At 65.1% G+C, this 57084-nt stretch carries 48 protein-coding genes (1 of these 48 only partly in view); 19 read left to right on the forward strand and 29 right to left on the reverse strand.

All coding sequences use genetic code 11. The features are described from left to right. The 3 genes from AB4Y44_RS15150 to AB4Y44_RS15160 all read right to left on the reverse strand — a co-directional run. On the reverse strand, window positions 1-135 hold a 135-nt coding region (locus AB4Y44_RS15150; protein ID WP_368700135.1), incomplete at its 3' end, for an FAD-dependent oxidoreductase. Between the two features lie 163 nt (window positions 136-298). Further along, on the reverse strand, window positions 299-1207 hold the full coding sequence (locus AB4Y44_RS15155) for a glutamate/aspartate ABC transporter substrate-binding protein (RefSeq protein WP_368700080.1): 909 nt from the start codon (window positions 1205-1207) through the stop codon (window positions 299-301). Window positions 1208-1409: 202 nt separating this feature from the next. Then, window positions 1410-2717, reverse strand: a complete 1308-nt coding sequence (locus tag AB4Y44_RS15160; protein WP_368700081.1) for an MFS transporter — start codon at window positions 2715-2717, stop codon at window positions 1410-1412. A gap of 202 nt (window positions 2718-2919) precedes the next feature. Between AB4Y44_RS15160 and AB4Y44_RS15165 the strand changes: the two genes are divergently transcribed. Further along, window positions 2920-3444, forward strand: coding sequence for a nucleoside 2-deoxyribosyltransferase (locus AB4Y44_RS15165; RefSeq protein ID WP_342918716.1), 525 nt, complete (start codon window positions 2920-2922; stop codon window positions 3442-3444). A 37-nt stretch (window positions 3445-3481) separates the two neighbouring features. On the opposite strand, the gene AB4Y44_RS15170 is transcribed toward AB4Y44_RS15165, so the two are convergent. The 4 genes from AB4Y44_RS15170 to AB4Y44_RS15185 all read right to left on the reverse strand — a co-directional run bounded on the left by AB4Y44_RS15170 (window position 3482) and on the right by AB4Y44_RS15185 (window position 8593). Next, the gene (locus AB4Y44_RS15170) at window positions 3482-5155 is read right to left on the reverse strand and encodes a peptidase S1 (protein ID WP_342918715.1); all 1674 of its coding nucleotides are present in this window, start codon (window positions 5153-5155) and stop codon (window positions 3482-3484) included. A 136-nt stretch (window positions 5156-5291) separates the two neighbouring features. Further along, complete coding sequence (locus AB4Y44_RS15175) at window positions 5292-6929, reverse strand: protease pro-enzyme activation domain-containing protein (RefSeq protein ID WP_368700082.1); 1638 nt, start codon at window positions 6927-6929, stop codon at window positions 5292-5294. Between the two features lie 364 nt (window positions 6930-7293). Further along, window positions 7294-8184, reverse strand: a complete 891-nt coding sequence (galU, locus tag AB4Y44_RS15180) for a UTP--glucose-1-phosphate uridylyltransferase GalU (protein WP_368700083.1) — start codon at window positions 8182-8184, stop codon at window positions 7294-7296. Between the two features lie 265 nt (window positions 8185-8449). Further along, window positions 8450-8593, reverse strand: a complete 144-nt coding sequence (locus tag AB4Y44_RS15185) for a hypothetical protein (RefSeq protein WP_165979327.1) — start codon at window positions 8591-8593, stop codon at window positions 8450-8452. A gap of 200 nt (window positions 8594-8793) precedes the next feature. Here AB4Y44_RS15185 and AB4Y44_RS15190 point away from each other — a divergent pair, with 200 nt between their 5' ends. Beyond that, on the forward strand, window positions 8794-9978 hold the full coding sequence (locus AB4Y44_RS15190; RefSeq protein ID WP_368700084.1) for an acyltransferase family protein: 1185 nt from the start codon (window positions 8794-8796) through the stop codon (window positions 9976-9978). Window positions 9979-10605: 627 nt separating this feature from the next. Here AB4Y44_RS15190 and AB4Y44_RS15195 read toward each other — a convergent pair. The 3 genes from AB4Y44_RS15195 to AB4Y44_RS15205 are packed head-to-tail and all read right to left on the reverse strand — an operon-like array spanning window position 10606 to window position 16757. After that, the gene (locus AB4Y44_RS15195; RefSeq protein WP_368700085.1) at window positions 10606-13092 is read right to left on the reverse strand and encodes a glycosyltransferase family 4 protein; all 2487 of its coding nucleotides are present in this window, start codon (window positions 13090-13092) and stop codon (window positions 10606-10608) included. Further along, entirely contained in the window at window positions 13089-14555 is a 1467-nt protein-coding gene (locus tag AB4Y44_RS15200; protein WP_368688249.1) for a flippase, read from the reverse strand. The genes AB4Y44_RS15195 and AB4Y44_RS15200 overlap by 4 nt, the downstream gene beginning before the upstream one ends. A 30-nt stretch (window positions 14556-14585) precedes the next feature. Beyond that, complete coding sequence (locus tag AB4Y44_RS15205) at window positions 14586-16757, reverse strand: hypothetical protein (protein ID WP_368700136.1); 2172 nt, start codon at window positions 16755-16757, stop codon at window positions 14586-14588. 411 nt (window positions 16758-17168) lie between these two features. On the opposite strand from AB4Y44_RS15205, the gene AB4Y44_RS15210 reads away from it, so the two are divergent. From AB4Y44_RS15210 to AB4Y44_RS15220, 3 genes are read left to right on the forward strand one after another with little or no spacing between them, the layout of a single operon-like run. Then, window positions 17169-18263 carry an acyltransferase gene (locus AB4Y44_RS15210; protein WP_342918709.1) on the forward strand — a complete coding sequence of 365 codons (1095 nt, stop codon included), beginning with the start codon at window positions 17169-17171 and terminating at the stop codon, window positions 18261-18263. 37 nt (window positions 18264-18300) lie between these two features. Beyond that, window positions 18301-19344: a GDP-mannose 4,6-dehydratase gene (gene gmd, locus AB4Y44_RS15215; protein ID WP_342918708.1), complete on the forward strand. Its 1044-nt coding sequence runs from the start codon at window positions 18301-18303 to the stop codon at window positions 19342-19344. Continuing rightward, on the forward strand, window positions 19331-20287 hold the full coding sequence (locus AB4Y44_RS15220; RefSeq protein ID WP_342918707.1) for a GDP-mannose 4,6-dehydratase: 957 nt from the start codon (window positions 19331-19333) through the stop codon (window positions 20285-20287). The genes gmd and AB4Y44_RS15220 overlap by 14 nt, the downstream gene beginning before the upstream one ends. Window positions 20288-20368: 81 nt before the next feature. Here the strand turns inward: AB4Y44_RS15220 and AB4Y44_RS15225 are convergent, their stop codons facing one another. The 10 genes from AB4Y44_RS15225 to AB4Y44_RS15270 form a co-directional block, all read right to left on the reverse strand. Continuing rightward, window positions 20369-21526, reverse strand: a complete 1158-nt coding sequence (locus AB4Y44_RS15225) for a glycosyltransferase family 4 protein (RefSeq protein ID WP_342918706.1) — start codon at window positions 21524-21526, stop codon at window positions 20369-20371. A gap of 31 nt (window positions 21527-21557) precedes the next feature. Then, window positions 21558-22778, reverse strand: a complete 1221-nt coding sequence (locus tag AB4Y44_RS15230) for a glycosyltransferase family 4 protein (protein ID WP_368700086.1) — start codon at window positions 22776-22778, stop codon at window positions 21558-21560. Continuing rightward, the gene (locus AB4Y44_RS15235; RefSeq protein WP_342918704.1) at window positions 22775-24256 is read right to left on the reverse strand and encodes a glucose-6-phosphate isomerase; all 1482 of its coding nucleotides are present in this window, start codon (window positions 24254-24256) and stop codon (window positions 22775-22777) included. Before AB4Y44_RS15235 ends, AB4Y44_RS15230 begins: the two co-directional genes overlap by 4 nt. 2 nt (window positions 24257-24258) lie before the next feature. Next, complete coding sequence (locus AB4Y44_RS15240; protein WP_368700087.1) at window positions 24259-25404, reverse strand: glycosyltransferase; 1146 nt, start codon at window positions 25402-25404, stop codon at window positions 24259-24261. A 34-nt stretch (window positions 25405-25438) separates the two neighbouring features. After that, a complete protein-coding gene (locus AB4Y44_RS15245) occupies window positions 25439-26365 on the reverse strand; it encodes a glycosyltransferase family 2 protein (protein WP_368700088.1) in 927 nt (308 codons plus the stop codon). Window positions 26366-26405: 40 nt separating this feature from the next. Continuing rightward, entirely contained in the window at window positions 26406-28652 is a 2247-nt protein-coding gene (locus AB4Y44_RS15250; protein ID WP_342918863.1) for a polysaccharide biosynthesis tyrosine autokinase, read from the reverse strand. A 60-nt stretch (window positions 28653-28712) separates the two neighbouring features. Continuing rightward, on the reverse strand, window positions 28713-29888 hold the full coding sequence (locus AB4Y44_RS15255; RefSeq protein WP_133180213.1) for a polysaccharide biosynthesis/export family protein: 1176 nt from the start codon (window positions 29886-29888) through the stop codon (window positions 28713-28715). Next, window positions 29885-30334, reverse strand: a complete 450-nt coding sequence (locus AB4Y44_RS15260) for a low molecular weight phosphotyrosine protein phosphatase (RefSeq protein WP_133180215.1) — start codon at window positions 30332-30334, stop codon at window positions 29885-29887. The genes AB4Y44_RS15255 and AB4Y44_RS15260 overlap by 4 nt, the downstream gene beginning before the upstream one ends. 53 nt (window positions 30335-30387) lie before the next feature. Next, window positions 30388-31803 (reverse strand): UDP-glucose/GDP-mannose dehydrogenase family protein, encoded by a 1416-nt coding sequence (locus AB4Y44_RS15265; protein ID WP_368700089.1) that lies wholly within the window; start codon window positions 31801-31803, stop codon window positions 30388-30390. A 77-nt stretch (window positions 31804-31880) separates the two neighbouring features. Then, window positions 31881-33260, reverse strand: a complete 1380-nt coding sequence (locus tag AB4Y44_RS15270; protein WP_342918700.1) for an undecaprenyl-phosphate glucose phosphotransferase — start codon at window positions 33258-33260, stop codon at window positions 31881-31883. A gap of 498 nt (window positions 33261-33758) precedes the next feature. Here AB4Y44_RS15270 and AB4Y44_RS15275 point away from each other — a divergent pair, with 498 nt between their 5' ends. Beyond that, a complete protein-coding gene (locus AB4Y44_RS15275; protein ID WP_342918699.1) occupies window positions 33759-35279 on the forward strand; it encodes a mannose-1-phosphate guanylyltransferase/mannose-6-phosphate isomerase in 1521 nt (506 codons plus the stop codon). A gap of 59 nt (window positions 35280-35338) precedes the next feature. Here the strand turns inward: AB4Y44_RS15275 and AB4Y44_RS15280 are convergent, their stop codons facing one another. Next, entirely contained in the window at window positions 35339-36574 is a 1236-nt protein-coding gene (locus AB4Y44_RS15280) for a transposase (protein WP_368700090.1), read from the reverse strand. Between the two features lie 708 nt (window positions 36575-37282). Between AB4Y44_RS15280 and AB4Y44_RS15285 the strand changes: the two genes are divergently transcribed. After that, entirely contained in the window at window positions 37283-37714 is a 432-nt protein-coding gene (locus AB4Y44_RS15285) for a DUF2501 domain-containing protein (protein ID WP_342918862.1), read from the forward strand. Between the two features lie 93 nt (window positions 37715-37807). After that, on the forward strand, window positions 37808-38344 hold the full coding sequence (locus AB4Y44_RS15290; RefSeq protein WP_342918697.1) for a hypothetical protein: 537 nt from the start codon (window positions 37808-37810) through the stop codon (window positions 38342-38344). A gap of 4 nt (window positions 38345-38348) precedes the next feature. Here AB4Y44_RS15290 and AB4Y44_RS15295 read toward each other — a convergent pair whose 3' ends face one another. After that, a complete protein-coding gene (locus tag AB4Y44_RS15295; protein ID WP_342918696.1) occupies window positions 38349-38951 on the reverse strand; it encodes a DUF4337 domain-containing protein in 603 nt (200 codons plus the stop codon). A gap of 365 nt (window positions 38952-39316) precedes the next feature. On the opposite strand from AB4Y44_RS15295, the gene AB4Y44_RS15300 reads away from it, so the two are divergent. Then, window positions 39317-40528 (forward strand): helix-turn-helix transcriptional regulator, encoded by a 1212-nt coding sequence (locus AB4Y44_RS15300; protein WP_368700091.1) that lies wholly within the window; start codon window positions 39317-39319, stop codon window positions 40526-40528. A 96-nt stretch (window positions 40529-40624) separates the two neighbouring features. Here the strand turns inward: AB4Y44_RS15300 and AB4Y44_RS15305 are convergent, their stop codons facing one another. The 5 genes from AB4Y44_RS15305 to AB4Y44_RS15325 all read right to left on the reverse strand — a co-directional run bounded on the left by AB4Y44_RS15305 (window position 40625) and on the right by AB4Y44_RS15325 (window position 45551). Then, window positions 40625-41326: an ABC transporter ATP-binding protein gene (locus AB4Y44_RS15305; RefSeq protein ID WP_028203114.1), complete on the reverse strand. Its 702-nt coding sequence runs from the start codon at window positions 41324-41326 to the stop codon at window positions 40625-40627. Beyond that, window positions 41326-42096, reverse strand: a complete 771-nt coding sequence (gene livG / locus AB4Y44_RS15310) for a high-affinity branched-chain amino acid ABC transporter ATP-binding protein LivG (protein ID WP_133180235.1) — start codon at window positions 42094-42096, stop codon at window positions 41326-41328. Before livG ends, AB4Y44_RS15305 begins: the two co-directional genes overlap by 1 nt. Further along, window positions 42093-43364 (reverse strand): high-affinity branched-chain amino acid ABC transporter permease LivM, encoded by a 1272-nt coding sequence (locus AB4Y44_RS15315; protein WP_342947146.1) that lies wholly within the window; start codon window positions 43362-43364, stop codon window positions 42093-42095. Before AB4Y44_RS15315 ends, livG begins: the two co-directional genes overlap by 4 nt. Window positions 43365-43371: 7 nt before the next feature. Further along, the gene (gene livH / locus AB4Y44_RS15320; protein ID WP_069266061.1) at window positions 43372-44298 is read right to left on the reverse strand and encodes a high-affinity branched-chain amino acid ABC transporter permease LivH; all 927 of its coding nucleotides are present in this window, start codon (window positions 44296-44298) and stop codon (window positions 43372-43374) included. Between the two features lie 137 nt (window positions 44299-44435). Further along, a complete protein-coding gene (locus tag AB4Y44_RS15325) occupies window positions 44436-45551 on the reverse strand; it encodes a branched-chain amino acid ABC transporter substrate-binding protein (protein ID WP_321927790.1) in 1116 nt (371 codons plus the stop codon). Window positions 45552-46573: 1022 nt separating this feature from the next. Here AB4Y44_RS15325 and AB4Y44_RS15330 point away from each other — a divergent pair. The 3 genes from AB4Y44_RS15330 to AB4Y44_RS15340 all read left to right on the forward strand — a co-directional run bounded on the left by AB4Y44_RS15330 (window position 46574) and on the right by AB4Y44_RS15340 (window position 49405). Beyond that, window positions 46574-47563: an ABC transporter substrate-binding protein gene (locus AB4Y44_RS15330; RefSeq protein WP_368700092.1), complete on the forward strand. Its 990-nt coding sequence runs from the start codon at window positions 46574-46576 to the stop codon at window positions 47561-47563. A 149-nt stretch (window positions 47564-47712) separates the two neighbouring features. Next, complete coding sequence (locus tag AB4Y44_RS15335) at window positions 47713-48609, forward strand: ABC transporter permease (protein ID WP_342918692.1); 897 nt, start codon at window positions 47713-47715, stop codon at window positions 48607-48609. A 1-nt stretch (window position 48610) separates the two neighbouring features. Further along, a complete protein-coding gene (locus AB4Y44_RS15340) occupies window positions 48611-49405 on the forward strand; it encodes an ABC transporter ATP-binding protein (RefSeq protein ID WP_368700093.1) in 795 nt (264 codons plus the stop codon). A gap of 104 nt (window positions 49406-49509) precedes the next feature. On the opposite strand, the gene AB4Y44_RS15345 is transcribed toward AB4Y44_RS15340, so the two are convergent. Continuing rightward, window positions 49510-49911 carry a PaaI family thioesterase gene (locus AB4Y44_RS15345; protein ID WP_342918690.1) on the reverse strand — a complete coding sequence of 134 codons (402 nt, stop codon included), beginning with the start codon at window positions 49909-49911 and terminating at the stop codon, window positions 49510-49512. A gap of 346 nt (window positions 49912-50257) precedes the next feature. Here AB4Y44_RS15345 and AB4Y44_RS15350 point away from each other — a divergent pair, with 346 nt between their 5' ends. Further along, on the forward strand, window positions 50258-51403 hold the full coding sequence (locus tag AB4Y44_RS15350) for an alanine--glyoxylate aminotransferase family protein (RefSeq protein ID WP_342918861.1): 1146 nt from the start codon (window positions 50258-50260) through the stop codon (window positions 51401-51403). A gap of 31 nt (window positions 51404-51434) precedes the next feature. Here AB4Y44_RS15350 and AB4Y44_RS15355 read toward each other — a convergent pair whose 3' ends face one another. Further along, the gene (locus AB4Y44_RS15355; RefSeq protein ID WP_342918689.1) at window positions 51435-52181 is read right to left on the reverse strand and encodes a class I SAM-dependent methyltransferase; all 747 of its coding nucleotides are present in this window, start codon (window positions 52179-52181) and stop codon (window positions 51435-51437) included. 196 nt (window positions 52182-52377) lie between these two features. On the opposite strand from AB4Y44_RS15355, the gene AB4Y44_RS15360 reads away from it, so the two are divergent. After that, window positions 52378-53064: an HAD family hydrolase gene (locus AB4Y44_RS15360; protein WP_368700094.1), complete on the forward strand. Its 687-nt coding sequence runs from the start codon at window positions 52378-52380 to the stop codon at window positions 53062-53064. Window positions 53065-53237: 173 nt separating this feature from the next. Further along, a complete protein-coding gene (locus AB4Y44_RS15365) occupies window positions 53238-53702 on the forward strand; it encodes a MarR family winged helix-turn-helix transcriptional regulator (protein ID WP_069266182.1) in 465 nt (154 codons plus the stop codon). Window positions 53703-53719: 17 nt separating this feature from the next. After that, window positions 53720-55849: an FUSC family protein gene (locus AB4Y44_RS15370; RefSeq protein WP_368700095.1), complete on the forward strand. Its 2130-nt coding sequence runs from the start codon at window positions 53720-53722 to the stop codon at window positions 55847-55849. A 37-nt stretch (window positions 55850-55886) separates the two neighbouring features. Next, entirely contained in the window at window positions 55887-56096 is a 210-nt protein-coding gene (locus tag AB4Y44_RS15375) for a DUF1656 domain-containing protein (RefSeq protein ID WP_342947141.1), read from the forward strand. A 7-nt stretch (window positions 56097-56103) separates the two neighbouring features. After that, complete coding sequence (locus tag AB4Y44_RS15380) at window positions 56104-57084, forward strand: efflux RND transporter periplasmic adaptor subunit (RefSeq protein ID WP_368700137.1); 981 nt, start codon at window positions 56104-56106, stop codon at window positions 57082-57084. Further along, on the forward strand, window positions 57081-57084 hold the beginning of the coding sequence (locus AB4Y44_RS15385) for an efflux transporter outer membrane subunit (RefSeq protein WP_368700096.1). The gene runs 1541 nt beyond the window's last position; the window shows 4 of its 1545 coding nt (coding positions 1-4); the start codon lies at window positions 57081-57083; its stop codon lies off the right edge, out of view. Before AB4Y44_RS15380 ends, AB4Y44_RS15385 begins: the two co-directional genes overlap by 4 nt.

Genomic DNA, 57084 nt, shown 5'->3' on the forward strand with positions numbered 1-57084 from the left:
GTGATAAGGGGGCACCCGTTCTTCGCCGACCAGCACGACGCGGCCGCCAAACCCGTATTGCCGCAGCAGCGCCGCGGCGTTGCCGCCCGCGTGCCCTGCCCCAACGATCACCACCGTGCTGCCGTCTTCTTGCATGTCCGCTCCCGCTTTTTCCGCTTTCTACCCGTTAATTGATTCATCGCGCGCATCGGCGGCCATGACTCATACGCGCGCGTGAACCCTCGCGCCCATGAGCCGCCCGCGCCGTCCACCGCGTCAGGAACGAGATCATCTCATGGTTCGCACTTGCACACGGCAATCAGTCGAAGGCGCGATCGTTCGGCGCGGCATAGAGCGCGCGCAGTTGTTCGCTCATCGGAAACGCGAAGTTCACGCCCTTGGGCGGCACCGGCTTCTCGAACCACTTCGCGTACATCGCATTGATTTCGCCGCTCTTCATGAGCGCCGCCATCGTGTCGTTCACGAGTTGCCGGAACTCGGGGTCGCCGTTACGCATCATGAAGGCATAGGCTTCCGACGATTGCGGCGTGCCAACGATTACCCATTCGGCGGGCTTCGCCGTGAGCGAGCGTGTACCGGCGAGCAGCACGTCGTCCATCATGTAGGCCACTGCGCGGCCCGACTCGAGCGTAGCGCGCCCCTCGCCATAATCGCGCGCGCTGATGATGCGCATGTTCATCTGCTTGTCGATGTTCATGCGCCGCAAGATACGCTCGGACGTCGTGCCCTGGTTGGTCAGCACCGTCTTGCCCGCGAGATCGGCGAAGTCGTGAATGCCCGAGTCCTTGCGCGTGAGCAGGCGCGTGGTCGCGACAAAGAACGTATTGGAGAAGCTCACCTGGGCCTGGCGCGCCTTCAGGTTCGTCGTGACGCCGCATTCCAGGTCCACGGTGCCGTTCTGCACGAGCGGAATGCGGTTTTGCGAAGTGACGGGAACGAAACGCACCTGCAGGTCCGGACGCTTCGTCCTGAGCTTGACGGCCTCGATCACCTTGTCGCAGATGTCCTGCGAAAAGCCGATTACCTGGTTGTCGCCGATCACGTAGGAGAACGGCACCGAAGTCTCGCGATAACCAATGGCGATGACGTCCGCCGAGCGGATCTTGTCGAGCGTAGGCTGCGCGACCTGGGCGGCCGCCGGCTGCAGCAGAGAGAGACACGGCACGATGGCCCAGCAAGCCAGCGACATCCGCTTCAGTCGGTTCATGGGTCGGTCCTCGTCGTCACGCTTCGTCTGCCGCTGTTATTTCGCGCGGTCGAAGCATCCATTTGTCGCCACAATCGATCATCGCGCAACATGCGGGAAATACCAGGCGTTTCCCGCGATGTTAAGCCGATCATGAAAAAAAGCAGCGGGCATGGCCGCTGCTTTCATCGCTCATGCTGCGCAATCGTCACGGCGCACGCGATCAGCCGTTGACGAGCTTCCTCGGCTGCAGCAGCGCCAGCACCGCGCCCAGCATCATGGCCGCCGAAACGCAGTACATGCCCGCGTTCGTGCTGTGCGTCGCGTCCTTCATCCAGCCGATGATCGACGGGCTCACGAAGCCCGCGAGATTGCCGATCGAGTTGATCATGCCGATGGCGGCGGCAGCCGACCCGCCCGCAAGAATCGCGCTCGGCCAGGTCCAGAACACGGGCATCGTGGCGAGCATGCCGGCCGCGCCCACGGAAAGCGCGAGCATGGCGAGCGGCACGTTGTTGCCGAACACGGTGCTCAAATACAGGCCGATTGCCGATGCCAGCGAGGCGATGGCGAAGTGCCAGCGGCGCTCGCCCGTGCGGTCGGCGCTCTTCGCGACGAACAGCATGCTGAATACGGCGCAGGCGTACGGAATGGCGGTAAGCAGGCCCACGTCGAGCGCATTCTTCACGCCGCTCGCCTTGATGAGCGTAGGCAGATAGAAGCTGATGCCGTACAGACCCATCATGCAGCAGAAGTAAGTCACGGCCATGAGCCACACGCGCCCATTGGCGAACACCGAGCCGATCGATGCGTGGCCCTTGCCCGCCTGGTCCTGCGCGATATTGCGTTCGAGCACGGCCTTCTCGTCGTCCGAGAGCCAGTTCGCCGCGCGAATGCCGTTGGGCAGATAGAACAGCGTAATCACGCCCAGCACGAGCGAAGGCAGCGCTTCGATTAGGAAGAGCCACTGCCAGCCCGTCCAGCCGTTCGCGCCGGTGAAGGCCGAGAGGATCCAGCCCGAAAGCGGGCCGCCCAGCACGCCGGCAATCGGAATGCCGATCATGAAGAGCGCATTCATGCGGCTGCGGCGCGCGGCCGGAAACCAGTAGGTGAGATAGAGCACGATACCGGGGAAGAAGCCCGCCTCGGCCACGCCCAGCAGGAAGCGCACGAAATAGAACTGCGTGGGCGTCTGCACGAGCAGCGTGGCCGCCGAAAGCACGGCCCACGTAATCATGATGCGCGCGATCCATATGCGCGCGCCCACGCGGTGCATGAGGATATTGCTCGGGACTTCGAAGAAAAAGTAGCCGATAAAGAAAATGCCTGCGCCGAGACCGTAGACGGTTTCGCTGAACTGCAGGTCGCTCAGCATCTGAAGCTTCGCGAAGCCGACGTTCACGCGGTCGAGATACGCGGCCACATAGCAAAGGAAGAGAAACGGCAGCAGACGCAACGTCGCCCTGGAATAGGCGCGCGTCTCGAGATTGTGTAATGCGGCCTTCGACTGGCCGCCGGCGATCGTATTCATGGTCTCCAACATGGTGTAAAGCCAGTGCCGCGCAATGGCGCACGGCACGATGCAAAGTGCATGATCGTAGCGAGAGGCAACAAATGTTGTCAATCGTCTGTAAGCAACAGGAAGATGGACGAACCCTCACTGGCCCGGACCAGGCGCTAGAATCGTCGAACCGGGGTCTCGACGAACCCCTTGCACTGGAGGACCGCGCGCCATGAATTCGACCCCGCTGCCCCGCCGCCCGCGCGTGTATCTCGCCGGCTTCGACGTCTTCCGGCGCGATGCGCTCGAGCACGGCGCACGCCTCGTCGCCGCGTGTGCGGAATTCGGCTTCGAGGGCGTCTATCCGCTCGATGCGCAAGCGCCCGCGGACCTCGACGGCCCCCGCCAGGCCGCGTGGATCTATCGCGCGAACGTCGAATCGATCCGCGCCGCCGATATCGTGATGGCAAACGTCAACGACTTTCGCGGCCCCGGCGAGCCCGACTCCGGCACCGCCTTCGAGATCGGCTATGCGGCCGCGCTGGGCAAGGAAATCTGGGCCTACTCATCCGACCAAGGCACGCTCATCGAACGCGTGCCTTCCGTGCCCGACGCGCAGGGGCGCGTGTGCGAACGCGGCTATCTGGTGGAAGATTTCGGCCTGGCGAAGAACCTGATGATCGCGTGCGCAGCGCGCCTCGTGCAGGGCGACGCGCGCGCGTGTCTCGAAGCCATGGCGCAGGGGCGCACGCCATAACCGCGTGCAAACGCCTGCGCCGGTGCCTGTGAAAGAATCAGTGATGCATGGTGCTCATCGTGCTCATGCGCTGGAGCGCGCGAATGCGCGCCACCGCGGGGCGGTCCGTCACGGCGACCTGATAGAGCTTCGCGAGATCGGCCTTGAGCGCCGTGCGTGAGCCGGCGTCGAGATACACCATGTGACCCGAAGGATAAAAGCGCGCGCTCAGGTTGTCGCGCACCTTCTGGTCGAGCAGCGGCATCTTCTGCAGGTCGATCACGGTCTGGTAGAACGGCGTGACGAAATCGTAGTAGCCGTTCGCCGAGAGCACGCGCAAATCCGGATTCAGCGCCATCACCGCCGCGAGATCGCCGGCCGTGTAAAGCACGATATTGCCCTGCGCGTCCACGCCCTTTTGCGCGCCCGTTGGATCGATATGGCCGAAGTTCCAGTTCTTGAACGCCTGGTCGTTCAGGTCCGTGAACGACGAGTTCGTGCGGAACTTGAGCTGCTCGTTCAGGTAGCTGTTCCACATCGCCGTATAGACGCCGCTCACGGCCGTCATGGTGGGATCGTTGCCGCCCGAGTTGGGGTCGATGTTGCCGGCAATGCCCGTGTCGATGGCGGTCACACGGCCGTCGTACGAGCCGAGCGCCACGCCCTTGTCCTTCAGGAGCGAAGTGAGAAAAAGCGAATTCCCGCGGCTGTCGTACGAGGCGATGTCGAGATTCCACGACTCCAGCGTTTGCGTGTCGATGCCCGTGTATTGCGACAAGGTCTTGAGCGTGGCCGGAATGCTCTTGTCGTTCGGATCGGGAAACTTCGAGAGCGCCTGCAGGTAATCGGTGCGCGCGAATTGCGCCACCTGCGCGGCGAACGCCTGCAAGTCCTTCGGCGCGGGCGTCACGCCGAGGCGCTTGTGGTACCACGCGTCGGCGGCCGCCGTGGGCAGCGCGCCCACCGGATTGCCGCTTTGCGTGTAATCGAGAATCGACGACTGCAGCGTGATGCCGTTCAGATCCACGCCGTCCTCGTGCAGCCGGTAGGCCAGCACGCAACTGCGCGCCGTGCCATACGACTCGCCATAGAGAAACTTCGGTGAATTCCAGCGATCGTTCGCCGTGAGGTAGCGCTTGATGAACTGCTTGAGCGAATCCGCGTCCTGATCCACGCCCCAGAAGTCGCGATTGTGATGCGGCGCGATCGCGGCCGAATAGCCCGTGCCCACCGGATTGATGAAGATGAGGTCGCTCTTGTCGAGCAGGCTGTCCGGATTGTCTTCGAGCGTATAGGGCGCGGGCGGCGTGAAGCCCGGCATCGACGTCTTGATGCGCCTGGGCGCGAACGAGCCGAGCAGCACGAACACGGAAGAGGAGCCCGGACCGCCGTTGTAGAAGAACGTGACGGGACGGTCCTGCGCCTGCACGCCGTCCTTCGTGAACGCCACGTAGAAGATCTTGGCGTTGGGCTGCGAGCTGCTCGGATCGACCGTCACCAGGTGACCCGCCGTTGCCGTATAGGTAATGACTTCCTTGCCGATCTGGATGGCGTGATGCGTGATCGCGGCGTTCTCGGTCATGTCGGTGACGAAGTCATCGGGACCGTTGCCGTAAGCGGTGGGATCGAAGCACGGCTGGTCGGCCTGGGAGCGATGCTTGCCGTTGCCGCTCGCGGGGCTGGCCCCTTGAGCGCCGCCGTTGCCCTTGGTGGACTGCGCTTCGTCGTTCATGTCGTCTCCACTTTATGTGTGTGTGCGTTTGAGACAGTGAATGCAACTTCGAATGCAACCTCTCATGCAACCCGCATCGCGCCAGCCGCCTGGCTTTCGTGCTCAGCTCGCGTCGCGGCGGCGTGCCGCGCTCATCCTACGCCGAGCCGAGCGCGGTTGCCACCTTGCTGCCCACCGGCGTGCCGAGGCCCGTGCAAGCGTCCCAGCCCGGCGCCGCCGAGAAGTCGCCATTGCTGCCGCTCGTCACGTCGTTGAAGGCGCCGGGCTGCGCGTAGAGCTTCGCGTTCGCGAAGCCCACGGGCGTGCCGCGCGTCGCATTGATGCGCGCGATCAGCGCCGCCCACAGCGGCGCGACGGCGCTCGTGCCGCCCACCACCGTATCCGCGCCCGCCACGCGAACCTCGTAGCCCGTGGCGGGATCGGCGTCGGCGGAGACGTCGGGCACGCCGCGCCGCACCAGCGCGCCAGCCCCGCCGCGGCCACGCACGACGCGCAGGCCTTTTTGCCAGTCCGGCAGCGCGAACGTCGCGCTCACGCCGCCGCCGGTCGCGCCGTTATCGCCTTCGCTCCACACGGTTTCCTGCGAGATACGTCCGTTCGACGCCGCGATGTGCGTGCCGCCGCAGCCGAGCGCGTAAGGGCTCGACGCGGGAAAGTCGACATGATCGGCGCCGTCGCTCACGCCGTCCGACGAGCCGCTGTCGCCCGAAGCCGCGCACACGGTCACGCCGAGCGCGACGGCCGTTTGCAGCGCGTCGTTCAGCGCGCCGAGCGTTTGCTGCGACCACGCCGACTCCGGCGCGCCCCAGCTGATCGAGATGACTGAAGGCCTACGCTGGCTGTCGTGCAGAGCGGCGCTCACCGCGTCGACGAAACCTGCCTCGCTGTTCGGCGCGAAATAGACGGCGATGAGCGCCCCGGGCGCCAGCGCACCGGCGATCTCGACGTCGAGCGTGACTTCGGCGTCGGGACCGTTGGGGTCGCCGGTCGGCGCGTTCGTCGCCTGATCGACGGAGACGTCCTCCACGCGCGGCGCGCTCACACCCAACTCGCTGAAATACGCGCTGAGGTCTGCCGTGTCATAGCCGCCGCCCATTTCGACGACGGCAATGCACTGGCCGCTGCCGTCGCCCGCGGGAAAGCTGTAAAGCTCCGCGAGTTGCAAAGGCGTGAACGATCTGGTTACCGCGCGCGCGGCGCGGATAGGCGGGCGGATGGACGCACCGGGTGTGCCTGGCGCGTCTGCCGGCGCGTTGGCCAGACTCGTCGGCACGATGCGAAAGTGCGGCTGCGCCTTCGCACGATTGTCGAGCCCCACCACGGCGGTGACGACCTCGTGCATGTCTTCCGGCAAGTGCAAGGGGCCGCTCGGCTGATGAAAGTGGTGGGTGGTTTTGCCGACCTGATGCTCGAAACGCTGCAGGTCGATGCCGAAGGCGGCGTTGTACTGCTGCACCGTGCCCGAGAGCACGACGCGGCGCGCCGAGGCATCGGCCTGCTCCACGGTGAGCCCATGCGCGCTCGCGAACTGCTCGACACGTTCGATGTCGGCAGCGCTGGCCCCAAAGCGCCGCTCGTATTCCTCGCGCGAAACCGGCTGCGCGGCGGGATCGTTCGCGGCGAGCCGGTCCACCAGTTCGTGAAATTCTGCCGACGCCTGACGCCGCAGGATCAGCACGATCCTGAAACGCTCCGCCGGGTCGCAAGCGCCGACGCATTGCGCGCCGGCGGGCGCGGGATGTTCACTGCCTGCCACGGGAAGGTACCTGGTCATGGCCGGTTGCTCCTCCTTGAAGCGCGTGCCTGGATTCTGGCCTTCGGACACGCGTTGAATGACGGGAGTTCCGCGCGCCAAACCGGCCCGGAATGCCGTACAAAATCGTTCGGATATTCACGCAGCATGGCCGCCGCACGAGCGGCCCGCCACGCAGCACGAACGCAAACGACGCGCTGAGCGCATTCGACATGCCCGCCGAAACCGTTATACACCGATGACGATTGCAAAGTTGTCACGGCGACGCGGGAAGGCCAGGTCGCGGAGAATGTCGGGAGGTGATGCGAGATGGGCGAAACGCGCGCGGGCGTCGAGCCCCGCGCGCTTGAAATACCCCGTAGCGTGCTTGTGGCGCTATGGAGTTTTATGCTGCAGCGGGCAGCGCCGCCGGCAGATGCGCTTGCAGATAGGCTTCGAACTCGTCCTTGACCTCCGGATGGCGCAGCGCGAACTCCACCGTCGCCTTGAGGTAGCCGAGCTTGCTGCCGCAGTCGAAACGCGTGCCCATATAGCGGTACGCGAGCACCTGTTCTTCGGTGAGCAGCGACTGCAGGGCGTCGGTGAGCTGAAGTTCGCCGCCTGCGCCCGGCTTCAGTGCGCGCAGATGTTCGAAGATCGTGGGCATCAGCACGTAGCGGCCCACCACGCCGAGATTCGACGGCGCGACTTCCGGCGCCGGCTTTTCGACGACGCCCGACAGCTTGAACACATCCTCTTCCCACTCGCGGCCGTCGACGATGCCGTACGACGCGCTGTTTTCACGCGCGATCGATTCGACGCCCACCACCGAGCTGTGATAGTGATTGAACGTGTTCACGAGCTGCTTCATGACCGGCGTGGGGCTGTAGAGCAGGTCGTCCGCGAGAATCACGGCGAACGGCGCGCCGCCCACGAGCTTTTCCGCGCACAGCACGGCGTGGCCCAGACCGAGCGCCTCGGCCTGGCGCACGTAGAAGCAGTCCACATTGGCGGGCTTGATGCTGCGAACGACGTCGAGCAGCTTTTGCTTGTTGCGGGCTTCGAGTTCGCATTCGATCTCGTACGACTTGTCGAAATGGTCTTCGATCGCGCGCTTGCTGCGGCCGGTCACGAAGATCATTTCGGTAATCCCCGCAGCGATCGCCTCTTCCACCGCGTACTGAATGAGCGGCTTGTCGACGATCGGCAGCATTTCCTTCGGGCTCGCCTTGGTGGCGGGCAAGAAGCGCGTCCCAAGGCCTGCAACAGGAAATACCGCTTTGGTTACTTTCAGCATGATGTCCATTCCCAGATCGTTCGTTTGAGTCTCGGTCTCGCAGCGAGGCAAGCCGACTTCCCCGAGGTTCTGCCGTGGCAGATTCTTGTATTGAATGAGATTGTCTATCGCCTTTTAAGGAATAAAAAAAGGCCAATAAATTCTGATGACTCGCTTCCGGCGTAACACCGGAAATTATTGCCATTCATGCCGAATAATTCCATCCAGATCGGCATGAATTTCCTGTTCCGTCTTGTGCCAATGACGCGTCTCGTTCGGGCGCAGTCTACTCCGCCTCGTCGACGGGCGGCAAGGCGCCGGAGCGCGTGCGTGCGCGCCGGATGGGCTCATTGCGCAACGCCTCGCGATACGCGGACACCCCCACGAGTATCAACAGCACGGCCACGCCGGCCAGCAAGTGCAGGTTCATCGGATTCTCCAGCGACCATAGTCGATCACACTCAAACTAGCATTTCAAATTCGATAAATAAACCGCTTTTGTTTTTCAATCCATTTATTTCTCCATTTCTCATTTCATCACGAATACATTTTGAAAATCTTTTCCTTACTTCCCTCGCGCGCGCGCCCCTAAGATCGCCGGGTACTCTCCCCAAGGACCGGCTGACACCGATGAGCGATCCCGTACTCCAAACCGCCATGCCGCCTGCATCGGCCCTGCCCGCCGCCGCTGCCCCTGCAGCGCGGCCCGCGGCCGCGGCCCGCGAGCTGGCCGGCGAGCATCTGATCGAAGCCCTGCGAGGCTTTGCGGCCCTGCTGGTGGCGTATTTCCATTGCCGCCAGGTCACCTGGATCGGCATGGGCGCGTTCCACCAGCTGCATGCCAGCCTCGCGAGCCCCGGCACCGTTGCCGCGTGGCTGACGTTCCCGATTGCGTGGGGATCGGCGGGCGTGCCGATTTTTTTCGTCATCAGCGGCTATTGCATTCACCGCAGCGGCGCCGCGCGGCTCTTTTCGAACCCCGATTTCCGGCTCGACGCGCGGCAGTTCTGGCTGCGGCGTTTCGTGCGCATCTATCCGGTGCTGCTCGCCGCGTTGCTGCTCACGCTGGCTGTGGATTCGGTCAGCCTCTCGCTGCTTCCGGTGAGCCACAAGATCAACGAGATCGGGGCGCGCGATTTCTTCGTGAACCTGTTCTCGCTGCAGGGCGTGGCCGGTAAGACGTATGGGTCGAACGGCGCGCTCTGGACCCTTTCGCTCGAAGTGCAGTTTTACCTGGTGTATCCGCTGCTCTTCGCTGCGCGGCGCCGGTTTGGGCTGAATGTCGTGCTCGCCGCCGTGGCCCTCATCAACGTCGTTTCCGCGTTGACGCTGGAGCGGCATGACATCATCGTTTTCACTTCGTACTGGTTCTCGTGGATGCTCGGCGCATGGATCGCCGAAGTGCGTTTGCGCGGGTCTTCTGGCTTTCGGTTCGCCTATCCTGCTGCGGCGCTTTTCGCTGTCGCCGGTTGCGTGGCGTTTCACTTCGGGCAGTTTGGGGCGTTTCAGCTTTGGGCTTGCGCGTTTGCCTGCTATCTCGTCAAAGCGCTTGCGCGGCCTGCGCCTGCTTCGCCTGGCTTGCTGCAGTCGCTGTTCTCCAGGATCGGCGATTTCAGCTACTCGCTCTATCTCATTCACTTGCCGCTCTTCGTATTGCTCGGCTCGCTATTGTTCCGCTCGGAGCTGCAGACTTCGATATGGCCTTCGTTCGGCTTCACGCTGGCCGTGATTCCCGTTGCCTGGGTGTTCTATCGGCTCTTCGAAAAGCCCGCGCTTCATGCTGCTGCTCGGCTTAGGAAGCGGGTCGTCGCTTGATCCTCTTTGGCCACTTTGGCCGCTTTGGCCACTTTGGCCTTTCCTTGTTTTCGCGTCGGTATGCAGGCGTTGCCCCTGTGCGGGGCGGCACCTACTTTCTTTGCGGCGGCAAAGAAAGTAGGCAAAGAAAGCCGCTCAAACCGCCAGCGCCTGCCACAGTTCACATCGCGCCGTACATGGTGAATGGCTCCGGAGCGTCTGGCATCTCGCACCTTCAAAGGTAGTGACAAGGCGCTCATACATCCGGCGGCGCTCCGCGCGCCGTGGGGCATAACTCAAAGCAGTTGGTGCGCGCGCATTCTCGCGAAGCCTGACAATGCCCCCGCGGTTTCCCATGCAGACCCGACCGCAGCGCGCGTAGCGAGCAGCGGGATGAATGACTGCCTTGTCACTGAGTTGGGTGGTGCGAGGCGACAGACGCTCCGGAGCCATTAACCATTAGTGGTGCGATGTGAACTGTGGCAGGCACTGACGGTTTGAGCGGCTTTCTTTGCCTACTTTCTTTGCCGCCGCAAAGAAAGTAGGTGCCGCCCCGCACAGGGGCAACACTTGCATACCGACGCGAACACAAGGAAAGGCCAACGCGGCCAGAAGCCGCGAAAAAAGGCCTAAAAAAAGCAAAAAAACTTACTTGCCCCGAGCAACAACCCCATCGAGCACCCGCTCGACAGCATCGACATACTGCTGCTTCCCAAACCGCTCCCGGGCAGTAGCCAGCCCTTGCACAGCAAGCCGATCCCGCAACGCCGCGTCGTCGTGCAACCTGCCGATGGTGGCAGCGAGTTCCTTGGCATCACCTGGCGTACAAAGCAGCCCGCTTTCACCATGCTCGACGATCTCAGTCACACCGCCATCGCGAGAAGCAACCACGGGCCGCTGCGCCAGCATCCCCTCAACGACCACCCGCCCAAACGGCTCGGGCGTAATAGACGTATGCGCGATCACATCCACGGCCCGCATGCAAGCCGCAATGTCATGCCGGAAGCCGAGAAAATGCACACGCTCCTGCAGCCCGTTCGCTTCGACGAACGCGCGCAGCTCCGCGGCATAAGCATCCTCACCAAACAGCGGCGCACCCACGAGCACAGCATGCGCACGCGGCTCGTCGAGCAACGCTTCGAGCAGCACATGCTGGCCCTTCCAGCGCGCAAGACGGCTGAAAGCACCGACCAGGAACGCATCCTCGGGCAACCCGATCTGCGCCCGCAACTGAGCCTGCGGCATGCGCGCAAGCGCACGGAACGGCGATTCATCCACGCCGTTGTGCACCACGTCGATGCGCTTCGTGTCGAAGCGCGTGAGCTGCGCGAACACCTTCGCCGATGCGTGCGAGTTCGCAATCACGTGCGCGAGTCCCAGCTTCGCGCAGCCCTTGATCACGGCACGCTGCACGCGGCCGAAATGCTCGTCGCTCACGATGTCGCGCAAATGCCAGACCACCGGCTTGCGCGCGAGCTTGCCCGCGAGCACGCCGATCACCATCGCACGCTGCGTGTTGGCGTAAAGCACGTCGGCTTCGCGCGCTCGGCGGCGCGTCTCGCGCACGAGCGCGGCGATGCCCGCAAGCACACCCAGTCGCGGCGCGGTGCCGCCATCGCGGCGCACCTTGTTCAACGCGCCCGAATCGAGCACCTCCACGCGCGCACCGGCCTTGTCGAGCGCCTCCCTGAAGGGTCCGTCGTTGAAGAGCAGCACGTCGATACGCGAGCGCAATCCCTTCACCACTTCCAGCAGCGATAGCTCCGCGCCCCCCAGCACGCCGCTCTGGTCGATGGCGAGCACGCGCGGCGCTTGCGCTGCGTCCGCTTCGATCTCGAACGGCGCCGCGCCGTGTGCCGAACCCGCCTGCGCAATCGCCGGCACCGCCTTCGCCACGCGCGCAAAGAATTGCTCGCGGAAATGCCGCGAAGAAAAGCGCTCGGCATTCGCGCGGCAATCCTCGGCGCGGAATCGGCCGGGATCGCTTTCGAACGATTCGACGGCGTCGATGATCGCGTCTGCGTTTTGATCTTCGAAGAAGAGGCCCGTGGGGCGCGAACCGGTGTCGCGCACCGTTTCGAGCGCACCGCCCTTGCCGAATGCAATCACGGGCGTGCCGCACGCCTGCGCCTCGACCACGGAAATGCCGAAGTCTTCTTCCGCTGCGAACACGAACGCCTTGGCGCGCCGCATGCGGTCGTGCAGGACGGCGAACGGCTGATAGCCCAGCACTTCCACGTTGGGCGTCGCCTTCGCGCGTACCTTGTGCATGTCGGGGCCATCGCCGATCACCACGAGGCGCCTCTCGGGCATGCGTGCAAACGCCTCGACGATCAGGTCGATCTTCTTGTACGGCACGAGCCGCGAGGCGGTCAAATAGAAGTCTTCTTTCGTGGTCTCCAGCTCGAACGCGTCGATATCCACCGGCGGATAAACCACCTCGGCCTGACGCTGATACACCTTCTGGATGCGCCGCGCGATGAACTCCGAGTTGGCGACGAACTGGTCCACCGAATTCGCCGTGCGCACGTCCCAGTTGCGGATGTAGTGCAGGATCAGGCGCGCGAGCATCGACTTCGGCCCGCGCGTGAGGCTCGACTCCTGCAGGTACTGATGCTGGAGGTCCCACGCATAGCGGATCGGCGAATGCACGTAGCTGATATGGAACTGGTCCGGTCCTGTGAGCACGCCCTTGGCCACCGCGTGGCTGCTCGAAATCACCACGTCGTAGCCCGACACGTCGAGCTGCTCGATGGCGAGCGGCATGAACGGCAGGTACGCACGATAGCGCTTGCGTGCGCCCGGCAGCTTCTGGATGAACGAGGTCGTGGCGCGCTTGCCACGCAGGAACGTGCGGTCCTTCGCATCGACGAAGTCGACGACCGAGAACAGGTCCGCATCGGGAAAGCAGGCAAGGATCTGCTCGAGCACGCGCTCCGCGCCCGCGTAGGTCACGAGCCAGTCGTGCACGATGGCCACGCGCGGCGCACGGCCTGCGGCGAGGGCGGGCCGCAGCGGCCGCAGCGGCATGACGGCGCCCGTCTCGGGGCGTCGCGGTTTGGTGGCGTCGCGCCGTTGAAGAGGCGCGGCGGCGCTTTCGGACGGCGCCGCTTCGTCGATCAGTTCGTGACTCATGCGCTTTTCCGTGAATTCAGTCGAAAGAGAAGGGAACGGGCGTAGCCGCGCAGCATCGGCGTAGTCGCAACCGACCACACCACGTTGGCAAGCGCGAGCACGACACCGGCGCCGATTGCGTACAGCGCGTCCGGCAGCCACCACGCAAGAGCGAGCGCAGCGGCGAGAAAACTCAGGTGTGCAAACATATCGACGATGATCGTGCGGCTATGAATGCGCGAAAGCCACAGCAGCACGACGTAGTCGAACAGGGCGCGAAACAGCACGGCCGCGGCCGCGCCCGGCAAGCCGAAGCGCGAGATGCCGAGCCACAGCAGACCGGCAAAGAGCGGCAGCTCCACGAGCCCGACGCGCGCAGCGGCGGCAGGATTGTTTTGCGACTGGATGAGAATGCGCGTCACGCCCGCCTGCCCCACGAGCCACACGGCGATGATCAGCACGCGCCCAACCGGCGCGCCATGCTCGGCGATCACGGGCCCGACCCACGCGTGCAGGAAAGGCTGGAGCACCACGATCGCACCGATGGCGATGGGCGTGAACACGGCATTGAGAAACTGCAGCGACTGCGCGGCGATTTCATCGGCATGCTCGCGGCCCAGCGCGGAAAGGCGCGGAAACAGCGTGCGCACGAGCGCGTTGGGCACCATGTTCAGGCGCGTGACGAGGTTCTGCGGCACCGTGTAGTACGTGACGAAGCGCGCGCCAAGGCCCGCGCCCAGCATCATGCGGTCGAGCGAGTCCGCGACCATCGTCGTGATGCTCGCGACCAGCATCCAGCCGCCGAAATTGAAGAGCGCCTTCGAGGTATCGAGGCGCGGCCCGCGCACCTTGCGAATACCGAGCACACGAAGCGCCGAGCGGCCAAGCAGGATCGCGGCGGCGAGACGCGCGAACACGGCGGCGGCCAGCACGGTCTGCAGATTCGGTTCGTACGCCCAGGCAGCGGCGAGCGGCAGCAACTGGAACAGGAACGTGCCGAGCGTCTGGTTCGTGTTGTAGATGCCGAAGCGCTCCGCACCGTTGATCGCGCCCGCGAACACCCACGAGACGTTCGCCACCGGAATCGCCACGGCGAGCCAGGGCAGCGCGAGATAGACTTCGTGCCGCAATTCGGGCGTGACGTGCGTGAAATACGCGGTATAGAGAGCGCCGCCCGAATAGATCAGCAGGCCGCCGATCGCGCCGGTCGTGAAGTTCAGCCAGAACGCGCTCCAGAACACGCGCTCGCAGGCGTCGGCGTCTTTCGACGCATACGCCTTCGAGATCTGGTTCTGCGCGGCCATGCTCATGCCGAGGTCGAGCACGCTGAAGTAGCCGATCAGGGTCCAGACGAGCGCGATCACGCCGTAGCGCTCCACGCCGAGCAGGCGGATATACGAAGGCACCGTGACGAGCGACACGAAGGTCGGCAGCACGAGACCGAACAGATTGATTGCGACGTTGCGCAGTATGCCTTTATCCATTAGGTATCCAGTTGCGTGGCCCGTAGCGGGTCAGGCCGGTTTCCAGCGGTACATGAGCACCTTGCCGCGCGCATCTTCCTCGACGAACACGAGGTATTCGCCGTTCGCTTCGCGATGCGCGGTGATGCCGAACGGCACGTCGACCCAGCCCGAGGTGTTGCCCACTTCCGCGCCGGGGCCGAAGGTGCCGATTTCCTTTGCGCTGTCCTTGTCGTACACGTGGACGTTGCCCGCGGGCTCGACCACGAACACGTACTGGCCTTCCACCGTGAGCCCCGCGGGCGTGACCGGCGGTTTCGCCTTCGGGTCCCACGGCAGACGCAGCATGTAGTGCTGCTCGGGGTGGCCGCTCGACCACTTGTCGTAGCGCACCAGCACGCGCCCCGCTTCCTTCCAGAAGCCGGGCTCGTGGGGCGCATCGGCCGTGTAGCCCGTCACGTAGAGCGTGTCGGTCTGCGGCTCGTAGATCGCGCGATGCACTTCGGTGAACGGCGCGGGAATCGCGTACTTGTCGAGCTTGTCGTACGAGTAGATCGGGTTCCCCTTCGCGTCGAGCCCGCCAAAGCGGAAGCGCCAGATGCCCTTGTCGTCGCGCGCGCGCCAGATGTCGCCGCGCGTGTCGATCCACCAGCCCCATCCGCCCGCCAGATGGTCGCGGCCCGGATTGCGCGTGAATTCGTCGGCGTCGAAGGCACCGTTGCCGTTCGCGTCGCGCCAGATCCAGTCGCCGCCGGGCGGCGGCGCGTTCGGCACGTTCTGCACCCCGCGGCCGCGGCCCGCGATGAAGCCCGAGGGAATCGCGGTCTCGCCGTCGCGCTGCGCGTCGAAGCGATAGATCTTCAGGTGGTCCGCGTACATGTCGGTGAGGAACAGGAACGTGTGCCCGTTCAACACGCGCGCGGTAGGCAGGCCCGGCCACTGGTCGGTGTGAAAGACCGGATCGTCGGGATAGCGGAAGCGATTGGACAGGAATCCGACATATTTCCAGTCCTGCCCCGGCGGCTTCGACAAGTCGAGTTCGAAGCGCTTGTTGCCCGTATAGACACTGCTGGGGCGCTGTGGGTCCACCCACGCGCCATCCACGAACAGCAGCCCTTCCAGGTTCCACAGGCGCTTGCCGGCAGGCGTATAGGCCTCCAGCGTTGCGCCAAGACCCGCGCCGATGTTGTCTTCGTGCTGCGGTCCGACACCGTTGGTCGAGACGTAGATGTTCCCGCGCGCGTCGGTGCCGACGCCCGTGAGGCCGTTGAAGCGGCCCGGACCCGGCCGCCCCGCTACGCCCGAGAAGATGCCGCCGCGCTCGCCGAGCGTGGCGCTCTGCGTCCACGTCTTGCCGTTGCGCGTGAAGATGAGGATCTGCTGGCGCGGCCCGTTATCGGCCATCAGCAGGCGTTGCTGCGGATCGAACGCGAGATCCACCGGCACCGAATCGTCGGGCAGCGCGAGCGTGTCATCGAGGCGCTTGCCCTCCGCCGAGTAATGTTCGACGCGTGGGTGCGCGGCGCCCTTACCCGCTTCGGCGCCCGTCAGCACCCACACCGACCCGTCGGCTGCAAGCGCGATGCGGCCCGGCGCCTGCACGTCCCATTGCCCCTTGCGCTGCATCGAATTCGCGTCGTACACCTCGATGCGGTTCATCGGCGTGTTGCTCACATAGAGCGTCGAATCGGTCGCGGCGAGTCCGCCAATGTCGGCATGCGTGCCAGTGGGCACTTCGTTGATCTTCAGGAACGACGCGGAAAGCTGCGCATGCGGATTGAGCGGATCGGGCGAAGCCTGAAACGCGGCGGCGCGCTTGGGCTCATCGAGCGGCCGGCGCGTGATGCCGTACCACTGGCTGCCCTTCGCAGGCCAGATGCCGTTGCCGACGAGGTGCCCTTTCTCGTTGCCCACGCCGACCGCCGCATACAGATAGCGATGATTCACGGCCACGGCGTTGCCGCCGGCTCCCCCCCAGCCATGCGTGCCGCCGGCGAAGCCGAGCGGCTTGCCGTCCTGGTACGCGCTGATCTCGGCGCCGCTCTCGTCCCACGGCGCGTTGGTGAACACCTTGCCTTCAGGCGTGACGGCGATGGCCGTCACGTTGATCTGCATCCACGTGCCCTGGCCGTTGCCAAAGCTATTGCCGATCCACGAGGTCGTCACATTGAGTTGCGGCGCGGCGATGGTCTGAACCGACGACGTGCAGATAAACGTGCACATCGCGGCCAGTGCCAACGTCCTGCGCAAGCGGCGATCGGGGTTCGATAACGGCAAGGCAAATTCCTCCGGTCTGATGACGGCAATCTGCCAGGATCATGCCGTACAAACCGTGTGAAAAATCGCCTCCAAAAAAGGGAAAATAATTCAAAAAAATTCAGTATTTATGACCCGCTTCCGAGCCATCCGGAAATAAATTCCCAAACGCCGATAGCACGCCGGAAAGCCCGTGCGACAAGGTTTTTGACGCAACCAACCCCGATTTCCATACGGCAATGCGCATTTCATATCGCGCAAATCAACGCATTTAAATTCAAAAATCCGGAATCAATATATTTCGGCTTTTTGAACATTTAATTCTTTCTAGAATGAACCGCGAAGCAATCGCGCATGCATGAACCCACCGGAGAACCGATGACCGTAAGCCGCCCCGTCAGTCAACAAGGCCTCGCCGACCATTCCCACCGTATCGTCCAGCTGGACGGTCTGCGTGCCTTCGCCGTGCTCGCCGTGTTCGCGCAGCACGCGTTGCGCGCGCCGCTGTGGATGGGCGTCGACCTGTTCTTCGTGCTGAGCGGCTTTCTCATCACCGGCATCCTGCTCGAGCGCAAGGCGCGCGGGCAATCGTATTTCAGCTACTTCTATGCGCGCCGCGTGCGCCGCATCCTGCCGCCCTACCTGCTGCTGCTCATCGTTTCGTCGCTGCTGTTCGGCTTTGGCTGGGCGCACTACTGGCCGTGGTACGCATTCTTCGCCACCAATATCGGCGACGCACTCGGCCAGAGCGGGCACGACAGCCTCAACATTCTCTGGTCGCTCGCCGTCGAAGAGCAGTTCTACATCGTGTGGCCCTTTGTCGTGCTGCTCCTGCCGCAACGGCTCATGGCCGTGGTGGCGGCCGCGCTCATCTTTGTCGTGCCCGTGCTGCGCGCCGTCGCGACGCCGTGGTTCGACTCGTACTGGCCGATCTACTACCTCACGCCGTTCCGCATGGACCTGCTGGCCGCCGGCGCGCTGCTCGCCGTGCTCGTGCGCCGCGACCGCAATGCGCTCGAGCCCTTCAAGTGGCCCGCCGCCGTGCTTTTCTTCGCGGCGCTCGGCGTGCTGGCCTGGCTGCACCTGCACTACCCGCGCTTTCGAGGCATGAACACGCCGCTCTCGAACGCCATGCTCTATAGCGTTTCGCTCGTGCTCTGCACCTCCATCGTCGTGTTCGCGCTGCAGTCGAAAGGCATCGTGCGGCGCCTGCTGTCCAACCCGGTGCTCGTGTATGTCGGCACGATCAGCTACACGATCTATCTCATTCACCTCACGATTCTCTATGCCGTGTGGCCGCTCCATTACGGCCGCATCAAGAGCGCCGCGATTGCGCTCGTACTCACGCTCGCTTATGCCAGCGCGAGCTGGTTCCTCTTCGAGCGCCGCCTCACACGCGGCCCGCGCCGCCGCCCAGCGGCTGAGCCGGTCGACCTCACCGCACGCGTGAGCCAGTCGAGCCCGCAATCGTAATTCCCGAATCCCGTTCGACACTTCAAAGGCACATCACATGAACGAACGTCGCAAAGCGATCATCACCGGTGTTTCCGGCCAGGACGGCGCCTACCTCACGCGCCTTCTGCTCGACAAGGGCTACAACGTCACCGGCACGTATCGCCGCACCAGCTCCGTCAATTTCTGGCGCATGAACGAGCTGGGGATCCTCGACCATCCATCGCTCGATCTCGTCGAACACGATCTCACGGACGCGGGCTCGACCCTGCGCCTCGTCGAACGCGCCCAGGCGCAAGAGGTCTACAACCTCGCCGCCCAGAGCTTCGTGGGCGTGTCGTTCGACCAGCCCGCCACGACCGCCGAAGTCACCGGCATCGGTGTGCTGAACATGCTCGAAGCGATTCGCGTCGTGAATCCGAAGACGCGCTTCTATCAGGCTTCGACCTCCGAAATGTTCGGCAAGGTCCAGGCTATTCCGCAATGCGAGGACACGCCGTTCTATCCGCGCAGCCCCTATGGCGTGGCCAAGCTGTTCGCGCACTGGTCCACCGTCAACTACCGCGAGTCCTACGACATCTTCGCGACGAGCGGCATTCTCTTCAACCACGAGTCGCCGCTGCGCGGGCGCGAGTTCGTCACGCGCAAGATCACTGACAGCGTCGCCAAGATCAAGCTCGGCAAGCTGAACATGCTCGAACTCGGCAACCTCGACGCCAAGCGCGACTGGGGCTACGCCTCCGAGTACGTCGAAGGCATGTGGCGCATGCTGCAGGCCGACGAGCCCGACACCTACGTGCTCGCCACCGGCCGCACCGAAACCGTGCGCGACTTCGTGAAGATGGCCTTCGCCGCCGCCGGTTTCCAGCTCGAATGGTCGGGCAAGGGCGAGCGCGAAACCGGCATCTGCGTCGCCACGGGCCGCACGCTCGTGCGCGTGAGCCCGCGCTACTACCGCCCCGCCGAAGTCGACCTGCTGATTGGCGACGCGACCAAGGCGCAGGAGAAGCTCGGCTGGAAGCCGCAGACTTCGCTCGAGCAGCTCTGCCAGATGATGGTCACGGCCGACCTTGCGCGCAACGAACGCCATGACACATTCTGATCCCGCTAGCCGTCCGCGCGCGCTCATCACGGGCATTGGCGGCTTTACGGGCCGCTATATGGCCGCCCGCCTCGCGGCGGACGGCTACCGCGTGTGGGGCACCGTGCGGACGGGCGAATCGCTGGACGCGGAAGCCTTCCCGTTCGGCGCCACCGCCATCGAAGCGGACTTGCTCGACCGCGCGGCGATCGCCCACGCGCTCGAAACCGTGCAGCCCGACGTGGTCGTGCATCTCGCCGCAGTGGCCCACGTGGCCGACAGCGACGTGGCGCGCACCTACGTCGTGAACGTCGTCGGCACGCGCAATCTGCTCGAGGCGCTCGCGCAGCAGAAGCACGTGCCGCGCGCCGTCTTGCTGGCCAGCAGCGCGAACGTCTACGGCAACGCCACCAACGGCGTGATCGACGAGCATGTCGAGCCCCAGCCCGCCAACGACTACGCGGTCAGCAAGCTCGCGATGGAATACGTCGCGAGGCGCTTCCAGGCGCGATTGCCGATCATCATCGCGCGCCCGTTCAACTACACGGGCGTGGGCCAGTCGCCGGACTTCCTGATTCCGAAGATCGTCGATCACTACGCACGCGGCGACAAGCAGATTTCGCTCGGCAACCTCCACGTGGCCCGCGACTTCTCCGATGTGCGCGACGTGGTGAACGCCTACGCGCGGCTCGTCGAAGTCGCGCCGCGTGGCGCCATCGTCAACGTTTGCTCGGGCACCGGCCAGACGCTCGGCGCGCTGCTCGACATGCTCGCGCGCATCGCCGGCTACGAGATCGAGGTGAACGTCGATCCGCGTTTCGTCCGCGCCAACGAAGTGCGTCAGCTGATCGGGTCGAACGCGAAGCTGCGTTCCATCGTCGGCGACAGCTCGCGCAAGCACCTCGAAGAAACCTTGCGCTGGATGTACGAAGAAGCGCGCGAACGTGTGCCCGAAACGCAATAGCGCCCTGCTCGCTTGCTCTGTTCTATAAATAAACCGCCGCTCTCCCGAGCGGCGGTTTTCTTTGGGTCGATCGACCCGCTTTCAGTGCACGGCGATCGCTTCCGCGTAGACACTGGCCACGCGCTTCGCGATCACGGCGTTATCGAAGTGTTCGCGCGCATACGCCTTGCATGCCTCTTCATCCGGCAGCTTGATGCGGCCCGAGAGCGCGCCGTCGATGCCATCGGCAATCGCGTTCGCGCCCGTGCTCGGCAGCACGAGGTCTTGTGACAGACCCGCCACCGCCTCGGGCAGCCCGCCCACCGGCGTCACCAGAACCGGCGTGCCCGCGGAAAGCGACTCCACCGTGATCAGGCCGAAGCCCTCCAGCGCGACCGTCGGCACCACGCTCAGCGTCGCCGCGCGATAGAGCGCAGGCAGGTGCGCGTCGGGCACGAAGCCGAGCAGCTTCACGTTGTCGGCCAACCCGGCTTCGTCGATACGCTGCTGAAGTTCGGACTCCAGACGGCCTCGACCCGCGATCAGCAGGAGGACGTCCGGGTGGCGCTGCTTCACCATCTTGATCGCGTCGATCAGATCTTCGAGGCCCATGCGGCGCACGAGGCGGCGCACAGCGAGGATGATCGGGCGGCCTTGCGGCAACTGGAGCTTCAGGCGCGCTTCCGCCGCCGTGCAGGCCGGGTCGAAATGCGCCGTATCCACGCAGCCCGGCACGATACGCACGCGCTCGGGCGAGATACCATAGCGGCGCGTGAGAATGTCGCCGAACGCCTTCGAGAGCACGATGAGCCGCGAGGAGCGCTCATACACCGACTGCTCCAGCGAGTGCTTGATGCGCTGGCTCAGCGTCGCCGCGCCTTCCACGAAACTTTCGTCGGCCCACGGTCCCTGGAAGTGCGAGACCTGCGGAATGCCGCGCGTAACGTCGAGCCCGGGGAAGGTGTAAAGCGCGAAGTGCGAGGAAATCACGTCGGGACGGTGGCGGCGAATCTCGCTGCGCAGCGCCCGGCGCGCGTCCATCAGGCGAAACGGCAGCGAGCGCGAAGCGGAGCCGAAGCCGTGAATCGCGCCGCCGCTGTCCTGGGCCACCTTGGGCGAGCCGGCCACGACGCCGCGCACGCGCACGCCCGCACCGGGCAAAGCGCCGACGAGCGAGTAGTACATGCGATCGAGGCCGCCTGCGCGCTCGGGAAACCAGTGCATGCCGATCTGCAGCGATTGAATGGATTGTGTGGTCATCGCGTGTCCTTATTCTGCATGTATGCGGTTATCAGGGGGTTTCTGCGCGCTGGAGCGATTGACCGCCCGGCAGCGTCGCAGCAGCGAACGCGGGTTCTTCGCGGCGTACGGCCTCGCTCGCGTCGCCGGCCAGTTGCCGGTAGAGCGCGATGTATTGCGCGGCCATGCGCGCCCAGCCGAACTGCGTGGCCAGTTCCGCCGCGGCCTCGCCCATCGCGAGGCGGCGCGGCGTGTCGGCGGCGAGCGTCTTCACCGCGTTGGCGAGCGCCGGCACGTCGTCGGGGTCTTCGAGCACGATGCCGCAATCGGCCGTGATGATTTCTGCGCCGCCGGCCGTGCGCGCGGTGACGACGGGCAAGCCCGCCGCCATCGCTTCGAGCAGCGAAAGGCTCATTGCTTCGTAGCGCGAAGGAAACACGTAGGTATCGACGGAGCGCATGAGCGTGGGCATCTCGCGCACGAGGCCGAGAAAGTGCACCCGCTTCTCGATGCCCAGCTCGCGCGCGAGATCGGGATACGGGCTGCCCGGCAGGTAGCCTGCCACGGCGAGATGCACGTGTTCGGGCATCTGCTTCATGGCGTGCAGCACCGTGCCGAGGTTCTTGCGCGGCGTGCGCAGATCGCCCACGAACAGCAGCAGGAACGCGTCGGCGGGCAGCGAGAACTTCGCGCGGTCCGCGCTCGCGGCCGAGAAGCCGCGCGTGTCCACGCCGTTGTAGATCACGTCGAGCCGCTCGACAGGGTTGCCGCCCGACGCGCGAATTTCGTCGGCGACCTTGCGCGAAACCGCCGCGATCACGCGCGAGCGCCGGTACGCCCAGCGCTCCAGCACCGCATTGGCGCGCGTGTAGACGAACTGGTAAGCGGACCACACGCCGCGCGTGAGTCCGAACGGGTAATACTTGCTGCGCGCCCAGCCGCCGTGCACGAAGTGCGCGGTGTTGACGTCGGCGTGCGCCCAGGTGATGAAGCCGTTCACATGGAGCACATCGTATGCGCGCCGGTTGCGGCGCAGCCACAGCGCGCTCTTCACCGCGAATACCTGCTGGCGCAGCAGGTTGGTGGGCCATGCGCGCGAAGGTTGCACATTCACCCATTTCACCTTGGGATGGGCAAGCAGCTCGGGCGCGACATGAGAGGCGACCAGCGTCACCTCGAACCCTTCGTCGAGCGCGGCGCGCGCGATTTCATGATTGACGCGGCCCTGGCCGTCATTGTGGCGCACGACATGCGTGACGATTGCGACTCTCAATCGGAGACCTCCGTGGTAAGGGCCTGGCGTTGCAGCTTCGCCCAATGCCCCGCGCTGAGAATGGAAAACACGCTCGAAAAGAGCAGCAGGCCGCCGGTGCCCACGAGCGAGTTGGTGAAAACGAGCATGGCGAAGATCGATACCGCGAGGCTCAGGCACGCGCACACGTAGCGGTCCTCGGGAAAACGCATCGACACGCGCACCGCGCGCACGAGCAGCCACAGCACGCCCGACATGTAGAGCAGCGTGCCGGGCCAGCCCAGCACGAACGGAATGTTCATCACGCCGCTGTCGAAGCTGCCGTACTGGCCGAGCTGGCCGTTGTTGCTGGAGAGCTTGGTCGATGCGCCGGTGGCGCCGAGGCCCTCGCCCGTCACGTCGGTGAAGGCCTTCTTCGCGAAGTCGGCATAGAACTGGTTACGCGCCTCGTAGCTCTGGTCGTCCTTCAGGTTCACGAGCGTATTCAGACGCTGCTGCATGCGGTCCGCCACGGGACCGAACGTGAGCAATGGCACGCACACGCCCGCCAGCACGATCGCGCTGACGATGATGCGAATGCGCACCTTGTTGCTCGACTTCATCAGCTGGATCACCATGGCGATCGCCCAGCCGCCCCAGGTGGAGCGCACCAGCGAGAGCGCGAACGAGAAGAAGCCGAACGCCGCCGCGATCCAGCGCACCCGATGCTTCGCGGCCATCACGAACACCATCGCGCCCATCATCGCGAACGCGAACGGACCCGACGAGTTCATCGTGCTGAACACACGCACGCCGAGCGGCACGGGGTCGCCCTGCGAGTTCATGTCCGAGCCGATCATCCACATCGCATCCCACGGCGGCATGATGAAGAACTGCACGAGACCATACGCGCCCATCACGAGCATGCCGTAGATGAAGGTGTTGATGATGGTCTTGCTGCACTCGGGATACTGGCGCGTGAGCACCATGATGTGAAAGCCGATCAGGAACGGATAGATCCAGTTGGCAAGGTCATAGACGGCCGCGGCCGGGCCGCTCCCCACCACGCCCACCACGAACCCATAGCCGATGCCGAGCAGCGCGAGCAGGAGCGGCAGACCGCGCCGCTGCCCGAGGATCGGGTAGTAGCGCAGCAGCGAAATGCCGCTGATCATCGTGACGGCGAGCGGCGCGACCTGAATGAGACTGGTCGGCGTGAAGCCGCCCTTGCCGTAGTCGGCGAGGCGCCGCACTTCGGGGCTCAGGAACCACAGCCACCACATGAAGCCGATATAGCGCACCGGGTTCACGAAGTAGAGCCAGAACCCCACCGCGATCGACAGCACGGGAAACGCCAGCGTCAGCACGGTGCCCTGGTGCGCGCCGATCAGCAGCGCCGTCAATACCCACAGCGCGAACGGCGGCAGCGTATCGCGGCTGAACAGGCCGCGCAGGCCGCCGCGGCGGCGGCCCGGCTGGCCCGCCGGCGCGGGTGCGGGGATAGCGGTCGTGACGTCCATGATCACATCCCGCGCGCAGCGACGCCCCGGCCTTGGGGTTCGCTCGCGACCGACTTGCCGTTGCGCGCGTCGCGCTCGTGCAGCATCTCGCGCGTGAGCTGCGCGTGCTGCCGCGCGAAGTGCTCAGTCGTGAGATCGCGCGTGCGCAGCTGTTCGCAGGCTTCCCGCGCCTGGGCGAGCGCCCGCGCCGGGTCGGCCACGAGCGCATTCGCCGCGTCGCGCAGCTGCTGGGCGTTGAACGGCTCGACGTACGAGGCGGCCTTGTCGTCGAAGTAGTCTTCGAGCGCACCGACCTTCGTCGCGATCATCGGCTTGCCGAGCGCCGCGGCTTCCAGCATCACCGTGATACCCGAAGCGTGCGTGTTGGGACGCAGCGGCACGACGATGATGTCCGCCCAGTCATACAGCGCATGCTGTTGCTTGATGCCGGACACGCGCACGATTTCGACGTTGTCCGCGCGCGCTGAGGCCGGCATGCGCCGGCGCGTGGCGATGCGCACCTGGTAGCGCGAATCGTTGCCGAGCGCGCTGACGAGCGTGGTCCAGTCGCGGTCGCGATCGTTGCCGATCGCGGCAACGCGCACGGGCGTATGCGGCGTCCACTCCGAAGGCGGACGCAGCGGAAAATCGCTGGTATTGAGCCCGTAGAGCACGTGGCGCGCCTCGCGCCCGAAATACTCGCTGCACAGCGCGGCGTTCTCGCTCGCGAGCGTGGTGAGTAGATCGGCACGCTTGAGAAGGCGCTTGTAAATCGCACGGCGCAGCGCGCCGTAGCCGGGCCAGCGGTCGAGCAGCCACACGCTTTGCGCCAGCAGCAGCGGGCGCGCGCCGCCCTTCTTCGCGTTCATCAGCAGCACCAGCGCCACGGCCAGATGCTCCTGCTCGGTATGCGTCCAGATGACGTCCGATTGCAGAATGGCGCGGCGATTGCGCCAGGCGTGAATGAAGTCGAAACCGGCCGCGGCCTTCAGCGCGCGCCGCATGAAGCGCATGGGCGTGCTCTCGCTCGCGTCCTGCGCGTAATTGAGGGCGAATTCCGCAGATTCCGCGTGATGGTAACCGTACAGGCTGCCGATGTTCTCGCCTTTGCGATAGCGGCGCGGATCGGCGCCATAGAAAAGGTGGACGTGGACTTGCGTACCGCTCATTCGGGGTCCTCCGTGTAGTCGTTGGCCGCGCCGCTCAAACGAGCGCGCGGCGCGCCTCTCGTGCGCCGCCGCGCACCGCGCGCCAGCGTGCGAACGCCGCGCCCGCGGAATCGCCGCGCACGGCGCTCAGGCCCGTGTGCACGAGGCCCGGATACACGCGCGTACCGACGAGCGCGTACCACCACCAGGCGGTTTCGCGGCGCAGCGGCGTGAGATGGCCGAGCAGGATCAGATGCAGGTTGTAGGCTGCGTTGCGGATCGAGGCGAGCGTCTGCGCGTTGCGCGGGTCTTCGCCCGGGCGCGGCGCGGGGTAATGGTCGACGGCCACGAGCGGGTCGTACACGAGCTTCCAGCCCGAGCGCTTAACGCTCATGCTGAACGCCATGTCGTTATGCGTTTGCGCGCCGGTGCCGCGCAGGCGGCGGTCGAAGCGCAGGTCGCCGATCGCGGCGCGCCGATAGCTCATGTTCGCGCCCTTGAGCAGATCGACTTCGCGCGCGCCGCCCGCGCCCAGATGATGGTTGCCGATGATGCGGCCCGAGCGCTGCAGCTTGCCCACGAGCGTGCGCTCGCCGTCGATCATGCGGCCGCCTTCGTGCACCCAGTCGCGGCCGCCCAGCGCGCCGAGCTTCGGGTCGGCCTCGAAGGCCGCCCCGATGCGCGCGACCCAATCGGCGCGCGGCGCGGCGTCGTCGTCAGTAATGGCGATCACGTCGCCCGTCGCGGCCTCGATGCCACGATTGAGCGCCGCCACCTGCCCCGGCTCCTCGACGATGGCCACTGCCACGTTGAGCACGCGGGGCGTGACGTGTTCGGCGAGGCACGCGTGCGTCGCCTCATCGTCGGCGCGCGCCACCACCACGATCTCATCGGGCGCGCGCTGCTGGCGCAGCAGCGCCGAAAGACAGCGCGACAGATCGTCGGGACGCCGATAGGTCGGCACGAGCACGGTCACTTTCATCGCGAGTTCTCCTTTGCTGTGCTTGATGGGGGCGTTTGCGTCATGCGCTCAGGTACTCGCGCACGTTCGCGTAGCCATAGCCGTAGTTGCCGCGCGTACGCGCCGGCACGCCGTTGAACACGCCGCCCTGCACCCGCACGCCGGCATTGCGCAGACGCTTGAGCGCGTCGGCGATTTCGCCTTCGGTGTGCATGCCCGAACGCAGCACGAGGAACGTCGAGCCCGCATGGCCGCCGATGATGGCGGCGTCGGTCACGGCAAGTACCGGCGGCGTGTCGATGAGCAGCACGTCGTAGCGGTTCGACAGGCCTTCGAGGTACTGGCCCAGACGCGGCGACATCAGCAGCTCGGACGGGTTGGGCGGACGGCGGCCGCACGACATGAAGTGCAGGTTGTCCACTTCGGTCGCGCGAATTGCCTCGTCCAGCGAAATCTGCCCCGAGAGCAGCTCGGAGAAGCCGTTTTCCTGGGGGCCGCCCAGATGGCGCTCGAGCGCGCCGCGGCGCATGTCGCCGTCGATCATCAGCACGCGCTTGCCCGAATGCGCGAGCAGCACGGCGAGGTTCGCGGTCAGGAAGCTCTTGCCCACGCCCGGCACCGAACCCGTCAGCATGACGACGCGATTGCGCGCGTCCATCACGCTGAACTGCAGCGAGGTGCGCAGGCTACGCAGGCTTTCGACCGTGAGGTCCTTCGGGCGCGAGTTCGCGAGCACTTCACGCAGACGCGTGCCGCCGCGCACCGGGGCGCGCTTTTCGAGCGCCAGCTGCTCCTGCGAAAGCGGCACGAGACCGTACACGGGCAGCTGGAACGAGCGCTCGATCTGATCCGGATCGACGATGCCCTTGAACATGTTGCGGCGCATGAGCACGAAGCCCGTGCCGAGAATGACGCCGAGCAGCGACGCCGCCGAGACGATCAGCAGCTTCTTGGGCTTCGACGGGTTGCCGGGGCGCAGGGCCGGATCGACGATATGCACGTTGCCGCCCGTGCCCACGCGCTGCACCGAAAGCTCCTGGATGCGGTTGAGCAGCAGCACGTAGATGTCCTCGGCCACCTTCGCGTCACGCTGCAGCTGCACGGCCTTCACTTCCGTGGCCGGCAGGTCGCGGAACTTCGTGTCGTACTTCGCACGCTCGCCCTGCAGCTGCGCGAGCTGCTGGCGCGCCGCGACCAGCACCGGGTGCTGGTCGCCGAAGCGCTGCTGGAGCGAGGCGATCTGCAGTTGCAGCGCCGAGATCTGCTGCTCGTACTGCACGCTGCCGTCGAGATAGATCTTCGCTTCGTCGCTTGCGTTGATCGATCCGGACTTGCTCTGGTAAGCCGTGAGCGCCGCTTCTGCGTTCTCGAGATCCGACTTCAGGCGCGGCTGTTCGCTGCGCAGGAAGTCGAGCATCTTGCTCGCGTCGGCCTGCTTGGTCGCCACGTGCTCGCGCAGGTACGACTGCGCCACCGCGTTCGCAATGGCCGCCGCGTGCTCGGGGTCGTTGTCTTCGAGCGAGATGTCTATCACGCCCGTTTGCTTGCCCTGCTCCTGGACCTGGATCGCGTTCTGGAAGCCGCTGATCGCGTCGAGGTCATTCAGGCGCACGACCTTGAAGCGGGTGCCCGGACGCGCAACGAGCTTGTTGACGAGCAGCTTGACGCCGCCGCCCTGCTCGACCTGGCCGACGGTGCCTTCGAGCAGGCGCGCGCCGTCCGGCGTCGAAACGACGTAGCGGTCGTTGTCGAGCGCGGTGAGCGTGAGCTTCTTGCCTTCGAGCTCGGGCGTAACCTCGATCGAGTCGATGTTGATGACTTCGCCGCCCCAGGCAAAGTTGCTGAGCCAGTTGCTCAACCCGAACCACGGACGCGCGGGCGTGCCCGGCGTCGCGAGACGCGCGGACAGGCTGCCGATCAGCGGCAGCATGACCGGCGTGACGGTGGTGTTCAGCTTGAACTGCTTCACCACCGGCTCGACCACGCTGCGGCTCTTGATCATCTGGATCTCGGCGTCGGTGGGCAGACTGCCCGTCGACGATCCCGAGCTGATGTTCGCGCCGGTTTGCGTTTGCGTGAGGGCCTGCGACGTGTAGTCGGAAGGCTCCACGCGAACCTGGGTGTCCGCCGTGTAGACCGGCTTGGCGATGAAGCAGTAGAACACGGCCATGGCGATCACCGCCGCCGCGATCGCGATGAGCCAACCGATGTCGTCGATGATGACGCGCAGCAACTGGCCGAGGACGACGTCCTCTTCCTCGGTGCGGGCCGCCGGGGCCGCCTGGCTATTGGCTTGTATGGTCACGATTCAATCCCGTTGTTTAAGTGTTGCTCCTGCATCTTCTTTCGAAGCGCTTCGATCACGCTGTTACTTCGCGATCTGCTTCAGATAGAAGACGGTCTGGATGGTCGGCAGCACCTGCTGCAACACACGGTTGAAGGTCGTCGAAGCGGCCGTGCCCACGTACACCACATCCAGCGGCTTGAGCTGGAACTGCGACGAAAGCATGATCGCGTCGGGCTTGGTCATGTCGAGACGGTAGATCTCGGGCTGCGTTGGGTTGTCCTTCATGCCACGCATCACGAAGATCTGGCGCGGGTTCGCGTCGGTATCGAGAATGCCGCCCGCCTGGGTGAGCGCGTCGGCGATCGTGAGGTCGCCGCGAATCAGGTTCGTCTGCAGCGGCGTCTTCACTTCGCCCATCACGAAAATTCTGCTGTCCGAACGATCCGGAATATTGATGACGTCGCCGTCCTGCAGCAGCACGTTCTGAGTCGAATCGCCGCCGTCGAGCATGCGGTTCGCATCGAGGATGTACAGCTTGCCGTTGCGCGTGAGGCGCACGCGGTTGATGTCGGCGTTGTCGGTCGTGCCGCCCGAGCGCGTGATGGCGTCCACCAGCGTGAGCGGCACGTCGCTCATCGAGAGCGGGCCCGGCGTCTTCACGTCGCCCGTGATCTGCACCTTCTGGCTGCGGTACGCGAGCACGCGCACGTCCACCTGCGGGTTCTTCACGTAAGGGCCGAGGCCGGACGCGAGCTGGTCGCGGATCTGGCCGGGCGTCTTGCCCGCAGCCATGATGCGGCCCACGAACGGGAAGAAGATCGTGCCGTCCTTGGCCACGGTCTGTCCGTACGGGTCGGCCTGGCCCGGCAGCGCGTTGGTATACGGCTGCGTGAGCGCCTGCCCCACCGTCTGCGTCGTGTTGCCGCCCGTGGAGAACGTCGAGCCCTGCGGCGTCGACAGCTCGGGGTGATCGAACACGGTCACGCCGAGAATGTCCTGCGGCGCGATGTGATAGGTGTAGTCGGCAGCGCTCGAGAACTTCGAGGGCGGCAGCGGCGCCTTCGGCTGGGCTGCGGCCGCTTGCGCCTGCTGCAGCACGACTTGCTGCGTGATGAGCGTCACGTTGAATTGCTGCTGCGGCTGGTTGTTCGGCTGTTCTTTCAGGCTCGACGTGTCGAGATAATTGCCGGGCGCCGTCGCGCACGCGGAAACGAAGACGCTCAACGCGACCACAGCCGTCAGTTTCAGTTTTGTCATTGGCATATTCGGCTCAACCATCCCTTAACCATACGATCCATCAATTCAAGACTCTGGCGATACGCGGACTCATGGAGCCCATGCGGATCGCTGACATCAGAGTTCTCCCAATTACCGAGCGCGTACACCTTGCCGCGCGCGGTGGGTTCAATGCGCTCGACCGCGGCGACCTGGCGGCGCTCGGTCACGAGCACGAGGTCCGCCGAGCGCACGAGGCGGCTGGTGAGGCGGCGCGACTGGTGGCCGCCGACCTTCACGCCGCGCTCGGCAAGGAGCCACTGCATCACGGGGTCCATGTCGTCGCCATCGCGCGCACGCAGGCCCGCCGATTGAAACGATTCCGGCCGTGAGCCTGTCTGCTCGCTCAGACGCTCGCGAAAGAGCTGCTCCGCCGCCGGCGAGCGGCAGACGTTGGCGTGGCAGACGATGAGCACGTTCTTGATCATGATCGCGTGACTCCCTTCCTTTACATGACGCTATGCACGAAGCCCGGCAACGCTCAGGCCAGCGCCTGCGTCGCGGCGGTTTCGGCGCGCGCGCGGCTCGCCTGGGTCGCGCTGGCGCGGCCCACGGCGTGGTACTCGATGCCAAGTTCCTGCAGCGCCGACGGCTCGTACAGATTGCGGCCGTCGAACACGATCGGCATCTTCAGCTGCGACTTGAGCGTTTCGAAATCGGGCGCCTTGAAGACCTTCCATTCGGTGGCGACCACCACGGCATCGGCTTCGCTTGCGGCCTCCATCGCGTCGTTCACGAACGACAGCCGCGCCTGATGTTCCGGCGCGTGCGCGAGATCGAGCGCGAGTACGCGCTGCGCCTCGGCGGTCGCGACCGGGTCGTAAGCCTTGACCGTGGCGCCGCGCGCGAGCAGTTCGGCGATGAGCGTGCGGCTCGGCGCCTCGCGCATGTCGTCGGTGTTCGGCTTGAACGCGAGCCCCCAGACGCCGAACGTGCGGCCCGTGAGGTCGGAGCCGAAGCGCGTAACGATCTTCTGTGCGAGCACCTGCTTCTGCGCTTCATTGACGGACTCCACGGCGCGCAGGATCTGCAGCGGCTCGCCGAAATCCTCGGCAGTGCGCATGAGCGCCTTCACATCTTTCGGGAAGCACGAGCCGCCGTAGCCGCAGCCCGCATAGAGAAAGTCGTAGCCGATGCGCGGGTCCGAGCCCACGCCGCGGCGCACGGCCTCGATATCGGCGCCCACGCGGTCGGCGAGATTCGCGAGTTCGTTCATGAACGAAATGCGCGTGGCGAGCATGGCATTGGCCGCGTACTTGGTGAATTCGGCCGAATGCACGTCCATGTAGAGCGTGCGCTCGTGATTGCGGTTGAACGGCGCATAGAGCCGCTTCATCACCTCTTTCGCGCGCTCGCCGGGCACGTCGTCGTTGCAGCCCAGCACGATGCGGTCGGGCCGCGCGAAGTCCTCGACTGCCGCGCCTTCCTTGAGGAACTCGGGGTTCGAGACCACCGAGAACATGTGGCTCTCGCCGCGCTTGCGCAGTTCGGAGGCGATCGCATCGTGCACGAGCGCGGCCGTGCCGACCGGCACCGTGGACTTGTCCACCACCACCTTGAAACCGGTCATGTGGCGGCCGATGTTGCGCGCGGCCGCCAGCACGTATTGCAGGTCGGCGGAGCCGTCTTCGTCAGGCGGCGTGCCCACGGCGATGAACTGCACGTCGCCGTGCGCGACCGCCGCTTCCACGTCGGTCGAGAACTTCAGCCGGCGCGAGCGCACGTTGCGCTCGATGATTTCCTTCAGGCCCGGCTCGTGAATCGGCACGATGCCCTGATTGAGCAGGTCGATCTTGCGTTCGTCGACGTCGAGGCAAAACACGTCGTTGCCAATGTCGGCAAGACAGGCGCCCGTCACGAGACCCACATAACCGCTGCCAATGATCGTCAGATTCATGCCCACCTCAAAAGTGATTGATTCTTCATGTCACGCGAAACGTTGCGCACATCTGCATCGCGCGCACTCGCTTCGCCTCAATATGCGTTCTGGCCTGCGAAGCCCTTCCACATGGTCATCGCCACGATGCGCAGGTCGAGCGCGAAGCTCCAGTGCTGCATGTAGTGCAGATCGAAGCGCACGCGGTCGCGCATCTTTTCCACGCGATCGGTCTCGCCGCGAAAGCCGTTGACCTGCGCCCAGCCCGTGATGCCCGGCTTGATCCGATAGCGCGCCATGTAGCCGCGCACGAGGTCCTTGTAGATGTCGTCGTGGGCCAGCGCGTGCGGGCGCGGACCCACCACCGACATCTCGCCCTTGAGCACGTTGATGAACTGCGGCAGCTCGTCGAGGCTCGTGCGGCGCAGGAACGCGCCCACGCGCGTCACGCGCGGATCGTTGCGGCGCGCCTGGGTGATCTGCCCCGCGACTTCCGCATGGACCTTCATCGAGCGGAACTTGTAGATTTCGAACTCGTTGCCATCGAGCCCCTTGCGGCGCTGCTTGAAGAACACCGGACCCTTCGAGGTGAGCTTCACGGCGAGCGCAATGACCGCCAGCAGCGGCGCCAGCGCGACCAGCACGCCGCCCGCGAACACGATGTCGAACAAGCGCTTGGGCAGCACGCGCAGATCCGTGACCGGCGAGGCCGCGAGATTGATGGCCGGCACGCCGAGCAGGTCGACCACGGGCTGGCTGAAGAACGACAGGCTGCGCACGTCCGGGATGAAACGGATGTTCACGAAGTCGTTGCGCAAGGCCGTCACGATGCGATGGATCGTGCGCTCCTTGGTGATCGGCAAGGCGAGCCACAGCTCGCGGACCTCGTTCTTGCGCACGAATTCGAGCATCGCCTGGAGGTTGCGCTCCACGGGCACGCCGTCGATTGCCGCGTCGCCGTCCGCGTCGCTGTCCTCGTCGAACACGAGGGCCGGGTGAAAGCCCGCCTCCGGGTGAAAACGCATGTGCTCGATCAGGAAGCGCCCGTAGCGCGGGCCGCCCACCACCGCCACGGCCTTCTGGTTGTAGCCCTCGCGGCGAATGCCACGCAGCACCATGTGCACGAGCGCCTTCGAGACGATCAGGAGCGCCACCGAGGCGACGACCCAGTACGCGAGCCACAGGCGCGAGAGCGAATCGGCGCGGTGCAGGCTGAAGCTCAGCAGGATGCCCGTGCCCTCCACGGCGAGCCAGGCGGCGCACACGCGGGCAAAGAGGGCGTAGAGCGACTTGCCGCGCCACGACTTGTAGATCCCGAACGCCGGGAACATCCAGATCGCGAGCACGCAGTTGAACGCGAGCGCCACGCTCTCCGCGTCGGTGAGCGGCACGAACTGGCCACGGTGCAAGGCGGCCGCGAGCAGCGCTCCAGCGGCAATGGCGGCAACGTCGAAAATTCTGGCTAGAACGCTGAGCATGTCCGGCACCTCGGGTTTAAAAAATGAAACGCGGCCACGCGCTGCAAATCATGGCCGGTCGCTTCAAAAGTTTCTGGGACTGCGTCGCTGCGAAAAACGTCTGGCGTCGCGAATTCTGATCCGAATAAACCCTAATAAGGCGCGATAAAAATTCCGGCCGCAAGCCTCAAAAGTATCTCCAATTGTTTCGCCCCTTTCGGGTCAATTTTTCGCGACTTTTGTCGGCAAAGATTGCCGAAACACACACCCATACTGGCTCGCAACCCCGGTCATTCCGGCAGATTTTTCCTGCCTGGTCGCCGGATTTTGGGTTCCGACAAGAAATTGCGGCGGTCGGCAACGGAATTTTTATTGAATTTTTTATCGGAATTTCGCTGTGACGGAAGCGTGATTTAAATTTAATTCGAATATTTTCCGTTTTCTTCTTTACGAATCTATTTATGACGATTTTAAGCATGCTACAAATCGCATCACCGATACCTTTTTCAGGAGAGCGAGATGACGGATACGGGTTCCGCTACGGCATCGGCAAACGCGTCGCAGACGCGTGCCGAAACGCGCAGTGCATTGCAGGTGTGCCCTGTGGTGCTTGCGGGCGGCGCGGGCTCGCGGCTGTGGCCACTGTCGCGCGAGCAATATCCGAAGCAGATGATCAACCTCGTTGGCGAGCAGTCGCTGCTGGCCAACACCGCGGGCCGCCTCGATGCGCTCGCCGAGCGCGTGACGCTCGCAGAAGAGTTGCTGATCGTCTGCAATGAAGAACATCGTTTCACCACCGCCGACCAGGTTCGCGCCGCGGGCAAGCAGGCGCGTCTGATTCTCGAACCCGTGGGCCGCGATACGGCGCCCGCGCTCACGATCGCCGCGATGTCGGTGGTGGCGAAGCAGGAAGACGGCATTCTCGTGGTGATGCCGGCCGACCACGCGCTTGCCGACCTCGAAGCCTTCCAGAACACCGTGGCAGAAGGCGTGCGTCATGCGGCGAACGGCCAGATCGTGACGATGGGCATCGTGCCCACGCATCCCGAAGTGGGCTATGGCTACATTCACGTGGGCGAGCCGCTCGCGAACGCCGAACCCAACGGCGCGCGGCGTCTGAACGGCTTCGTCGAAAAGCCCTATTTCGAGCTGGCGCAGCAGTACGTCGCTTCGCAGCGCTACTGGTGGAACAGCGGCATTTTCATCGTGCGCGCATCGACATGGCTCAAGGCGATTCGCCATTTCCATCCAGCCATCTACTCTGCATGCGCGGAATCGATCGAGCACGGCAAGGCAGACGGCGACTTCTTCCGCGTAGATAGCGAAGCGTTCGCACGTTCGCCGTCGAACTCGATCGACTACGCCGTGATGGAACCGCTCGCCGGCGACCCGACGATCGCAAGCGGCGTGGTCGTGCCGCTCATGGCCGGCTGGACCGACCTCGGTTCATGGGACACCGTCTGGCAGGTTTCGCCCAAGGACGACGAAGGCAACGTCGCGCACGGCCGCGTGATGTTCGAAGGCGCCAGCGACACCTTCGCGCATTCGGACGGCCGGCTCGTGGCCTGCCTCGGCACCAGGGACCTCGTGGTCGTGGAGACCCCGGACGCCCTGCTCGTCGCCGACCGCTCGCGCGCCCAGGACGTCAAGAAGATCGTGCAGCGCCTGAAGCAGGAACGCCGCACCGAAGCCGTGGCGCACCGCCTCGTGCATCGCCCGTGGGGTCACTACGACAGCGTGGACAGCGGCGAGCGCTTCCAGGTCAAGCGGATCGTGGTCGAACCGGGCGCACGCCTCTCGCTGCAGATGCACCACCATCGCGCCGAGCATTGGGTCGTCGTCCGCGGCACCGCGCTCGTCACGCGTGGGGAAGAACGCTTCATCGTTTCGGAAAACGAGTCAGCGTACATCCCGCTCGGCGTGTCGCATCGACTGGAAAATCCCGGCAAGATGCCGCTCGAGATCATCGAGGTGCAGTCGGGCTCGTATCTCGGTGAAGACGATATCGTGCGTCTCGACGATCAGTACGGCAGGCAGTGAAGCAAGCAGGAAAGGCAATGCAGGAAGGCCGCGCGCGCAATGCGCGCGGCCTTGCAGGATCAGCGCGAAAGCGTGCGGTAGCGCGTTCCGGTGGTGCCGACGGTGCGTCGCTCGGCAGTGCCGGACGACGACGTATTGGCTTCGCGCGCTTCGTTGCCCGTGAGCAGTGCGCCCGTAGCCGTGTAACGCTGCACCGGTGCTGGCAGCGGCGCGAGCCGCACGCTGCCCGGCACGGCCGCAGGCAACGCGCGTGCGGCGGCGGCATTGGACGGATCGCCCCGCGTCACGCCTGGCGCCTGGATGGAAGCGTGCGGTGCGGCAGCGGGCAACGCCGTTTGCGAAGCGCTCTGTGCAGCGCCCTTCGACGCGGCATGCCTGGCGAGAGCCGAACCCGGCCACGTAGCGCCGGACGCGGACTCGGCCATGCCTTCGCGATCGAGCCATTCACGCGCCCAGTCGAAGGCGAAATTGCGCGCCGATTCGCGATCCTGGAACGGCGGCCCGATCAGGCCCGAGCGCTCGATGCGCTTGCCGTCCTTGAGAATTTCCACGGCGCCGCGGAACATGCGGTTGCGCACGGGCTGCACGGTGAGGCTCATCGTGTAGCCGCGCCATTCCGCGACCTGCACCACGCCGCCCGCCGGGTGCGCGCTGCGATGCGACGCATCGCGCGGCATCGCGCGAGTCGCAACGGGCTTGCTCACGCGGGAAGGCGAGAACGGCGCGAACGGCGCATCGTTTTGCGAACGCGTCGCACTCGCAACAGTCGTTGCACTCGTTGCGGCCGACACGACAGGCGCGTCGATCGAAACGGGCAATGCCGGTTCGCCGCCCGCGAGCTGACGCATCATGCTTTCCATGGGATCGGCAAGCGGCGCGTCGGCGAGCGCAGCGGGCGCCTGCCAGGCTTCGGGGCTCTTCCAGAACACGGCCGGCTGGCCATCGTCCTCGGCGACTTCTTCGACTGCGACTGCAACGGGTTGCGCATCGGCCTGCGCCGGCTGCGGCACATAAACGAACTTGCGGCCGCGCTGCGAGAGCAGCTCGACCAGTTCGATCAGCGTGCCGCTACCGTGCCATTCCTCGAAACGACGACGGCAGGTAGGCCCGGACGGATAACGCGCGGGCAAACGCGACCACGACTCACCGGTGGTGAGAATCCAGAGGACGGCATTGGCCACGACACGCGGCTCGGCACGAGGGCGGCCGCGCCGGTTGAGTCTGATTGGAGGTTCATCTGACACGAGCGAAGACACCTGCATCCACTCGTCGTCGCTCAGTTCTTCGAAATTCATGCTGTTCTCCACGCAGCCGGACCGGGGCTGCAGTGACGGAGCACTGGCTTGCGGATCTTGTTGCCCGCCTTGGCTAGCTCGGTTGCACCATATGCTTGTATGACGTGTTCATTTGCGTCGCGATGCGCACTCTGGCAGTGCGTTCTTTCACTGTATTGACGCAATACACGTGGTCTCACTCGTGCAAGGGAGAATTTGTGCAGGAAGCATACCACCTGAAACCAGCCGATGAGGAGGGCCGTAATAAGTGTTACGGTTAGAAACAATCTCCACCTTGAATAGCCGGGAAGATCGCCGAAAAAGGCCTGAAAACGCAGTGTTTTACAGCGCAGATACACTTGTAACAGGTTCAATCGTTGCGTAGCCGGCACACGCTGTGTGCCCTACACAATTCCGAACGCATGCATACCACTTAAGACACATCCGCCCCGGCGGACGCCAGGTTTGCTCCTGCAGCGCTGTCGTTGTGCCCGCAACAAATGACATGGCGATGAAATCATCAGACGCATCATGAAACCTTCACGCGAGACCCGGCGGTCGCACTTCGCACCGGTTGCACCGCCGCTAACCGAACGCTCGTGCGGCGTCACGTAGCGAAGCCGGGTAAACGAATCCGTCTATAGTAAGGGCGCACTGGACCACCACGGAGATTCGGGTATGCAAACCTCTGTTCCGCGCGTCGCCACGCCGGGCGTCGCCACGGCCTTGATGGCCACCCTGACCGTGGCGCTGCTCGCCCCCTGGGGCGCCGCACAGGCGCAGCTCGGCAACCTGCTCAACCAAGGCGGCAGCAACAGCGGTTCGGCACAGGGCGCGCTCGGCAATCTGGGCGGCCTCGGCAACTCGCTATCGGCGCCCTCGCTCACCTCGAACAGTCTCGGCAATGTCACCGGCGTTCTGCAGTACTGCATCAAGAACAATTACCTCAACGCCGACGCCGCGAGCAACGTGAAGGACTCGCTGCTCGGCAAGCTGCCCGGCGGCGCGAACACGACGGATAGCGGCTATACGCAGGGCACGAGCGGCATCCTCACGGCCGGCAACGGACAAAAGCTCGACCTCACGGGCGGCGGGCTCAAGGAGGAGGCCACGAAGCAGGTCTGCGACAAGATCCTGAGCCAGGCGAAGTCGATGCTCTAGCCGCCCCGATCCGGTATGCGGAGGTGCGCGGGCGCACCGCCCGCGCAATTTATGTGCCGTAAGCTTTGAACACGAACGAAGTCCGGCTGTCGAATGGAATCAACCGGTCTTCTCCCGGCATTGCTGCTCGTAGCCATGACCAAGCGCCACACTCCCGTGATACTCGCGTTCCCGGCCAACACGCTGCGGAACGCGCTGAGCGGCCTTGCCGCTTTTGCCGCCCTGCTGGTCCCGGTGGCCGCGCATGCGCAATCCACGCAATCCGCCGCACACGACCAGCAGTTCGACTGCAAGTCCGATCCCCACACGTTCATTTCGTCGCTGATTGACGAAAAATCCATCGATCCCCAGCCGAGCCGCGTGGAAGCGAATTCGGTCAACGCGTTCAGCCCCGTGCGCGGCACCCGCCTGAGCGCGTTCGGCTTCCCCATCTACGTGGTGCTCGGCTACGACCGCGACGACACGCTCTTCAAGCGCGGCGCCGGCAAGGAGATCACCTCGCCGCTCTACGGCGTGGTCGTGTCCGCGCCCGCGGAAAAGGTGCGCTCGCGCGTGCGCGAAGCCAACAGCGACGCGACCGTGCAATCGGTCGTGCCGCTGCTGCTCACGGCGATCGTGTGCGGCGGGTGAGCGCTCAGCCGCCGAAGAACGCCATCGCGCCCAGCCCCACCCCGACGATGGCGACGCCCACCGACGTATTGAGCAGCCAGCGCCGCCGCGTGAGCAGCGTAATCGCCGTGAGCGCGATCGAGATCTGGATGAGCGTCGTGGCCTGAGCCCAGCGATGATGGCCGTGCAGCACGTGCTCGCTCAGCGCATCGTCCTGCTCGACGATTTTTTCGAGCGCCTCGGCCTTGGCGCGGATCGGCTCCTTCTGCTGGCGATAGCGGTCGGCGTCGGCGGCGAAACGCTTCTGCGCGGCGTCCGAATTCGGCGCGAGCGCCGAGAGTTGCGCGCCCAGCTCCGCCAGATTCTGTTTCTCGCCCTTCGCCTGATAGTAAGCCCATTGATTCGCGGCTTCGGTCTTGCGGATCGCCGCTTCGTTCTTGTAATAGAGCGCCTGGTTCTCGCTGTTGCCGCTCTGATAGGCAAAGATCGCTCCAATCGAAGCGAGGATGGCCGTCATCACCGCCATGCGGCCCGGAAACGGATCGCCCTCACCGTGCCCGCCATGGCCCGCCGCGGCGTGTTCGACCGCGTGGTCGTGCGGCCCATGCACTTCGTACTCTTCAGACATCCAAAGACTCTCCGCTATCTCTGACTTTCACTGGCGCGCACCGCCTTTTCCCCGTGCGGCGCGCCTGTTTGGACGCTCAATTATCGTGAGCGCGGCGCGCTTGTCCAGTACCTGGTATGCATCGGATGTAACGAAACCCGAAATCTCGCCCGACGAAAGCGAATCGTAGGTTTTATCGTCTATTCATTCAGAATAGGTACCCCGGGATGTTGCAGTGCATCCCCTCCCGCCTGCCGTTTGCAAACGTGGATTTGCGCCCTGAGCGCCCCCTCGCGTCGCTGCAGTGCCACATGGCCCTATATGTAACCTCGCGCGGCCTGCCCTGAGGCCTTCTGCCGTTAATAAATTTCAGCCCGGAGACCACCATGGGGCCCACCACGGCCGCACACGCCGCGGCTATCGATACTGTGGCACACAGCACGCGCGTGCGGTACGGCGAGCCGGATGATACCGGCGGCCTGATCGACGCGATCTACGATGCCGGCTTCGACGCGCAACGCTGGCCCGATGTGTGCGCGCGCATTGCGCAGCGCATCAGCGCGCAACACGTCAATCTCACCATGCTGCCGCCCGAAAGCACGTTCTCGCTCGCCGAGTGGGACGGCATCGACGCGTCGTTCGCCCAATCGTACGCGCAGCACTACGGGAGCTTCGATCCGCTCGTGCCGCAGGTGCGCCGCTGGGCCGCCGGCACGCTCGTCACCGACACGATGATCCACCCGCAGGGGAGTCTGCAACGCAGCGCCTTCGTGCAGGAGTGGGTGCGCCCGCAGCGCTTCTACACGGTGGCCTTCGCGAACGTGCTGCGCGAAGGCGACATGGCTGCCGTACTCGGCGCGCTGCGCCATGAAACGCGCTTCTATAGCGAAGACGAACTGGATGCGCTGCGCACGCTGCTGCCGCATCTGCGCAATGCCTTGCGCGTGCAGCGCCACACGGCCCGCACCCTCGCCTCGCGCGATCAAAGCGCGAATGCCCCCGCGGACGCACTCGACGCGCTCGCGCATGGCGTGCTGATCGTCGACGGCGACGCGCACATCGTGTTCGCGAATCGCGCCGCCACGGCGCAGCTCGCCCGCGCAAACGGGTTGCGCACCGAACACGCCGCACTCAGCGCCACCACCGCTGCCGCCACCCAGCAGTTGCGCTCACTGATCGCGCGAGCGACCGGGCGCGACGTGCGCGGGCGCAGCGGCGGCGCAATGCTGATCGCCCGCCAGCCACCCGACGAACCGCTGCAAGCGCTCATTTCGCCGCTAGGCGAGCACCGTCACGCCGACTACTTCGCCCACGGCGCGCGCGCCGGCACGGCCATGCTCATCGTGATCGATCCGCAGTCGTCGCGGCGCGGCGTGGAAACGCGGCTCATCGCGCTGTTCGGCCTCACGCCCGCGGAAGCGCGCGTGGCCTGCGAGGTCGGCAAGGGCCTCAACCCGAAAGACGTGGCCGAAGCGCTGCAGGTGCTGCCCTCGACCGTGCGCACGCATCTGCATCACGTGTTCGCGAAAACCACCACGCGCCGCCAGGCCGAGCTGATGCGTTTGATCGCGCAGCTTGCGATTGCACGCGGCGATTGATTCGACATTTCGTCGACGCAAAAAGAAGCGGCCCGCGCATCCCGCGTTCGATGAACGCGGATGGCGCGGGCCGCAGCGCGGTCTTGTCCGCGGCGATCAACCGCCCAGATAGGCGCGCTTGATGTTGTCGTTGGCGAGCAGATTGTCGGCGCTGTCGGCGAGCACCACGCGTCCGGTTTCGAGCACATAGCCGCGATCGGCCACATGCAGCGCCTTGTTCGCGTTCTGCTCGACGAGGAACACCGTCACGCCCTCTTCGCGAATCGTGCGGATGATGTCGAAGATCTGCGCGATCACGAGCGGCGCGAGGCCGAGCGTGGGCTCGTCGAGCAGCAGCAAACGCGGCTTGCTCATGAGCGCGCGGCCGATGGCGAGCATCTGCTGCTCGCCGCCCGACATCGTGCCCGCACGCTGCTTCGCACGCTGGTTCAGGCGCGGAAACAGCTTGAACACGTGCTCGATGCCCGCATCGATCTCGTGCTGCGAGGCGAAGAAGCCGCCCATCTGCAGATTTTCGAGCACCGTGAGGCTCGGGAACACGCGGCGGCCCTCCGGCGAAATCGCCATGCCCTTGCGCATGATTTCATGCGTGGGCATGCGCGTGATGTCCTCGCCTTCGAACGTCACTTTCCCAGCCGATGCGCGCGGCGTGCCGCACACGGTCATCATGAGCGTGGTTTTGCCGGCGCCGTTGCTGCCGATCAGCGTGACGATCTCGCCCTTGTTCACTTCGATCGACACGCCCGCCAGCGCTTCCACCGCGCCGTAGTGGGTATGGACCTTTTCCAGCTTCAGCATCAGTCCTCTCCGAGATAGGCCTTGATCACGCGCGGGTCGTTGCGCACTTCGTCGGGTTTGCCGATCATGATCGGCTTGCCGTGCTCCATCACCAGGATGCGGTCCGACACGCCCATCACGAGGCTCATGTCGTGTTCGATCAGGAGTACGGAGATTCCGAACTCGTTGCGCAAGCCATCGACCATCTGCTGCAGCTCGACCTTTTCCTGCGGGTTCAGGCCCGCCGCGGGTTCGTCGAGCATCAACAGACGCGGATCGGTAATCATGCAGCGCGCGATTTCGAGCCGGCGCTGATGGCCGTACGACAGCGTGCCCGCCTCGCGGTTCGCGACCTGCTTCAGGCCCACGCGCTCGAGCCAGTAGGCGGCGCGCTCGAGCGCGGCGCGTTCGGCGCGGCGATACGCGGGCGTTGCGAACAGGCCGCTCAGCATGTTGCGGTTGACCTTCAGGTGCTGGGCAACCATGAGGTTTTCCAGCACCGTCAGCTGCTTGAAGAGGCGAATGTTCTGGAACGTGCGCACGAGGCCGCGGCGCGCGACCTGGTGGCTCGGCTGGCCGGTAATGGCATGGCCTTCGAGCACGATGTCGCCCGCCGTGGGCTTGTAGAAGCCGCCCACGCAGTTGAACACCGTGGTCTTGCCCGCGCCGTTCGGCCCGATGATCGCGAACACTTCGTTCGGACGCACGTCGAAGTCGATGCCGTCCACGGCCAGCAGACCGCCGAAGCGCATCTGCAGGCCGGCTACTTTCAACAACGCCTGTGCGCTCATTGCGGCAACTCCACGTGCGGACGGCTCGCGGGCAACAGGCCCTGCGGACGCCACATCATCATCAGCACCATCACCAGACCGAAGATCAGCATGCGGTACTCGGCAAAGCCGCGCGCCACTTCGGGCAGCACCGTGAGCAGGATGGCGGCGAGCACGACGCCCAGCTGCGAGCCCATGCCGCCCAGCACCACCACGGCGAGTATCAGCGCCGACTCGATGAAGGTGAACGACTCGGGCGTCACGAGCCCCTGGCGCGCCGCGAAGAACGCACCGGCGAGACCCGCGAACGACGCGCCCAGCGTGAACGCCGAGAGCTTGATGCGCGTGGGGTTCAGACCCAGCGAGCGGCACGCGATCTCGTCTTCACGCAGCGCTTCCCAGGCGCGGCCCATCGGCATGCGCAGCAGGCGGCTCGTGACGAACAGCGTGAACGCCACCAGCACGAGCGCGAGCAAGTACAGGAAGATCACCATGTGCTCGCCGCTGTACTCGATGCCGATCAGCTCGTTGAACGTCTTCGCGCCTTCCACGCTCGCGTGGCGGGCCATTTCGAAGCCGAACACGGTGGGCTTGGGAATGCTCGAGATGCCGTCCGGGCCGCCTGTGATGCTCGTGAGGTTGTTGAGCAGCAGGCGGATGATCTCGCCGAAGCCGAGCGTGACGATGGCGAGATAGTCGCCGCGCAGGCGCAGCACCGGGAAGCCGAGCACGAAACCGAAGGTGGCCGCGGCGAGCGCGGCGAGCGGCAGGCACTCCCAGAACGTGAAGCCGAAGTACTGGTTGAGCAGCGCATACGTATAGCCGCCCACCGCGTAGAAGCCCACGTAGCCGAGGTCGAGCAGACCCGCGAAACCCACCACGATATTGAGGCCGAGGCCGAGAATCACGTAGATGAGTGCGAGCGTCGCCACGTCAATCGCACCGCGCGAACCGAGGAACGGGAACACCGCGCCGAACGCGAGCAGCACCCAGATCGCCACGCGCTGCTGACGCGCGCCGAGCGCGGGGGCCCGGGGCAAGCGTACGTGACTCGTGGCGCGCACGAACATCGGCTTGACGAGCTGGAACACGAACACCACGGCAGCCGCGATCCACACCGGGCGCCAGTGCTGCTGCAGCACGACCTGATAGCCATCCAGCGTGAGTTGCAGGCCGAGAATGGGTGCCGTGAGGATGATGGTCGCCACGGCGGCGGCGAGCGCGCCTTTCACCGTTTGCGACGAAGACGGGCCAACTGCTGCCACGCGAACCGAAACAGTCTGACTCATTTCGACCTCACACCTTTTCGACGTCCGGCTTGCCGAGCAGGCCGGTGGGACGGAAGAGCAGCACGAGCACGAGCAGGCCGAAGGCCACGACGTCCTTGTACTCCGCAGGCATGTAGCCCGACGCGAAGGTTTCGGCGAGACCGAGCAGCACGCCGCCGAGCATCGCGCCTGGAATGCTGCCGATACCGCCCAGCACCGCGGCCGTAAACGCCTTGATGCCCGCAATGAAGCCGATATACGGATTGAGCTTGCCGATCGTGAGGCCGATCAGCACGCCGCCTACCGCCGCGAGCATGGCGCCGAGCACGAAGGTGAACGAGATCACGCGGTTCGTGTCGATGCCGAGCAGGTTCGCCATCTTCATGTCTTCCGCGCAGGCGCGGCACGCGCGGCCCATGCGCGAGCGCGAGATGAAGAGCGTGAGCGCGATCATCAGCACGAGCGTCACGCCGACGATCAGCATGCGCGAGTACGGAACCGTCACTTCGAAGTTGCCGCCCATGTTGAAGTCGAGCGCGCCGGAAATGAGCATCGGCACGGACACGTCGCGCGCGCCCTGCCCGATCTGCACATAGTTCTGCAGGAAGATCGACATGCCGATGGCGGAGATGAGCGGCACGAGGCGCGGCCCGCCGCGCAGCGGCCGGTACGCCACGCGCTCGACCGCGAAACCGTAGAGCCCGGTGACCACCACCGAGACGATGAGCGCCGCGCCCAGCACAAGCGGCAGCGGATAACCCGCCGAGGTGCCGATGGCCGTGAGCGTGACGAGGCCCACATAGGCGCCGATCATGTAGATCTCGCCGTGAGCGAAGTTGATCATGCCGATGATGCCGTAGACCATCGTGTAGCCGATGGCGATCAGCGCATAGATCGCACCCAGCGTGAGCCCGTTGACGAGCTGCTGGGTGAACTGAGGAAGAAAATCATTCATGCGTAAGCCCCGCGGCCGTGAAGCCGATGAGAGACCTTTGGAACCGTACCAACCCTTTTTTTAGTTGCGCGCACAACCGCTATGAAAACGCCCCGCCACAGGACCAGGCGGGGCGTTCGCCGTGTGCAGCGCCGGGATCAGTTCGCGGCGGTCTTGGTGGCGTCCTTGTGCCACGTGTAGACGACGAAGCGGAACGACTTCAGGTCGCCCTGTGCGTCGTATTCGACCTTGCCGATCGGCGTGTTGAACGCGTTCTTGTGCAGGTAGGCCGCAACCTTGGTCGGGTCCGTGCTCTTCGCGCCGGCAATGCCGTCGGCGATCACTTCGACTGCCGCGTACGACGGCATCTGGAACGGGCCGTTGGCGTCGCGCTTGGCGTCGGCGAAGGCCTTCACGAGCTTCGCGTTGGCGGGATCCGAAGCGAAGTCGGCCGGCAGCGTGACGAGCATGCCTTCCGAAGCCGGGCCGGCGATGGCCGTCACGTCCTTGTTGCCCACGCCTTCCGGACCCATGAACGTGGCCTTCACGCCCTGTTCACGCGACTGGCGCATGAGCAGGCCCATTTCCGGGTGGTAGCCGCCGAAGTAGACGAAGTCGACGCCCTGCGACTTGAGCTTCGTGACGACTGCGGAGTAGTCCGAATCGCCGGCGTTGATGCCTTCGAACACGACGACAGGAATGTGCGCCTTGTCGAGCGCGGCCTTGACCGACGTGGCGATGCCCTGGCCGTACGACTGCTTGTCGTGCAGGATCGCGACCTTCTTCGGCTTGACCTTGTTGATGATGTAGGCGGCGGCAGCCGGACCTTGCTGGTCGTCGCGGCCGATGGTGCGGAAGATGAACTGGCGCTTCTTGCCTTCGGTCAGCTGCGGCGCGGTGGCCGACGGCGTGACCATCACGACGCCTTCGTTCTCGTAGATGTCCGAAGCGGGAATCGTCGAGCCCGAGCAGACGTGCCCGACGACGTACTGGATGTGCTGCGAAACGATCTTGTTGGCGACGGCGACAGCCTGCTTCGGCTCGCACGAGTCATCCATCAGGACGGCCTCGAGCTTGTTGCCGTTCACACCGCCGGCGGCGTTGATCTGCTCGATCGCAGTCAGCGCGCCCGCCTTGACCATGTCGCCGTACTGGGCGACCGGGCCGCTGAACGGGCCGGCAATGGCGATCTTCACGGTGTCGGCGTTTGCGCTTGCACCAAAGGCGAGCAGCGCGGCGGCCACGGAAACGGAGGTAAGGCGGTTAAGGGACAACAGCGGCATCATCAGGAGCTCCTCGATTGTTTTCGGGTCAACCGGTCAGACGGGATGACCTGCGCAAACGAACAGCGCCCCAATGAGTTTCAGTGGGGAACAACCACGACGAGCACCAGAGAAAAAGACGTGACGGGGCCCGGCGTGTATCAGCGCCCTGGTAGGCGGCTGAGTTCGGAGAGACTGCTGAGTTACAGACTCTGTTGCGCAAGCATTCCGCCTGCCCCGTTCGCTGCAATTCGTACCGGAAAGGTGGACCGGCCTGAATCAGCGACCCGCGGATGCTATCAATAATCACATTTCATCGCAACCAAGGGTTTTTTCGGATATCGAGTTGAGTTTTGACATCGGTCAATAGAGGGGCATGCTGGAAAGCACTTGAAAACGCTCGGGAAAATGGCCTTTCAGGCGGATGTCGGCCCCCTTGCCCCGTCAAGATGACCGGCTGGCGCGGGTGTATGGAACGACTGGATTTCTTGATTTTAACGCGCCCTCGATCGTTATTTTAATTACAAGGAAATCTGATCACTGAATTGCGCCTGATAAGGAAATTCGCCATCAATTCATTATCGCAATAAAGGCACGCGTCATATTCTCAATGTTACGGGAATACCCTAAATGCAAATGCGCCAAATCATTGATTCGAAAGGATAAATATTACGAAAACCTTAAAATTGAATATTTATGCAGATTGATCCGTCGCCATAAATTCTGCATCACCCCCGCTTTCCGCTCTGCAATCCGAAATCGGCAAAGCTCTCGCCAAAGCGCGGATTTTTCTCATAATCGGATCGTGCGACTTCGAATTAATCTGCGCGACACCGTCGCGCGCCCGCCTCACTGACCTTCCTCAGCGTTCCAGCCCCGCAAGAGACGGTGGTATCCTCGCTCCCTCGCCGCGCCCGCATGCACCACTACGGCGCATGCCGCGTGCTCTCGCGCCACGCGTGAAGCCGGCGACGCCGCACCGTGCAGATCCGAAAAAACCGCAAGTACCCAGCACTCGGGGGAGATCAAACAGAATGAAGACCTTCAAGCAGGCAGCCGCTGCCGCCACCCTTTCCCTGATCGCCGGCACCGCCGCGCTCGCGCTGACTTCGGGCGCCGCATGCGCCACCGAAACCGCGACCGTGGAAGTGCTGTCGATCGTCGAGCACCCCGCGCTCGACGCGATCCGCGACGGCGTGCGCGACGAACTCAAGGCCGCGGGCTACGACGCCGGCAAGAATCTCAAGTGGGAATACCAGAGCGCGCAGGGCAACACGGGCACCGCCGCGCAGATCGCCCGCAAGTTCGTGGGCGACAACCCGAGCGCGATCGTCGCCATCGCGACGCCTTCGGCACAGGCCGTTGTGGCCGCAACGAAGTCCGTGCCCGTGGTGTACTCGGGCGTGACCGATCCGGTGGCCGCGCAGCTCGTCAAGACGTGGACGCCGAGCGGCACGAACGTGACCGGCGTGTCCGACAAGCTGCCGCTCGACAGGCAGGTCGCACTCATCAAGCGCGTCGTGCCCAACGCAAAGACCGTCGGCATGGTCTATAACCCCGGCGAAGCGAATTCGGTCGTCGTCGTGAAGGCGCTCAAGGAACTGCTCGCGCAACAGGGCATGACGCTCAAGGAAGCCGCCGCGCCGCGTACCGTGGACATCGGCCCCGCTGCGAAGAGCCTGATCGGCAAGGTCGACGTGATCTACACGAACACCGACAACAACGTCGTTTCGGCCTACGAAGCGCTCGTGAAGGTCGCCAACGACGCGAAGATCCCGCTCGTCGCCTCCGATACGGACAGCGTGAAGCGCGGTGCCATCGCGGCGCTCGGCATCGACTACAGCGACCTCGGCCACCAGACGGGCAAGGTCGTCGTGCGCATCCTCAAGGGCGAGAAGCCCGGCGCGATCGCCTCGGAAACCAGCAACAAGCTGCAACTGTTCGTGAACCCGGCGGCCGCGCAGAAGCAGGGCGTGACGCTCTCTGCCGACCTGCTCAAGGACGCGACCACGGTCGTGAAGTAAGGCGCCGGCTTGACGCACCGCGCGCAGTCACACTGCCAGGCCCGATAACGGCCACTTCCGTGCGCAACGGCGCGCCGCCCCGTCCGGGCGGTGCGCCGCGCGTCGACTCCGGCGCACCGCCGTCGCAGACCGCAACAGGATTCTTCCCCATGTCCCTCTACTCGCTTCTGGGCGCGCTCGAGATCGGCCTGATCTTCAGTCTCGTGGCCCTCGGGGTGCTGATCTCGTTTCGCATCCTCAACTTCCCCGACCTCACCGTCGACGGCAGTTTCCCGCTGGGTGGCGCAGTCGCCGCCACGCTGATCGCGGCCGGTCACGATCCGTTTCTCGCCACCGCCTGCGCGATCGTTGCGGGCGGCATCGCCGGCTTCATCACCGGCTGGCTCAACGTGCGCCTGAAGATCATGGATCTGCTCGCGAGCATCCTGATGATGATCGCGCTCTATTCGATCAACCTGCGCGTGATGGGCGCGCCGAACGTGCCGCTCATTTCCGAGTCGACGGTATTCACGATCATCCAGCCCGCCTGGCTGCCCGACTACGTGCTGCGTCCGCTCGCGCTCCTCGTCGTCGTGCTGGCCGCGAAGTTCGGCGTGGACTGGTTCTTCTCGTCGCAATACGGCCTCGCGCTGCGCGCGACCGGCGCGAACCCGCGCATGGCGCGCGCACAGGGCATCGCCACGGGCCGCGCGACGCTCGCCGGCATGGCGCTCTCCAACGCGCTCGTCGCGTTGGCTGGCGCGCTCTTCGCGCAAACCCAGGGCGGCTCGGACATTTCGATGGGCATCGGCACCATCGTGATCGGGCTTGCGGCCGTGATCATCGGCGAGAGCATCCTGCCCGCGCGCCGGCTCATGCTGACCACGCTCGCCGCCGTGCTCGGCGCGATTCTCTATCGCTTCTTCATTGCGCTTGCGCTCAACAGCGACTTCATCGGCCTCAAGGCGCAGGACCTGAACCTCGTCACCGCCGTGCTCGTGACGATCGCGCTCGTGCTGCCCGCCACGCGCAAGAAGCTGTTTGGCCGCAAAAACGGGAGGGCATGAGATGCTCAGCGCCAAAGACCTCAAACTGACTTTCAACCCCGGCACGCCGATCGAAACACGCGCGCTGCGCGGCCTCACGCTCGAGATCCCGAGCGGCCAGTTCGTGGCCGTGATCGGTTCGAACGGCGCGGGCAAGTCCACCTTCCTCAACGCGATCGGCGGCGACCAGAGGGTGGATGACGGCACGATCACCATCGACGGCCACGACGTCACGAAGAAGCAGGCATGGGACCGCGCGCATCTCGTCGCACGCGTGTTCCAGGACCCGATGGCCGGCACCTGCGAGGCGCTCACCATCGAAGAAAACATGGCGCTCGCGATGGCGCGCGGCAAGCGCCGCGCCTTCGGCCCCGCACTGAAAAAGCAGGATCGCGAGCTGTTTCGCGCGAAGCTGCGTCTGTTGAATCTGGGCCTGGAAAACCGCCTGTCCGATCGCATCGGCCTGCTTTCGGGCGGCCAGCGCCAGGCGGTTAGTCTGCTGATGGCGTCGCTGCAGCCTTCGCGCATCCTGCTGCTCGACGAGCATACGGCGGCGCTCGATCCGAAAACGGCCGCGTTCGTGCTGGAGCTGACCGCACGCATCGTGGAAGAGGCCAGGCTCACGACCATGATGGTCACGCATAGCATGCGCCAGGCGCTCGACTACGGTCAGCGCACGGTGATGCTGCACCAGGGGCAGGTGGTGCTCGACGTTTCGGGCGATGCGCGCCGCGGCCTCGACGTGCCGGACCTGCTGCGCATGTTCGAGCAGACCCGCCACGAGAGGCTCGACGACGACGCGCTGCTGCTGGGATAAGTGTCCGCGCAGCGCGAAAAAAACCCGCCCTTCGGTCGAAGTGGCGGGCTTTTGCTTTTCAGCGAAATTAATTCGGATACCGATTCAACCGGAAGGCGCTTCGCTCACGCCTGCTTCGGATACGAATACTTGAACGTCCCCTGCGCACTCGCGATCAGCAGGCGGTCATCCACCCACGCCTCGGCGCGCGCAAAGAAGATCGAGCGGCCGCCGCGCTCCAGAAAGCCCTTCGCGCGCACGAACTGGCCAAGCCCCTTGTCGAGATAGTTGGTCGTGAGCGAGAGCGTGAAGCCATGACGCGGCGGGTCGCCAACCGGCGCGAAGAGCCCCGCGTAGCCGGCAGCGGCGTCGAGCAGCGTGGCAATCGCGCCGCCTTGCAGCACGCCCTGGCGATTGAGCTTCGAGGCGTCGATGGGCATCACGAGCTCCGCATAGCCCTCGCGCCACTGCGCGACGCTCACGCCGAGCGTTTCAAGAAATGGGTTGTCCACGGCGAATTGCGACATACGCTGTCTTCCTTGCATTATCGGGCGATGCGATTGATTATAGGGTGGCTGCCGCAACGCCGCAGCGGACCGCAGCGCCGCCCATCCGACTGTTCAGCGAAATTCCGCGCAACTGTACATGGCCAGCGCTGCCGCGCCGCACAACACTGCCTGATCGCGTGCCGATCGCGCGCGTCTCACGCAACCCCTTTCCAGGTCAAACCAGGTACTCAAGATGAACGACAACGCGCTCCACCCCGACCCGCTGGCCACTTCGCGCACAGCGGCGGCAGCAGCCGAGGCCGCGCCCGTGCCTTGCCCCAGCGTCGAAACGCTCGACCGCATCCTGCCCGAGGAACCGCTCCTCATGATGGGTGCGGGCCCCGTGCCGATTCCCGACGCCGTGGCCAAGGCCAACACCGTCGTCATCAATCACCTCGGCGACACCATGGCGCGCGTCATTCACCAGGTGAAGACGATGGCGCGCTACGTGTTCCAGACGCGTTCGAACTGGGTGCTCGGCGTGGCCGGCCCAGGCTCGGCGGCCATGGAAATGGCGATCTCGAACCTCGCGTGGCCGGGCACCCGCGTGCTCTCCATCGTCAACGGCTTCTTCAGCCAGCGCATGGCCGAAATGGCGGGCCGCGTGGGCGCCGGGGTCACGACGCTCGACGTGGCCAACCGCGAGATCGCCTCGCTCGAAGCCGTGGCGCAAGCCATCGAGCGCACGCGCCCGGCCGTCGTCACGATCGTGCACGGCGAAACCTCGAATACGGTATGGAACCGCGAGCTCAAGGAAATCGTGCAGCTCGCCAAGGCCGCCGGCGCGCTCGTGGTGGTGGACGCCGTCTGCACGCTGAGCACCATGCCGCTGGAAATGGACGCCTGGGGCATCGACGTCGTCATCACGGGCGGCCAGAAAGGCCTCTCCTCGATCCCTGGCGTTTCGCTCATCGCTTTTTCGGACGCGGCCTGGGAGCGCGTGCGCACGCGCACCGCGCCGAATACGCACTGGTGCCTCGACGCCATGCTCGCCGAAAACTTCTGGCACAACGCCGGCTATCACTACACCGCGCCCGTCTCGGGCGTGCTGGCGCTGCACGAAGCGCTGCGCCTCGTGTGCACGGAAACGCTCGAAAAACGCTTTGCGCGCCATCTGCGCTGCTCGCTCGCGCTGCAAAGCGGCGTGAGCGCGCTGGGCCTTGCGCTTTATACGCCGCAAGCATGCCGCCTGAATTCCGTGGTCGGCATCGAGCTGCCCGAGGGTGCCACCGCGCGCGAGGTGTGCAATCACATCTCGCAGCAATACCAGGTGGAGATCGCTGGATCGTTCGGTCTCCCGATCGTTCGCATCGGGCAGATGGGCGAGCAGTGCCGTGAGCACAACCTCTTTCGCACCGTGCACGCGCTTGGCCGCACGATGAGCGATCTCGGCGTGAAGGTCGATCTGCCCGCCGGGGTTGCCGCGCTCGAAGAGTCGCTTTCGGCCGGCTCGCGCGAAGCACGGCGTTGAGCGCTTGCGGCGCCTGGCGCCGCTCGACCACTCAAATGCGCCGTGCGCGCACGCAGATGAACGCCGGGGCCTGCGCCAGTTCCGCGTGCAGCGCCGGCGATACCGACTTCATTTCCGGTTGCGGCACGGGCTCGAGCACGCGGTCGATGGCCCAGCCCGCTTCCATGAGCGCGTTGAAGATATCGGCAAGCGGGCGTCTGAACGCTTCCACCCACGGCTTCGGCTCGCCGAAGCCGCCCCAATGCAAGCCAAACCGCGTTGTCTCGAAGTAGGTGCGCGAACCGCGCGTGCGCGTGTCGATCCAGTCGCGCATGGGATGCGACATCGAAAACACCAGCAGCGCGCCGGGGCGCGCCACGCGGTGAAACTCCTGAAACGTCGGCGTGAGGTGTTCGACGTAGTCGAGGGCCAGCGAACACACGATGCGGTCGACCGAGGCGCTCGCGAGCCAGTCGAGCGGCCGGCCGAGGTCGCCCTGTGCGACGTCGACCGCGAGGCCTGCGCAACGCGCCTTCGCCAGTTCGACCATCGCGGGCGTGACGTCGAAGGCCTGCACGCGTGCGCCCTCGCACGCCAGTTCCGCGCTCACGATGCCGGGCCCGCAGCCTGCGTCGAGCACGTCGAGCCCCGCCACCGCGCCGAGCAGCGAGCGTGTGGCGGGACGTTCGTAGAGCGCGTTGTGCGGCTTGACGGGCGCCCGCTCCGCGTAACGGTCGGCGAATTGTGTGTAGTTGGCACGGCCGGGGAGTTCGTTGGGGGTTTTTTCGTCGGTGGGCATCAGAGCGGGGTGTAGCGATTGGGTACGCTATTGTCCATCGTTTCACACGGGCCGACCAACGCCGTACCCTGCACGGCTTGCCCGCGAAAAGCCCACGCAATCACGACCCCGGTTATCATCGCGCCCTTGCGTGCGCGCTCCCGATGCGCGCCGCATGACGCAACCGCAGGCAACTGAAAGCAACCGCAGGCAAACGATGTCCCCCATCCCCTTCGACGCCATCCTCTTCGACTGCGACGGCGTGCTCGTCGACTCAGAACGCATTACGCACGTGGTGCTCACGCAGATGCTGGGCGAACTCGGCTGGACGCTCGAGGTAGGCGAAGCCATGCGCATCTTCGTCGGTAAGGCCGTGAAAGACGAGGCAGCGCGCATCGAGGCGCATACGGGCTTCGCGATTACCGACGCCTGGCTCGAAGGCTTTCGCGCGCGCCGCAACGAAGCGCTGGAGCGCGATCTCGTCGAGATTCCGGGCGCGCCCGCGGCCGTGCGCGCGGTGTACGCGGCCATGAACGGGCGCATCGCCGTCGCCTCGGGGGCGGACCGGCGCAAGGTCGAGCTGCAACTGCGCAAGGTGAACCTGCTCGGCTGCTTCGCCGGTCACATCTACAGCGGCCACGAAACGCCGCGCAGCAAGCCGCATCCCGATGTCTATCTCGCGGCGGCGGCAGGCCTCGGCGTGGAGCCCGCCCGCTGCGCCGTCATCGAGGACACGGTTTCGGGCGCGCGTGCGGGCCTCGCCGCGGGCGCCACCGTGTTCGGCTACAGCCCCCCCGAGCCCGGCCACAGCAGCGCGCACGCGCTGCTCGAGGCGGGCGTTGCGCACGTATTCACCGACATGGTGCAGCTTCCCGCCCTGCTTTCCCGCTGGTCAAATAGTTAAGCGCGTATAAAACAACGCCAAAAAAGCCGCGCGCTTCGCGCACTGTTGGCCGTACGCATCACCCCGCATCAGATAGAAAGCAGGCCGCCGACGAGTCGCATACCATCCGATTCGTGGCGCTGCGAAAGAAAAAGATAGTTTGCTATCGAATCGCTTTGGGCTATGATCCGCCGATGTCGAATCTTCATACTTTACGCCTTGCGGTCAGCAGCACGCTCGTCGTGGCGGCACGCAAATGGCGGCGCACGACGCACGGCGCCCTCACCGCATACAACGTCTCCGAGGCATGCGCCGCGCCGCTTCTCACCGCCGGGCGCCTTGGCGAAGCCGTGCGCCAGGTGACGCTTGCGGAGCACGTGGGCATCGAAGGCCCGTCGCTCGTGCGCCTGCTCGACCAGCTCTGCGCCGCGGGCCTCGTGCGCCGCGACGAAGACCCCGACGACCGCCGCGCAAAAACGATCTCGCTCACGAGCGAAGGCCGCGCCGTGACCGAGCGCATGGAGGACGAGCTGCGCTCGCTGCGCGCCCGCGTGCTCAAGGGCGTGAGCCGCGCCGACCTCGAAGCGACGCTGCGCGTGCTCAACGCGTTCAACGCAGTTCCCCCTGCAGACCAGGCTGACCGGCCCTTACACGACTGAAAGCAGAAAGCGGACTCATGACCTACCCCTCCATCCGCGACTGGCTCTTTTCGGTCAAGACCTTCGCCGCGTCGATGCTGGCGCTCTATATCGCGCTCAAATTCCAGCTGCCGCGCCCCTATTGGGCGATGGCCAGCGTGTACATCGTCTCGAACCCGTTCGTGGGCGCCACGCGCTCGAAGGCCCTGTACCGCGCGCTCGGCACCGCGCTCGGTGCGGCCGCCGCCATTGCGCTCGTGCCGCCCTTCGTCGAAACGCCGCTGCTCTTCAGCGCGATCGTCGCGACCTGGACGGGCACGCTACTCTATCTGGCGATCTCCGACCGCACCGCGCGCAGTTACGTGTTCATGCTCGCGGGCTATACGATGCCGCTCATCGCGCTGCCCACCGTGACCGATCCCACCACCGTGTTCGACGTGGCGATCGCGCGCACGCAGGAAATTACGGTCGGCATCATTTGCGCGAGCGTGGTGGGCAGCAACATCCTGCCTAGCCGCCTCGCGCCCACGCTCATCGAGCGCGCCGACGCATGGTTCCGCGACGCCGCCTGGTACGGCAGCGAAACGCTCTCGGGCCATATTGCGGGCAAGGCGCTTTCGGCCTGCCGTCAACGTCTCGCCGCCACGGTCAACCAGCTCGAATTCCTGCTGAGCCAGTTGAGCTACGACCACACGCACCCCGAGATCCTCGAGCGCGCCGAGTCGCTGCGCGGGCGCATGCAGCTCTTTCTGCCGATGATCTCCGCGCTCGCCGACCCGCTCGTCGCGCTGCGCCGCGATCTGCACGTGTGGCCGGAGGGCCTCGACAGCCTGCTCGCCGACGCGGCGCGCTGGTTCGACGAACCGCTGCCCACGCGCGCCGCCGAGATGCACGATGACGCGGGCGACCCGACCGCAGAGAATCTGCGCAAGCGCATCGCGACACTGCAGCCCGCCCGCGACGCGCTCTCGAGCTGGGAAGGCGCGCTGCTCTCGAACGCGCTCTGGCGGCTCGGCCAGGTGATCGACGTGTGGCAGGACTGCCGCGCGCTGCGCGCGCTCATCGCGCACGAAGCGAAAATCGGCTCGTGGCGGCCGCGCTATCGTCACTGGCGCCTTGGCGGCACCGAACGCTTCTACGATCGCGGCCTCATGCTGTTCTCGTGCCTCGTGCCGATGAGCGCGATTCTCGTCGCCTGCTGGCTATGGGTCAGCTCGGGCTGGCACGACGGCGCGGGCGCGGTGACGCTCGCGGCCGTGGCCTGCTGCTTTTTTGCGGCATCCGACGAGCCCGCGCCGCTGGTGTTCCGCTTCTTCCTCGCCACCGCGGCGAGCGTGGTATTCGCGGGCCTCTATCTGTTCGTCGCGCTGCCCAAGGTGCACGACTTCGCGATGCTCGTGCTGCTGTTCGCGGGCCCGTTCATCCTGATCGGCACGCTCATTCCGCGCCCGGCCTTCAACATGGTGACGATGCTCGTGGCCGTGAACACGGCCACCTTCATCAGCGTGCAGAGTGCTTACGAGTCGGACTTCTTTGTCTTCCTGAACAGCAATATTGCCGGGGTGGCGGGCCTGCTGTTCGCCTATCTGTGGACGCGCGTCACGCGCCCGTTCGGCGCCGAACTCGCGGCGCGGCGCCTCCTGCGCTCGAGTTGGAGCGATGTCGCGCTGTCGGCATCGCCCACGCCTATCGCGGATCAGCGCAATCTCACCTCGCGCATGGTCGATCGCCTCATGCAGCTCATTCCGCGTCTCGCGGCTTCCGACGAGCACCGCCATCCGTCGATCGAGAGCTTCCGCGACCTGCGTATCGCGCTCAATTCGCTCGATTTGCGCCGCTCGCGCCACAAGCTCGACGGCGACGTGCCCGACGCGATCGACCGCGTGCTCGCGGGCGTCAGCGACCACTATGCGCGTTGCGCGCGTGCGAGCGAGCGCCAGGACGCCCCGTCCGCGCTGCTCTCCAGCATCGACGACGCCATGCGACGCGTCGCGGCTCGCGCGCGCGCGCAACTGCCGCTTGCCGACGCCGATGCCCAGCCCGCGCCGCGCGCGCTCGTCTCGCAGCGCTGGCTGCGCGACACGCTGCACGCGCTGGTGGGCCTGCGCATCGCGCTCTATCCGGCGCTTGCGGCGCAATCGCCTTCCAACCCGGAGGCCACGGCATGAGCGCGCATCCCTCTCATCCTTTTTCGAAACCCGCATCATGATCGGCGAAATCGATATCTTTGGCGTGTTCGTGCCCGCCGTGCTCGTGCTGATGCTGATCGCGTACCTCGTCAATGTCGTGATCGGCAAGGTGCTCACGCGCGTCGGCTTTTACCGGCTCGTGTGGCATCGTTCCATTTTCGATCTCGGCATCTATGTCTTCGTGCTGGCTGCCGTCATCATCGTGTCGCATCGCTTCGTGAATTAACGTGAACGTGAAAAAAACCTGGTTCTCCGCAGGACAGATCCTGCTGACGCTCATCGTCGTCGTGGTCGCCGCCCTCGTGCTGTGGCGCATCGTCAACTACTACATGTTCTCGCCGTGGACGCGCGACGGCCGCGTGCGCGCCGACGTGATCCAGGTCGCGCCCGACGTGGGCGGACTCATCACCCGCGTCGACGTCGTCGACAACCAGCAGGTCAAGCAAGGCCAGGTGCTGTTCGTGATCGACCAGGCGCGCTACTCGCTCGCGCTGCGCCTCGCGCAGGCCACGCTCGAGCAGCGCAAGGCCACGCTCGCCCAGGCGAAGCGCGAATACGCGCGCAATATCGGGCTCGGCAATCTCGTGGCGGCGGAAACGCTGGAGGAAAGCCGCACGCGCGTCGATCAGGGCGAAGCCGCGGCCGCCGACGCCCAGGTCCAGGTCGACACCGCCAGGCTCAATCTTCAGCGCACGACGATCGTGAGCCCCGTGGACGGCTATTTGAACGACCGCGCGCCGCGGGCTGGCGAATACGTCACGGCAGGCCGCGCGGTGGTCGCCGTCGTGGACATGCATTCGTTCCGCGTGGATGGCTATTTCGAGGAAACGCGCCTGCACGGCATTCAGATCGGCCAACCCGTGGAGATCACGGTGATGGGCGAGACGCGCCCGCTGCGTGGTCATGTGCAGAGCATCGTCGCGGCGATCGAGGACCGCGACCGCCAGGCGGCGCCGAACCTGCTGCCCAACGTGAATCCGGCGTTCAGCTGGGTGCGTCTCGCGCAGCGCATTCCGGTGCGCGTGGCGCTCGACGAAGTGCCCGCCGATTTCCGCATGATCGCGGGCCGCACGGCAACCGTTGCCGTGCGCACGGAGGCGAGCAACGACCGCCAGGCCGCCCACGCGAACAACGCAAGCGGCGCCGTCGCTTCTCAGCCCGCCACCGGTGCGAGCGCCCCCGCCGCTTCCAAGGCTGCCGGAGCTTCGCAATGA

Source organism: Paraburkholderia sp. BR10937 (assembly GCF_040965695.1).
In the GTDB taxonomy this organism is placed as follows: domain Bacteria; phylum Pseudomonadota; class Gammaproteobacteria; order Burkholderiales; family Burkholderiaceae; genus Paraburkholderia.

Coding starts and splice junctions, on each gene's coding strand:
- AB4Y44_RS15350 (WP_342918861.1), top strand. CDS start 50,258: ATGATGGGTGCGGGCCCCGTGCCGATTCCCGACGCCGTGGCCAAGGCC.
- AB4Y44_RS15300 (WP_368700091.1), top strand. CDS start 39,317: ATGGGGCCCACCACGGCCGCACACGCCGCGGCTATCGATACTGTGGCA.
- AB4Y44_RS15270 (WP_342918700.1), bottom strand. CDS start 33,260: ATGCTCAGCGTTCTAGCCAGAATTTTCGACGTTGCCGCCATTGCCGCT.
- gmd (WP_342918708.1), top strand. CDS start 18,301: ATGAACGAACGTCGCAAAGCGATCATCACCGGTGTTTCCGGCCAGGAC.
- AB4Y44_RS15345 (WP_342918690.1), bottom strand. CDS start 49,911: ATGTCGCAATTCGCCGTGGACAACCCATTTCTTGAAACGCTCGGCGTG.
- AB4Y44_RS15375 (WP_342947141.1), top strand. CDS start 55,887: ATGATCGGCGAAATCGATATCTTTGGCGTGTTCGTGCCCGCCGTGCTC.
- AB4Y44_RS15205 (WP_368700136.1), bottom strand. CDS start 16,757: ATGTGCACGTTTATCTGCACGTCGTCGGTTCAGACCATCGCCGCGCCG.
- AB4Y44_RS15280 (WP_368700090.1), bottom strand. CDS start 36,574: ATGAATTTCGAAGAACTGAGCGACGACGAGTGGATGCAGGTGTCTTCG.
- AB4Y44_RS15255 (WP_133180213.1), bottom strand. CDS start 29,888: ATGACAAAACTGAAACTGACGGCTGTGGTCGCGTTGAGCGTCTTCGTT.
- AB4Y44_RS15220 (WP_342918707.1), top strand. CDS start 19,331: ATGACACATTCTGATCCCGCTAGCCGTCCGCGCGCGCTCATCACGGGC.
- AB4Y44_RS15190 (WP_368700084.1), top strand. CDS start 8,794: ATGAGCGATCCCGTACTCCAAACCGCCATGCCGCCTGCATCGGCCCTG.
- AB4Y44_RS15370 (WP_368700095.1), top strand. CDS start 53,720: ATGACCTACCCCTCCATCCGCGACTGGCTCTTTTCGGTCAAGACCTTC.
- AB4Y44_RS15160 (WP_368700081.1), bottom strand. CDS start 2,717: ATGAATACGATCGCCGGCGGCCAGTCGAAGGCCGCATTACACAATCTC.
- livG (WP_133180235.1), bottom strand. CDS start 42,096: ATGAGCGCACAGGCGTTGTTGAAAGTAGCCGGCCTGCAGATGCGCTTC.
- AB4Y44_RS15170 (WP_342918715.1), bottom strand. CDS start 5,155: ATGAACGACGAAGCGCAGTCCACCAAGGGCAACGGCGGCGCTCAAGGG.
- AB4Y44_RS15240 (WP_368700087.1), bottom strand. CDS start 25,404: ATGAGCGGTACGCAAGTCCACGTCCACCTTTTCTATGGCGCCGATCCG.
- AB4Y44_RS15210 (WP_342918709.1), top strand. CDS start 17,169: ATGACCGTAAGCCGCCCCGTCAGTCAACAAGGCCTCGCCGACCATTCC.
- AB4Y44_RS15285 (WP_342918862.1), top strand. CDS start 37,283: ATGGCCACCCTGACCGTGGCGCTGCTCGCCCCCTGGGGCGCCGCACAG.
- AB4Y44_RS15200 (WP_368688249.1), bottom strand. CDS start 14,555: ATGGATAAAGGCATACTGCGCAACGTCGCAATCAATCTGTTCGGTCTC.
- AB4Y44_RS15355 (WP_342918689.1), bottom strand. CDS start 52,181: ATGCCCACCGACGAAAAAACCCCCAACGAACTCCCCGGCCGTGCCAAC.
- AB4Y44_RS15165 (WP_342918716.1), top strand. CDS start 2,920: ATGAATTCGACCCCGCTGCCCCGCCGCCCGCGCGTGTATCTCGCCGGC.
- AB4Y44_RS15245 (WP_368700088.1), bottom strand. CDS start 26,365: ATGAAAGTGACCGTGCTCGTGCCGACCTATCGGCGTCCCGACGATCTG.
- AB4Y44_RS15195 (WP_368700085.1), bottom strand. CDS start 13,092: ATGAGTCACGAACTGATCGACGAAGCGGCGCCGTCCGAAAGCGCCGCC.
- AB4Y44_RS15335 (WP_342918692.1), top strand. CDS start 47,713: ATGTCCCTCTACTCGCTTCTGGGCGCGCTCGAGATCGGCCTGATCTTC.
- livH (WP_069266061.1), bottom strand. CDS start 44,298: ATGAATGATTTTCTTCCTCAGTTCACCCAGCAGCTCGTCAACGGGCTC.
- AB4Y44_RS15260 (WP_133180215.1), bottom strand. CDS start 30,334: ATGATCAAGAACGTGCTCATCGTCTGCCACGCCAACGTCTGCCGCTCG.
- AB4Y44_RS15360 (WP_368700094.1), top strand. CDS start 52,378: ATGTCCCCCATCCCCTTCGACGCCATCCTCTTCGACTGCGACGGCGTG.
- AB4Y44_RS15185 (WP_165979327.1), bottom strand. CDS start 8,593: ATGAACCTGCACTTGCTGGCCGGCGTGGCCGTGCTGTTGATACTCGTG.
- AB4Y44_RS15365 (WP_069266182.1), top strand. CDS start 53,238: ATGTCGAATCTTCATACTTTACGCCTTGCGGTCAGCAGCACGCTCGTC.
- AB4Y44_RS15235 (WP_342918704.1), bottom strand. CDS start 24,256: ATGGACGTCACGACCGCTATCCCCGCACCCGCGCCGGCGGGCCAGCCG.
- AB4Y44_RS15290 (WP_342918697.1), top strand. CDS start 37,808: ATGGAATCAACCGGTCTTCTCCCGGCATTGCTGCTCGTAGCCATGACC.
- AB4Y44_RS15295 (WP_342918696.1), bottom strand. CDS start 38,951: ATGTCTGAAGAGTACGAAGTGCATGGGCCGCACGACCACGCGGTCGAA.
- AB4Y44_RS15305 (WP_028203114.1), bottom strand. CDS start 41,326: ATGCTGAAGCTGGAAAAGGTCCATACCCACTACGGCGCGGTGGAAGCG.
- AB4Y44_RS15175 (WP_368700082.1), bottom strand. CDS start 6,929: ATGACCAGGTACCTTCCCGTGGCAGGCAGTGAACATCCCGCGCCCGCC.
- AB4Y44_RS15265 (WP_368700089.1), bottom strand. CDS start 31,803: ATGAATCTGACGATCATTGGCAGCGGTTATGTGGGTCTCGTGACGGGC.
- AB4Y44_RS15225 (WP_342918706.1), bottom strand. CDS start 21,526: ATGACCACACAATCCATTCAATCGCTGCAGATCGGCATGCACTGGTTT.
- AB4Y44_RS15275 (WP_342918699.1), top strand. CDS start 33,759: ATGACGGATACGGGTTCCGCTACGGCATCGGCAAACGCGTCGCAGACG.
- AB4Y44_RS15330 (WP_368700092.1), top strand. CDS start 46,574: ATGAAGACCTTCAAGCAGGCAGCCGCTGCCGCCACCCTTTCCCTGATC.
- galU (WP_368700083.1), bottom strand. CDS start 8,184: ATGCTGAAAGTAACCAAAGCGGTATTTCCTGTTGCAGGCCTTGGGACG.
- AB4Y44_RS15315 (WP_342947146.1), bottom strand. CDS start 43,364: ATGAGTCAGACTGTTTCGGTTCGCGTGGCAGCAGTTGGCCCGTCTTCG.
- AB4Y44_RS15340 (WP_368700093.1), top strand. CDS start 48,611: ATGCTCAGCGCCAAAGACCTCAAACTGACTTTCAACCCCGGCACGCCG.
- AB4Y44_RS15155 (WP_368700080.1), bottom strand. CDS start 1,207: ATGAACCGACTGAAGCGGATGTCGCTGGCTTGCTGGGCCATCGTGCCG.